Genomic DNA, 57,671 nt, shown 5'->3' on the forward strand with positions numbered 1-57,671 from the left:
TTGGGGATTTGGCCAAATTGCTTCATAAGGATGCTTCCGAAGTTATCAAAAAGCTCATTTTCCTTGGCGTAATGGCTACGATCAACCAAGAAATCGATATGGATGCGATTCATTTGATCGCTACTGACTATGGTGTAGAGGTAGAAGTGAAAATCCCTGTCGAGGAAGATTCGTTTGAAACGGTGGAAGAAACCGATGAAGATGGAGACTTGGTTTCGCGTCCGCCGGTTGTTACAATCATGGGTCACGTTGACCATGGTAAAACAACCTTACTTGATGCTATTCGCAAGACAAATGTTACGGGCGGCGAAGCTGGAGGCATCACTCAGCATATCGGTGCTTATCAGGTCGAAATCAATTCTAAAAAAATCACATTCCTCGATACACCTGGTCATGAGGCCTTTACATTAATGCGTGCCCGCGGTGCCCAGGTTACCGACATTACGATCATTGTCGTAGCTGCCGATGACGGCATCATGCCTCAGACGGTGGAGGCCATCAACCATGCCAAAGCAGCAGGAGTGCCAATAATCGTAGCCGTCAACAAAATTGATAAGCCTGAAGCTAATGTAGACAAAATCAAGCAAGAAATGACCGAGTATGAGCTCGTTCCCGAGGAGTGGGGCGGCGATACGATTTTCGTTGAGGTTTCTGCAAAGCAGCGGATCGGCTTGGAAGGACTTCTTGAAATGATTTTGCTAGTCGCTGAGGTTAACGACTACAAGGCAAATCCCGACAAACGTGCTCGCGCTACGGTTATCGAAGCGGAGCTTGATAAAGGTAAAGGACCTGTCGCTCGCATACTCGTACAACACGGAACTCTTAAAATCGGAGATGCATTCGTCGCTGGCAACTGCTTCGGCCGCGTAAGAGCGATGGTTAACGATAAAGGCCGCCGATTAAAAGAAGCTGGCCCATCGACTCCGATCGAGATTACTGGCTTAACAGAAGTTCCACAAGCTGGAGATCCGTTTATGGTGTTCGAAGATGAGCGTAAAGCACGTGCGATCGCTGATCGCCGCTCAATTAAACAACGCCAATCCGATATGGGAGCAAATACTCGCGTTACTCTTGACGATCTGTATAGTCACATCAAAGATGGTGAAATTAAAGATCTGAACGTTATTATTAAATCCGACGTTCAAGGTTCGTCCGAAGCACTTAAAGGCTCGCTAGCCAAGATTGAAATTGAAGGCGTTCGCGTGAAAATCATCCATAGCGGCGTAGGCGCGATTACGGAATCGGACATTATTTTGGCGTCAGCCTCCAATGCCATCGTTATCGGTTTTAACGTCCGGCCAGACCCGCAGGCGGAAGCAACCATTGCACAAGAAAAGGTCGACGTACGTATGCATCGCGTAATTTACAACGTAATCGATGAAATTGAGCAAGCAATGAAGGGTATGCTGGATCCAATCTTCAAAGAGGTTGTAATCGGCCATGCAGAGGTTCGAAACGTATTTAAAGTGACGAAGGTAGGCGCGATTGCCGGTTGTATGATTACTTCCGGTAAAATCACGCGTAATGCCGAAGCGCGGCTTATCCGCGGCGGTATCGTCGTTTTCACGGGTAAGATTGATTCCCTTAAACGCTTCAAAGATGATGCAAAAGAAGTTGCGCAAGGCTACGAATGCGGGATCACGCTTGATCGTTACAACGATGTAAGAGAGGGCGATACGATCGAAGCGTTTGTCATGGAATCCGTAGAGAGGTGAGTATATAGCATGGCGAAAATTCGGGTAGGACGGGTCGGCGAGCAAATAAAAAAAGAGCTGAGCCAAATTATTCAAACGGAACTTAAAGATCCGAGAATCGGCTTTATTACCGTCACGGGTGTCGAAACGTCGAGCGATTTATCGCAAGCGAAAGTTTATCTTAGCGTACTTGGCAGCGATGAGCAGAAGGAAGCTACGCTGAAGGCTCTGGCAAGCGGAACGGGCTTCATCCGTACTGAGCTTGGTAAGCGGATGCGCCTTCGTCATACACCTGTTCTTTTGTTTAAGTTTGACAGCAGTATTGAATACGGCAGCCGAATTGAGGCTCTTCTTGAAAACATCAACAGCGGGAACCAAACACGATGACAGTACGGGACAGTTATTTGAAGCAGTTGGACGAAGCGCTGACGTTTATGAGAGATGCGAACAACTTTCTCGTCGTATCGCATGTTCAGCCGGACGGCGATGCAATCAGCTCTACTTTAGTTGTTGATTGGCTGCTTCAGAAGCTGGGCAAAACGGCAGTTCTTATGAATGAAAGCGAGCTGCCGTCCAGGCTGAGTTACCTGAATGGCTTCGATAAAATCATTCTTTATAAACAAGCTGCTCTGGTCCTGAAATTCGACTTCATTATAGCGGTCGATTGTGCGGATTTCAGACGTATTGGGGAAGCAGCAAGCAGCTTTGCTCCAGATGCAAAGCTGCTAAATATCGATCATCATCCGACAAATAATTCGTTTGGCGCCGTAAATGTTATCCGACCAGAAGCTGCTGCTACCGTTGAAATCTTGTTCGATTTAATCGAAAGAGCAGGCATATTGCTTGAATTAAGCTGTGCCACGGCAATTTATACAGGACTTTTGACGGATACTGGCGGGTTCAGATATTCAAATACGAGTCCGCGTGTCATGGAGATCGCTTCGCAGCTTCTTGCGATAGGGGTGTCTGGAAATGAGCTTGCCGATCATTTGCTTGAGAAAATGACAATGGCCAAGCTTAAGCTTTTACAAACGGCACTTAATCGTCTTACTTTTTCGGAAAATCTTGAAATCGGTTGGGTCTTTATTGGCAAAGAAGACCTGCGAGAGACAGGAGCCGTTTCGGAGGATCTTGAAGGTATCGTTAACTATGCGCTTAACGTTGACGGTGTTGAAGTCGGCATATTATTTAAGGAAGCAGAAGATGGCGGCGTTAAAGCAAGTCTTCGCTCTGCAGGCAAAGTAAATGTGGCTGCAATCGCGCAATCCTTTGGCGGAGGCGGACATGTTAGGGCTGCTGGTTGCAGGTTAGACGGTCCGCTGCCAGAGGCTATTCAACAGCTGGTGGATGCGGTTAGAAAGGCGTTGATTGAATAGATGGACGGCATTTTGGCAGTTTGGAAGCCTGAAGGCTGGACTTCTCACGATGTTGTTGCGAAAGTTCGGCGCATATTGAAGATGAAGCGGATCGGTCATGCAGGAACGCTTGATCCGATGGTAACGGGCGTATTGCCGTTATGTCTCGGACGTGCAACGAGAGTAGTCGAATATATTCAAGAGAGGCCTAAAGCTTATGAGGCCGTACTCCAATTAGGCATCGCAACCGACACCGAAGATATCACCGGAACGGTCATTGAGCGTCAATCCTCTATTGCTGTTTCGGAGGATGATATTCGTGAAGCTCTTGAACGGTTTATAGGTGAAATTGAACAGGTACCGCCTATGTATTCAGCAATTAAAATCGACGGCAAGCGTCTGTACGAGCTGGCTAGAGAAGGTAAAACGGTCGAGCGAAAGTCAAGAAAGGTTACGATTCACCAAATAGAGCTGATCGAAGCGCAGCTTAAGCAGGAACAACCGAAAATAACATTTTCGGTCGTTTGTTCAAAAGGCACTTACATTCGGACCCTATGTGTTGACATTGGCAAAGCGCTGGGTGTTCCGGCAACAATGGCTCATCTTACGAGAACAATGTCTGGCGGCATAACGAAAGAAAGCTGCCTGAGCCTCGAGCAAATTGAACAATTGCAGCTAGCTGGCGAACTGAGTGAGCATTTGATTGAAGCGGATCATGCGATTACTCATTTGAAGCAAGCAGTAGTGCCGACAGCGATTGGAAGGCTTGCGCTGCTCGGCCAGAAGGTTGGTTTAGAGCATGCTGACATGAATCCGGATGACATGAAGGATGGTCAATTCGTCCGTTTATATAATGTGGAACAAACCTTTCTGGGCATCTACCAGATCGATACGTCATTAGCTGTCATCAAGCCAGTTAAAGTGTTTTCAACATAATCGATTGATTAAGAAGTTAATAGGAAATGCAGGTGTTTCAGCGATGGAAATTATACCATTAAGTTATCCTTTAAACGGTTTGTCCACATTATCGCTGGACAAGCCGCTTTCCATAGCTATCGGTCATTTTGACGGCGTTCATCGCGGGCACCAGAATGTCATTCGCCAGGCTGTCCGAGAGGCGAAGGAGGCCGATTTGCTATCTGCGGTTTTAACATTTGATCCCCACCCGAAGGAAGTACTCGGGCAAGGCGATCAATATTACCACTGCTTAACGCCGTTAAACGTTAAAATGGCTTTGTTTGCGGAGCTAGGTATAGATCTTGTATTTATTATGAGATTTAATACTGAGTTTGCTGCCGTATCTCCTAAACGTTTTGTGGATGAAGTTCTACGTACGCTTCGCGCAAAGCAGGTAGTTGTAGGGTTTGATTTCAACTTCGGTCATCGCGGTGAAGGAGATACAGAAGCATTAAAGCAATTGGGACAACCAGATATTGCTGTGCATGTCGTAGAACCGTTGTTCGAGAACGGAATTAAGGTTAGCAGCACTTACGTTCGAGAATCATTGGAACAGGGAGATTTGAAATTAGCAGAACGTTTGCTGGGAAGGCTCTATGAAGTCGCAGGTACGGTCGTTCATGGCGATGGAAGAGGAAGAACAATTGGTTTTCCAACGGCTAATCTGCATTTCAAGCATCCCTATATCGCACCAAGACTTGGCGTCTATGCGATTACGGCGTGGATCGGCGATGTCGCTTATCCAGGCGTATTAAACCACGGTTTAAAACCTACCTTTAACAAGCAAGAGGTGCAGCCTGTTATGGAGGCACATCTCTTTGATTTCAATGGCGATATCTATGGCGAGCAGCTGCGTATTCAATTCCGATCCTTCATCCGTTCGGAGCGTAAATTCAATTCAATAAATGAGCTTGTCAAGCAAATAGAAGCTGACTCTCTCGAGGCCAGAAACTTAGCGGGACTTCATTGATTTTCCTGCATGAAATGGCTGCATTTTATCGTTAAAATCAAGAAGCTTACGATTGCCTCGACAAGTGTACTTCTAATATGTTATACTTTACAACGTTGTGAGTAGACATACATTAAGCATGTCCTGCACATAAACTTAACCTTAGCTTGGGTGTCCGATCTCACCGGCGGCAGCGAGGCTAATGGCGATTATCTAGAAGGAGGTGAATTAGGATGGCAATTACACAAGAACGTAAACATGAACTGATTGAGACGCATAAAACACATGCAACGGATACTGGTTCTCCAGAGGTTCAAGTCGCTATCCTGACTGAAAACATCGTTAACTTGACTCAACATTTGCGGGAGCACAAGAAAGATCACCATTCCCGTCGTGGTTTGCTCAAGATGGTAGGCCAGCGCCGTAAGCTGCTTGCATACTTGAAGAATAATGATGTTAGACGTTACAGCGCATTGATCGAAAAACTCGGCCTTCGCCGATAAAACATGCGTAATGAAAAGCAACCTGGTTGTCCTGCCGTCCGGGAATATCGGATACGCGCGGAATCGGGTTGCTTTTTGTAATAGGAAAAGACTCAGAAAAAATATCCAATTAATTCATGAAATAAACCTTTGAATAATAAATAGGAGGGATAAAATGGTACAACGAATTGAAATGACGGTAGGCGGAAGACCGCTGTCGATCGAAACGGGTCGTCTTGCTAAGCAAGCGAATGCTGCTGTAACCGTACAATATGGCGATACTGTCGTTTTATGTACAGTAACGGCATCTGCAGGACCAAAAGATTTAGATTTCTTCCCACTGACAGTTAACTACGAAGAACGCTTGTACGCTGTCGGGAAAATTCCAGGCGGATTTATCAAACGTGAAGGCCGTCCAAGCGAGAAGGCTATTTTGTCCAGCCGTCTTACCGACAGGCCTATTCGTCCGTTATTCCCGGAAGGCTTCAGGAATGATGTGCAAGTGATGAATATGGTCATGAGCGTGGATCAAGACTGCTCACCGGAAATTGCTGCTATGATCGGTACATCAGCTGCTTTGTCGATTTCCGACGTGCCGTTTGACGGTCCGATCGGCGGTGTTATCGTAGCTCGCGTGGACGGTCAGTTTCTTATTAACCCGACCGTTGATCAAGAACAGAAAACCGATCTTTTTGTCGTAGTTGCAGGTACCAAGGATGCAATTATGATGGTTGAGGCGGAAGCGAATGAGGTTACAGAGGATGTCATGCTGGAAGCCATTATGTTCGGACATGACGAAATCAAGAACATCGTAGCCAAAATCGAAGAGCTGCAAGCGATAGCCGGCAAACCGAAAATGGAAGTTAAGCTACATACCGTTAACGAGCAAGTGAGTGCCGACGTTCGCGCGTTTGCATCCACCGAGCTTATTGCAGCGATTAGAGTTGAAGAGAAGCATGCTCGCCAAGATGCGATCGATGCTGTGAACAGCGCAGCAGCCGCTCATTTCGAAGAGCAATATGCAGATACGCCTGAGCTGCTTTCCGATGTGAAGGAAGTCCTTTATGATATCGTGAAGGAAGAGGTTCGCCGTCTTATTTCACATGACAAAGTACGTCCCGACGGCCGCAAGCTTGAAGAAATTCGTCCTATCGATTGCGACGTGGCGCTCTTGCCTCGTACACATGGATCCGGCTTGTTCACCCGCGGACAAACACAAGCGCTAAGTGTTTGTACGCTCGGAGCAATGGGTGATGTTCAAATTTTGGACGGCATTTCACCTGAGGAAACGAAACGCTTCATGCATCATTATAACTTTCCGCCGTTCAGCGTTGGCGAGGCTCGTCCTCTTCGTCCGCCAGGACGCCGCGAAATTGGTCACGGTGCGCTTGGAGAACGTGCGCTTTCCAAAGTAATTCCATCGGAAGCGGATTTCCCTTATACGATTCGTCTCGTTTCTGAAGTATTGGAATCGAACGGGTCATCGTCTCAAGCAAGTATTTGTGCAAGCACACTTGCCATGATGGATGCGGGTGTACCAATCAAGGCACCTGTGGCAGGTATTGCAATGGGACTTATCAAGGATGGCGACCAATTCGCTATTTTGTCCGATATACAAGGAATGGAAGATCATCTCGGCGATATGGACTTTAAGGTTGCGGGTACCGCTGAAGGCGTTACAGCTATCCAGATGGATATTAAAATTGCAGGTATTAACCGTGCGATCCTGCAGCAGTCGCTCGAGCAGGCTCGCCAAGGCCGGCTTTTCATTTTAAACAAAATGCTTGAAAGCTTGCCAACTTCGCGTACAAGCTTATCCAAATATGCTCCGAAAATTTTGACGCTTCGCATTAACCCGGACAAAATCCGTGACGTTATTGGCGCAGGCGGTAAAATCATTAACAAGATTATCGAAGAAACCGGAGTAAAAATCGATATCGAGCAAGATGGTATGGTATTCATTGCTTCCTCTAACGAAGAAATGAACCAGAAGGCAAAATCGATTATCGAAGGCATCGTGAAGGAAGTTGTAGTAGGTGAAATTTATGTTGGTACCGTTAAACGCGTAGAGAAATTCGGTGCGTTCGTAGAAATTTTGCCGAACAAGGATGGACTTGTCCATATTTCCCAACTTTCAACAGAGCGCGTTGCCAAAACTGAGGATGTCGTCAACATTGGCGACCAAATCAAGGTAAAAGTAACGGAGATCGATCAACAAGGCAGAATTAATCTGTCTGCAAAAGTACTTATGACACAAGAAGCAGCTCCGCAGTAAGCGGCCGGCTTTTGTCGTCCCTATAGTATGAGAGAAAAGAGTCAGATTAGATCTGTCTCTTTTTGTTTTCCGCATAATCTCGTCCTATTTTTCATAAGTATGGATGAACGTGCATCCTTGTGGCTGGATCACAGGTGCATGAGAGACCGCTTATGGGAGTGGGGATAATGATAGTTAGAAAAGCTGCTGCAATCGCAGCAAGCATGCTCATTGTATTAATATTCGTGAGTATGAATAGTGATGTATCCCGTTTTCTTGCCACTTTGAAATACGGTGAAGCAAGTCCTGTAATATCCAAAGCAATCTATTCCGAATCGGTCAAGCTGGAATTGCTTCAGATCATAAAAAGCGAAGCGGAGAAACGAAAAATTGCTCCTGTGAATGCTAAAATCGATCGGGTATGGAAAGCAATTCCAGGTTATAACGGGCTTGAGGTTGATGTTGACAAATCGCTTGAAGCCACGCTGTTAGCTCCAGCCTCTAATACGATCCGTTATGTTTATAGAGAAGTGAAACCGAAAATTTCGTTGGAGGATTTGGGGCCGTATCCTATTTATCGCGGAAATCCGAACAAAAAAATGATTTCTTTGATGATCAATGTAGCGTGGGGAAACGAATACATAGATTCTATTTTAAACACACTTAAGCGGGAAAACGTGAAGGCTACCTTTTTTCTTGATGGAAGCTGGTTGAAAAAATACCCTGAAATTGCAAAGCGAATCCAGTCCTACGGCCATGAAATGTCAAATCATGCGTATACTCATCCCGATATGAGAATGCTAAGCAGACAGGAAGCGTACAAACAAATTTCGAAAACGGAAGACCTGTTAAAGTCAACGCTAAAGGTGCAAAATAAATGGTTTGCTCCACCTTCAGGCTCATTCAGTCAAGCTACGGTGCAAATCGCTGAGGAGCAAGGCTTAAAAACCGTATTGTGGACGATTGACACCATTGACTGGAAGAATCCATCAGCCGATACAATCTTGCGTAGCGTTTCGGCAAAGCTTGAGCCGGGCGCCCTTATCTTGATGCATCCCACATCTTCGACCCGAGATGCAATCGGAGGTATAATTGCCGCCGCTAAGGCTAAGGGTTACATGATCGGAACGGTAAGTGAAACGCTTTCGTCTGCCCGTATTCCCACTGTTGTTGAGGGGACAGATGGTTTCTGATATAGTAAAAATATTGTTGTTTAGAGCGCATGTATACGAAACCAGCTTTGCTTACAAAGCTTTAGGAGGACACTTGATGAAAAAATATAAGCTAAGCAATGGATTGCGAGTGGTCGTTGAATATATCCCGACCGTACGATCGGTATCCTTCGGCATTTGGGTAAAAACGGGTTCGCGCAATGAGACACCGGATAATAACGGCATTTCACATTTTATAGAACATATGCTCTTTAAGGGAACGGAAGCCCGTTCAGCAAAGGATATTGCTGATTTATTCGACGGCATTGGCGGAAATGTCAATGCTTTTACATCTAAAGAGTACACCTGCTATTTCGCAAAGGTGCTGGATGAGCATTTGCCGCTGGCCGTTGATGCGCTTTCGGATATGTTTTTTCATTCTCAACTTGATCCGGAGGAGCTTGCGAAGGAAAAAAACGTTATTCTTGAAGAAATCTCCATGTACGAGGATACACCGGACGATAAGGTGCATGACGAGGCCTCGCGGGCTGCCTTCGGGGAGCATGCGCTTGCTTATTCCATCCTTGGACTTAAAGATCGTTTAGCGGCGATGCATTCCGATACGCTTCGCGGTTATATGAATGATATGTACACGCTGGAAAATACCGTTATCAGCGTTGCGGGCAACGTAGAGGAGAGCGCCTTGCTTGCTCTGCTCGAAAAGCATTTTGGTGAATTTACGAACAGCAAGCCAACAGTGACGATTGGCGCTTCCCCAACGTTTAAGGGCGATAATTTGTTTTTTAAAAAGAAGACCGAGCAGAATCATTTATGCATATCTTTTCCCGGCTGCTCGATCACGGATTCGAAATTATATGCAATGATTTTACTTAATAATGCGCTTGGCGGCGGCATGAGTTCGCGCCTGTTCCAAGATATTAGAGAAAAGCGTGGACTTGCATATTCCGTTTATTCCTACCATACCTCTTACGCGGATACAGGCTTGTTTACAATTTATGCGGGTACGGCACCGAAGCAGACAAAGGAAGTGCTTGACCTGACTATGGAGCAGTTAAGCGAGCTATCCGTGAAAGGCTTGGCTGAAGAAGAGCTTCATCGCGGCAAGGAGCAGCTTAAAGGCAGCTTGATTTTAAGTTTGGAAAGCACGAGCAGCAGGATGAATCGGTTAGGGAAAAATGAGCTTATGCTAGGTCAGCATTATACGCTTGACGAGCTGCTTCTACGAATCGATTCGGTAACGATGGCGGATGTGCAAGACGTGACTAAACGCATGTTATCCGTTCCTTTTTCGGTTGCAATGGTAGGGTCAAACGATAAGGCGGCAGCACAACTCAGGAGGGATCAATTTGTATCAAGTATTGTTTAAGCGTCTAGAAGGAAATGAGGATATCGCGATTCCTCGCAAGATGTCAGAATGGGCTGCCGGCTTTGATTTGCAAGCAGCTGTTGGAGAGCCTGTCGTTCTTCAGCCAGGAGAGCGTCAGCTTATTCCAACCGGATTTGCGATGGCCATGCCAGGGGAACTGGAAGCTCAGATAAGGCCGCGCAGCGGACTTGCCTATAAACACGGCATCACATGCCTGAATTCGCCAGGAACGATTGATGCGGACTATCGGGGCGAAGTGAAGGTACTGCTTATTAATTTAGGCCAGCAGCCATTTACGATTACACGCGGAGAGCGAATAGCGCAGATGCTATTCCAGAAGGTTCCAGCCGTTACAATTTCGGAGGCGGAGGAACTGCCCGATACGCTTCGAGGCGCAGGCGGATTTGGTCATACTGGAGTTTAATCAAAGTCATTATTGTAATTAAAATTAGCATAGATCGGGGCATTTGCCCCGATCTTTATTTATTTTTCACCCCGCTCTGGGCGCAAGCATAAGATGATCTAGAGCTAGTAGCAAGAAAGGAGTGAAGCTTGATGCTAACAGGCGTTCAAGTACTGTTGCTTGGCGGTGATGCAAGACAGCTGGAGGTCATACGCAAGCTGACTGAACTGGATGCTTTGGTCACCGTTTCCGGCTTTGACGGTCTGCATTCATCGTTGGATGGGGCCGTGCAAGCCGAGTTTGAGGAACAGTTGTTTGAGGGTGTAGATGCACTATTGCTTCCTGCTGTAGGTACTGACGATCAAGGCTTCATCCATGCTGTGTTCAGCGATCGTCAAATGCAGCTTACAGACAGCCACTTTGCAAAGCTGCCAAAGCATTGCACCGTATATACGGGCATGGCGAAGCCATATCTAAAGCAGTTATGCAAGCAAAATAACTTAACGTTGGTAGAGCTGTTCGACCGCGATGACGTCGCGATATACAACTCGATTCCAACAGCAGAAGGCGCCTTGATGATGGCGATTCAGAATACGGATATTACTATTCACGGTTCATCCTCGATGGTGCTCGGATTCGGACGAACCGGCTTTACGATGGCCCGTACGCTTCAAGGTCTGGGGTCGAAGGTGAAGGTGGGCGTTCGTCGTTCGGAGCATTTTGCAAGAGCGGCGGAAATGGGCTTTGAGCCTTTCTACATCAGTGGTTTGTTGCTGTATGTGAGCAATATTGACTTGCTTTTTAATACAATTCCGACTATGATAATCACAGCACAAATTATCGCTAATTTACCTTCGCGAGCCGTTATAATTGACCTTGCATCGAAGCCTGGCGGAACAGATTTCCGCTTCGCGGAGAAAAGGGGAATTAAGGCGATGCTTGCACCCGGACTTCCCGGTATCGTCGCACCGAAAACAGCTGGACGTATCATGGCGGAATGCTTATCACAGCTGATTTTGGAAGAAACGATCAAGCGGGGGAATGGGATATGAATTGGAATGGGATCACAGTAGGCTATGCTTTATCTGGTTCGCACTGTACATTTGCTGAGGTTATGCCTGAGATTAAACGGTTCGTCGATGCGGGCGCGAATGTCGTGCCGATCGTTTCGAATACTCTAATGACAACGGACACGAGGTTCGGCAAGTCTGAGGATTGGCAAACCCAGCTTAAGGCGATTACAGGTAATGAGCTAATATCAACGATTGTGCAGGCGGAACCGTTAGGGCCGTCTAAGCTTCTTGACGTTCTTGTCATAGCACCTTGTACAGGCAACACTACGAGCAGACTGGCAAATGCCATAACGGATAGCGCAGTGCTAATGGCAGCTAAAGCGCAAATGCGAAATGGCCGCCCGCTCGTATTAGCTATTTCAACAAATGATGGTCTTGGTTTAAATGCCGCTAACATAGCGAAGCTACTAGTGGCTAAACATATTTATTTCGTTCCGTTCGGCCAAGATAACCCGGTGCAGAAGCCAAATTCGCTTGTTGCCCGAATGGATTTAGTCTTGGAAGCATGCGAAGCTGCCTTACAAGGAAAGCAGCTGCAGCCTCTGCTTGTCGAACGGCATCAGTGACACATGTATGAGAGGGGAGACGACAACAAATGTCGAATCAGAAATTGTTTAATGTTGCAGTTGTAGGAGCAACGGGCGCAGTAGGGGAACAAATATTGAAATTACTAGAGTCAAGAAACTTCCCGATTCAAGAGCTTAAGCTATTATCATCTGCTCGTTCAGCAGGAACAAAAATTACATTTAAAGGTCAAGAGTATACGGTTCAGGAAGCTGCCCCTGACAGTTTCAAAGGCGTAGATATCGCTTTGTTCAGTGCTGGCGGAGACGTTTCGAAAGCTCTGGCGCCTCATGCTGTAGAACATGGTGCGGTATGTATCGATAACACAAATGCTTACCGGATGGATCCAAACACACCGCTTGTTGTACCAGAGGTAAATATCGAGAAAGTAAGCGAGCACCAAGGCATCATCGCAAATCCTAACTGCTCGACGATTCAAATGGTTGCAGCTCTAAAGCCGCTTCAGGATCGTTATGGCATTTCCCGAATTATCGTATCGACTTACCAAGCTGTATCCGGGGCGGGCAGCCGAGCTATCGATGAGATGCTGCGTCAAACCCAAGCTGCGCTTAATGGCGAATCCGTAAATCCGGATATATTACCGGTTGGAGCTTTGCCTGTTAAGCATCAAATCGCTTTTAATGCGATACCGCAAATCGACAAATTCCAAGAGAATGGTTATACGCTCGAGGAAATGAAGATGGTTCGCGAGACGAAAAAAATTATGGGTGACGAGTCCATAGAGGTTACGGCAACATGCGTGCGTATTCCTGTCGTATATGGTCACTCTGAGTCTTTATTTGTAGAGCTTAAAAACAACTACGATTTGGAAGAGGTTAAGCAGCTGTTAGCGGATGCTCCGGGCATTACGCTCGTTGACGACCCTGCGAACCAGCAATACCCGCTCGCAACCGATGCAGCCGGTAAGCCGGATGTTTTTGTCGGTCGTCTGAGACGCGATCTAGGACACGAGCGCGGACTTAATATGTGGATCGTCTCCGATAACCTGCTCAAAGGCGCAGCATGGAACGCCGTACAAATCGCTGAACACATCGCAAAAGGTTAAACTATTAAGTAAACCTGCTGCTTCTTCCTGGGATCGATTACGGAGGAGAACGATATGCGCATCCTGATTCAAAAATTCGGGGGCACCTCTCTATCAAGCGATCATGCCAGAGATCATGTTATCCGTCACATAAGCAGAGAACGAAGCAATGGTTTTTCAGTTGTAGTCGTCGTTTCGGCTATGGGCCGCAAGGGGGATCCTTATGCAACGGATACGTTGCTGCAGCTTATCCGAGAAAACGGGGATAAGCTGCCGGCTCGTGAACGGGATATGCTGTTAGGCTGCGGAGAAGTGATTTCCGCAGCCGCTTTATGCAGCTTGCTCATAGCTAACGGCATTCCCTCCGTCGTTTTGACCGGCGGACAGGCGGGCATGCTTACAGACGAGCAATTCGGGCATGCCCGAATAAAGGAGATTCGCCCAGAGAAGGTCCTTAACCATTTGGGGGCAGGCTCCGTCGTCATCGTAACAGGCTTTCAAGGCAGTACGGCACAAGGTGACATAACTACATTAGGCAGGGGCGGCAGCGACACATCTGCTACGGCACTAGGTGCAGCGCTCCGTGCTGAAATGGTTGATATTTATACGGACGTTAACGGTATATTGACAGCTGATCCGCGCATTGTCGAAGAAGCAAAACCATTGCCGGTAGTCAGCTATGCAGAAATATGCAATATGGCTCGGCAGGGGGCTAAAGTTATCCATCCGCGAGCTGTTGAAATAGCGCAGCAAGCCAAGGTTCCGCTTCGTGTACGCTCTACCTTCTCGGAGGAGACAGGTACGCTTGTCACGGACTTATCTACAATAAAAATGGAATTATCCGTTAAAGACCGTCATGTGACTGGCATTGCTCATGTTTCCGGTATTACACAAATATCGGTAAAGGCCATTAAGGGCAGAAATGATGTGCAGCTGCAGGTTTTTCAATCCATGGCAAAGCATCATATTAGTGTCGATTTCATCAATGTAACACCTAGCGGTGCCGTATATACCGTTTTTGACAAAGATGCTGAACGTGCAGTTCGAGTGTTGCAGGATGGCGGATATGCCCCTTCTGCCATAAATGGCTGCGCAAAAGTGTCCGTAATTGGCGGAGGAATGAATGGGGAGCCGGGTGTCATGGCGCGTATTGTGGAAGCGCTGACGGAGCAAGGGATAACCATCATGCAATCTGCCGATTCTAATACAACGATTTGGGTGCTCGTACGGGAAGCAGACATGGCAGAGGCCCTTCGTGCTTTGCATGCAAAATTCGAGCTTCATCGATAGACAGCAACACTTTTAGGAGGAATTCAGATGGAATTTGGAAGATTGATTACCGCAATGGTAACTCCATTCGATGCGGACGGTCAAATTGATTGGCCTACGACTGGCCGATTAATTGATTATTTAATTGAGGAGCAGCAAAGCGATAGTCTCGTCGTTTCTGGAACAACCGGCGAATCGCCGACGCTGTCGGATGAAGAGAAGCTGGAGTTGTTTCGATTTGCTGTCAAGCATGCGAATGGTCGTTGCAAAATTATTGCGGGTACGGGCAGTAATAACACGGCCCATTCCATCCATTTGACGAAAGACGCGGAAGCTGCAGGTGTAGACGGTATTTTACTGGTTGCGCCATATTATAACCGCCCGAGTCAGGAAGGTCTTTATCAGCATTTTAAGGCGGTAGCTGAAGCGGCTTCTTTGCCAATAATGCTATACAACGTTGAAGGCCGGACAGGTGTGAATCTCTCTGTTCATACAACTCTTCGTTTAGCGGAGATCGATAATATTGTTGCTACCAAAGATTGCGCGAACACTGACCAGCTTACACAAATCATCAGCGGGGCTCCTGCAGGCTTTAAGGTTTACAGCGGTGAAGACAGCTTTACGCTTCCTGCTCTTTCCGTAGGAGCGTACGGAATTGTCAGCGTTGCAAGCCATGTCATCGGAGCTGAGATGAAGCAGCTAATTACAGCCTATGTCGATGGAAACGTCCAAGAGGCTGCTAAGCTAAATGGGGAATGCCACCCTATTTTCAAAGGGCTGTTCGCTTGTCCTCATCCTGTTCCTAACCCGGTAGCTGTGAAATACGCGCTTGGTTTGAAAGGCTTTTCAGTAGGAGGAGTTAGGCTGCCGCTAGTAACCGTAACCGAGGCAGAAGCCACATTCTTACGCAATTTGATCGTTTGAATAAACTTAAATCGTTGATTGCAGCCGGTGCATCCAGCATCGGTTTTATTTTTTTGGGAAGCATATTGAAAAGCAGCTTTAACGGGTTTCACTTGTATTCCATCTTTTTCTTCATGTATAATGATTTCAAGTGACTGGGTGCGGCAAATATGAATAATGAACAAAACGTCAGAGCGGCATCTGACGATAACAGCACATATGAATGATTTTTGTTCGGTTCAAACACAATCAATTGGATGATTACGGGGCATCTTTTGCCTCGCAAAAATAAGAAGATGAAATCGAAGCCAACTCGCTTCGCTAATATCAGGTGATGCTTACGAAGCGGATTGCTTCGCGAAATTAAACTGATGATTACGAAGAGAATTTGCTTCGCAAAATTTAAGGAGGTAAAGATACACTTGTCTAAGAAGAACAACCAGGATAAACTGCTCATTTTTGCACTAGGCGGAGTAGGCGAGATCGGTAAAAACATGTACGTTATTCAGTACAATAATGACATTGTCGTTGTCGACTCGGGATTGAAGTTCCCGGAAGAGGATATGCTCGGCATAGATATTGTTATTCCGGATATTTCATACTTAACTGAAAATCGCGATAAAGTACGTGCCATCATCATTACTCACGGGCATGAGGATCACATCGGCGGGTTACCGTACGTATTGAAAAATCTAAACGTACCTATCTATGCAACGAAGCTGACACTTGGCCTTATTGAAGGAAAATTGAAGGAAGCGGGCTTGCTTGGAGAAACAAAACGGATACTTATCAATGCGGATTCTGAAATCCAGCTTGGAACGATTCGCGCTTCTTTCTTCAAAACAAACCACAGTATACCCGATTCCGTCGGCGTATGCTTGGATACGCCGGAAGGTACAATCGTACACACGGGCGACTTTAAATTTGACCATACGCCAGTAAATGAGCAATTTGCTGATTTACAGCGTATCGCCGAAATCGGTAAGCGCGGGGTATTGGCGTTATTGTCGGATAGTACCAACGCAGAGCGTCCAGGCTACACGCCTTCAGAGGCACAGGTCGGCGACAATCTTGAGGATATATTCCGCAAATCCTCGCAGCGAGTGGTCGTAGCAACATTCGCATCAAATGTACACCGGATTCAACAAATTATTAATGCCGCAATAGCAACTCGCCGCAAGATTGCTGTTGTTGGACGCAGTATGGTTAACGTCGTAGGTATCGCATCAGATCTCGGTTATTTAAACATTCCGGAAGGAATGATAATAGAACCGGAAGATGTAAACAAACTGGCAGCTGATCGTGTTGTTATTTTGTGTACGGGCAGTCAAGGCGAGCCCATGTCAGCGCTAACAAGAATGGCACGTTCGACACACCGCAAGGTTGATATTTTACCGGGAGATACCGTAATCATTGCTGCAACGCCGATTCCGGGTAATGAACGTTATGTCGGCCGTACAGTCGATGAATTGTTCCGTTTAGGTGCTAACGTGATATACGGTAACGGCTCGGTGTCGGGCGTGCATGTATCAGGTCATGGCAGTCAAGAAGAATTGAAACTCATGCTTAATCTGATTAAGCCTAAATATTTTATTCCTATTCACGGCGAATACCGTATGCTGCGTCAACATGGCAAGCTTGGCGAAGCGATCGGAATTGAACGCGAAAATATTTTCATCGTGGATAACGGAGATACGATTGAGTTTCAAAATGGAAGCGGCCGTAAAGGCTCGAAGGTACAAGCTGGTAACGTGTTAATTGATGGATTGGGCGTAGGCGATGTTGGAAATATCGTTCTTCGTGACCGCAAGCTGCTTTCGCAAGATGGCATACTTGTGGTAGTCGTCACTTTAAGCAAGCAGGATGGAGCCATTATGTCAGGTCCGGATATCATTTCACGCGGCTTCGTTTATGTGCGTGAGTCTGAAGGACTTTTGGATGAAGCTAACCGTATAGTAACATCTACTTTAACCCGTTTAATGAACGATAAAGTAAATGAATGGGCATCCTTGAAAACGAACGTAAAAGATGCGCTTGGCCGCTTCTTATATGAACAAACTCGTCGTCGCCCAATGATTTTGCCGATAATTATGGAAGTATAATACTAAACCTATAGATGAAGAGGGTTGCTTGTCCTAACCGCATTTGCCGCCGCGGATGGAAGCGATCCTCTTTTTTTTGTCTAATTGTGAAAAATAATTTGAATAAATTTGAACAGAGACCTCATACTATGACGAGCATTATTTTTGAGGGGGACTGTAAGCGATGTGGCAAACACAAGACAATTTTACTTCTGAACATCCCGATCCAAACGCTGATGACAAAAAAAAGATGAATGGTGTTGTTGAGACGATACAACAGCTTGGCCAAACATCTACGCCCGCGCCAGCGGAGTCGAACATATTCTGCATGACTATCATCGGTCAAATAGAAGGTCATCTTGTTTTACCTCCGCAAAATAAAACGACAAAGTATGAGCACATTATTCCTCAATTAGTAGCAGCAGAGCAAAATCAAAAAATTGAAGGCGTGTTAATCGTACTGAATACGGTAGGAGGTGACGTTGAAGCAGGACTTGCCATCGCTGAAATGATCTCTTCCTTATCTAAACCGACGGTAACTTTAGTACTGGGAGGAGGACATTCTATAGGCGTTCCTATTGCGGTTGCCGGAAATTTGTCTTTTATAGCGGAAACGGCCACAATGACGATTCACCCCATCCGTCTGAACGGACTCGTTATTGGCGTACCGCAGACTTTTGAGTATTTGGACAAAATGCAGGAAAGGGTTGTTCGTTTTGTCACCTCGCATTCGAATGTAACCGAGCAAATATTCAAGGAGCTCATGTTCAAGACCGGAGAATTAACGCGTGATATTGGTACGACAGTAATCGGCTCTGATGCGGTGAAGCATGGATTGATTGACAGAGTAGGCGGTTTAGGTGAAGCGCTTAAAGAATTAAATCGTCGCATAGAAGCTAATAAGCTCTTAAAGAATGAGGTGAACCGCGTATGACCCTTTACACGAATATGCCCTTAGAGCTGGTATTAGAAGGCTTAAACGATGAAGCAGAGACGCTTCAGGAGGTATGGGCTAATGGCGTAAAAATGCAGGTTAGCCCCATTGCTCCAGGGATTGGTAAAATCGTGCGTTTATTGGAATGCAGCTTAGATGATTATTTAAACCCGAATTTGACTCCGGGAACGATAGTTAATTATCATGCTTCTCCAAACTGATGTTCGTACAAACGTCTCATAGGAACATTTCACCACCTATGGTATAATGTTTAACCAGAGGTGACTGATTTGGCTAAGAAAAAGAGACGAAGAAAATCGATCGGTACAAGCTTAAAATATGAGGTTTACGGCATTTTGCTTATAACGATTTCAATTATAGCACTATCCGGTGAAGCGGCTGTCGGGCGCTCGTTATCCAAGCTATTCGGACTTGCGCTCGGCAAGTTTTATTTTGTGCTGGCTTTAGTTGGTATATTTATTGGATTGGTCGTTATGGTGAAGCGAGCTTGGCCGCGGGGATGGACAAATAAGCGAACAGGCTTGCTTGTTCTGGTTCTGGCATTTACGTTAATGAGCTCGATATCCGAAATCGATCAGAAGCTAAGGCCAAGCGTCGAGCTATCCGGCGGATTGATATGGAGCCAGCTTAGCTCTGATTTGCAATTAGATCTTATTCATGTTTCAGCAACAAATGATCTGCCAATCAGGGATAAACAAATTAGCGGCGGCTACATAGGTGCCTTGCAATATTCAGTTCTTTTTTCACTTTTCGGTTATTATGGCGCGAAGCTGATCATGTTCGTCATGTTTGCGATATCCATTATGCTTTTAACGGGTAAGTCATATGTTGAGCTGGGAAGATTTGCAGGCAAAAGGACGACTAGAATGTTTAAGCTCATTGGATCGAAATGGTCGCAAAGATCGACTATGCGCGCTTCTGCAGCAGTCAATTCAAACGCTAATCAATTTGACACGGACGATGACGACGACACGATAGATGACGATCATGAAGGTTATGTAGTCTCACCTCCAAGACAAAGAAGATCTTTGTTTTTTTCATGGAAGCAAGATAGACAAGCTGCGTCCGATACCAGTGATAATAATCAAACAGACGATGAATGGGTTTTTGAGCCGCATGTAACAGATACGAGCACAAGTGGAACTTCTGTCTGGCACGCCGATAACGAGCAGCCTTGGGAGAAGTCCGGCGAAGAGATACATTCTGACCCTTCAGTTGGAACGATTTATCAAGCGGAGCGTGCTCCTTGGGAAGAGGCTGGAGGCAGAGCGAATGCTGTCGAAGAGCTTCCTTCCTCGTTATCGGATCATTCGAACGGTATCTGGCCTGCTTCCGAGCAATCTGGAGCTGATTTTCCTAACGACCCCGATGAAGAGGAAGAGCTGCTCCCGGAACCAATGGATTTAGCAACGAATCGTTCAACTGATCCTATAGAAGCTTCTGAAGCTTTGATTGGCGATGAGGCTGTACAATCAACCATTCCGAAGCCGCCTGCATCCGAATTAGCGATAAATGAAACGAAACCTTATCTGCTTCCGCCGTTTTCTTTGCTTAATAAACCGAATTTGATGAGCAAAGGCGCTGATGCAACGGATATGTACGATTCCCGCAGAAAGCTGGAGGCGACTTTAGAGAGCTTCGGAGTTCGTGCCAAGGTGCTTGATGTTGTTCGCGGACCGGCTGTTACCCGCTACGAGGTGCAGCCTGCGACTGGTGTCAAGGTGAGCCGGATTGTCGGCTTAACGGATGATATTGCTTTGGCCCTCGCAGCCAAGGATATTCGGATGGAGGCTCCTATTCCCGGCAAATCCGCAATCGGGATTGAAGTGCCGAATATGGAGGTTTCCGTCGTTACGATGCGGGAGGTTATGGAAACGGCTACGTTCCAGAACGCTCCATCTAAATTATCGATTGCTTTCGGCCGAGATATATCTGGCCAGACAATTGTCGGGAACTTAGCTAAAATGCCGCATTTACTCGTTGCCGGAGCAACGGGCTCCGGAAAATCCGTTTGTATCAATGGAATTATTACGAGTATTTTGTACAAAGCGGCACCTGACGAAGTTAAATTTCTTATGATCGACCCGAAGATGGTCGAATTAAACGTCTATAACGGCATTCCGCATTTGCTTGCTCCTGTCGTTACGAATCCTAAGCGAGCTTCACTCGCATTGAAGAAAATCGTTGTCGAAATGGAGAGTCGTTACGAGCTGTTTTCCAAATCCGGAACGCGGAACATTGAAGGTTATAACACGCTAATGGCGGACAATCCAGCAGCGGTACTTCCTTATATCGTCGTTATTGTGGACGAGCTTGCGGATTTGATGATGGTAGCGGCGAATGACGTAGAAGATTCCATTGCAAGGCTTGCGCAAATGGCGCGTGCGGCGGGTATTCATCTTATTATCGCAACCCAAAGACCATCGGTCGACGTTATTACAGGCGTTATTAAAGCGAATATTCCTTCTCGAATTGCCTTTGGCGTATCCTCACAGGTTGATTCACGTACCATTCTGGATATGGTCGGCGCCGAGAAGCTGCTAGGTCGCGGCGATATGCTGTTTCTGCCCGTTGGCATGTCTAAGCCGATTAGGGTTCAAGGAGCATTTCTATCGGATCAGGAAGTGGAAACACTTGTTACTTATGCGCGCGATCAAGCGGAAGCGGAATATAAAGAGGATCTCGTTCCCGAAGTGGAGGAGGAATCCGCAGATGGTGAAGAGATGCTTGACGAGCTATATGACCAGGCAGTACAAATCATTTTGGAGGCAAAGCAAGCTTCCGTATCGTTATTGCAGCGCAGAATGCGGATTGGCTATACAAGGGCCGCGAGACTTATCGATCAAATGGAGGCGAGGTCCATCGTCGGACCGTATGAAGGCAGCAAGCCTCGTGAAGTGCTCATTACGATGGAACAGTTCCAAGCAGGCCGGATAAGCTCCTAATTTCCGTTGTTTGCAGGAAGCGGGATCATGTGCATAGAAGCGGAGCAACTTTCTCATACTAGAGTTAGGTAACGCTACCTTAAGCGAACTAACTTGCAAGAGAAAGGCAGATCCCTTCATGAAAAATCGTTTAATTGTGGTGACCTCGATTATCGTGCTGCTGCTGTTCGGATCATTTTCACTGCTGCGAGGCGAGCATAACGAAGCAACCGAGACGTTTAGCAACGCTACTCTCAGAGTTGGATCATCAGGCCAGGACGTTTATGAATTACAAGGGCGTCTAACACATCTTGGGTATTTCAATGGTAAAATTGATGGTAAATTTGGACCATCGACCAAAGATGCGGTAACCTGGTTCCAATGGAAGTTCGGAATGAAGTCAGACGGTATTGTTGGTGCGAAAACAAAGTTGAAGCTATGGGAAGCTACGAAATCATGGAAGCCGACAGCGGGTAGTTCACCTCCTGCGGCCGGTTCGGGCGGAGGCGGGGGCGGCACACCATCTGGTGATAAACCGTCAATCGCGAAATCCAATAGGCTGGGCTTTACTGAAAATGACCTCCAAATGATGGCGAATGCCGTTTATGGTGAAGCGCGCGGCGAACCGTATGAGGGTCAAGTAGCTGTTGCTGCAGTCATTATCAACCGAGTCAAATCGCAAAGCTTTCCGAATACGATTTATGGCGTCATATTTCAACCCCGTGCATTTACCGCAGTCGCAGACGGTCAAATTTGGTTGACACCGAACGCTAAAGCAAGGGAAGCGGTCGAAGATGCAATTAACGGCTGGGACCCTTCCGGCGGTTGCCTTTACTATTTCAATCCAGACACTGCGACCTCTGCATGGATTTGGACACGGACCCAGATCAAGACGATCGGAAAGCATATTTTCTGTATGTAACTATAGGTTATTTGCGAAAGGAAGCAGCCGTTACTGCCTAGTGCAGCAGTGGTTGCTTCTTCCATTTCCTATAGGTTAGAATGGTATAGGGAATTGTCAATTGGAATAGATTTACTCTATAACGTGCCGTCAGAAAGGAGCAAACCGGGTGACCCAATTCGAAAGAGGACAGCTGCAGCGAATTCGCCTGCATGTGCTGCCGACAAAACGATTCAAAACGTTTGCGATTTCCATGTTTGCAGGTTTGACGCTTGACGAAGCAACGGTAACGCCTGTTGCGTTAATTCCCTTTGTTCTAAGAAGGGGAACCGCTGATACTCCGGAAACGATTGCATTTCGCGAGAAGCTTGACGATTTATATGGAGCAGGCTTTGGTTTCGATGTATATAAAAGAGGAGATTCGCAGATCGTCCAATTTCGCATGGATGTAATAAATGAAAAATTTGTTTCCTCAAATCAATCGCTGCTTGCAGCATCCCTTCATTTTTTGGGCGATGTTATTACCGATCCTCTAATCGATAATAACGGATTCCGTGCCAAATATGTGGATGCTGAAAAAACAACCTTAAAGAAAAGGCTGGAGTCGATCGTAAACGATAAAATTCGTTATGCCGCAGAGCGCTGCCTTGAAGAAATGTGCGCAAATGAGCCATACCGCTTGCATCCGCTTGGGAAACTGGAAGAAATAAATGCGATAACGCCAACATCCTTGTATGAGCATTATAAGGAATGGCTGGATAATGCGGCTCTTGATCTGTACGTAGTGGGTGATACTACGCTTGATGAGGTCTCCCAGCTTGTAAAATCGGCATTTAAGGTGAATGAAGGTGCTCCTTCGCCATATGTTCGACCAAAGGTAGACCATGTGGTCAAAGAAGTGAAAAAAGTTACGGACCGTATGGAGGTAAGTCAAGGCAAGCTGAATTTAGGTCTCCGAATAGGTGTCGGTTACGATGATGATGCCTACCCGGCAGCTTTAATGTATAACGGCATACTGGGCGGTTATCCGCACTCGAAGCTGTTTCTGAATGTTCGCGAGAAGGAAAGCCTTGCTTATTACGCTGCATCCCGGCTAGATGGCCACAAAGGGATTTGCACGATTCAATCGGGGATCGAGTTTGCAAACTACGATCGCGCGGTTGCTATCATTCAGGCGCAGCTGGAAAGCATGAAGCAGGGCGAACTATCGGAATTGGAACTCGATCAGACGAAAGCGATGATTTCCAATCATCTTCGTGAGCTTCAGGATTCCGCGTATGAAATGATTGCTTACGATTTTAACAGTGTGCTTACTGGCAAGCAAAGAAGCGCGCAGCAGCTGCTCGAACAAGTTCAAGCGGTTACCGCGGCGGATATCGTCAAGGTTGCGGAGCGTGTACAGCTTGATACGATTTACTTTTTGCGCGATCGAAAGGAGGCATAACGTATGCAAACCCTTAATTATCCAAACGTGCAGGAAACGTTATACAGGGTTGTGCTTGATAACGGTCTAGAAGTTATCGTGCTGCCGAAGGAAGGCTTCAATAAAACCTATGCGACCTTCTCCACAAAATACGGCTCGGTGGACAATCGGTTTTCGGTCGGAAATCAGCCGCCGGTTCAAGTGCCTGACGGCATCGCTCATTTTTTGGAGCATAAAATGTTTGAAGAGCCAACGGGAGATATTTTCGCCGTATTTGCATCTCAAGGGGCATCCGCGAACGCGTTCACAAGCTTTGATCGAACGGTATATCTGTTTTCCGCAACCGAGCAAATTAACGAAAATTTAGAAACGCTTATCAATTTTGTTCAAAATCCATATTTTACTGATGCCAACGTGGAGAAGGAGAAAGGCATCATTGAGCAAGAAATTAATATGTACCGGGACAATGCAGATTGGAGAGTGTACTTTGGGCTCATTGATGCGCTTTACCATGAGCATCCGGTTCATATCGACATAGCTGGTACGGCAGAATCTATACGACAGATCGACAAGGAAACGTTGTATCGCTGTTATGAAACCTTTTACCACCCCTCCAACATGCTGCTGTTCGTAGTCGGAGGAGTGAAGGCTGATGAAGTGTTCGAACTCATTCGCGCAAACCAAGCCGGTAAATCGTTTGAGCCGCAGGGTGAAATTAAGAGATACTTTGAGGAAGAGCCTGCTTCCGTTAAAATAACACGCAAGGTAACAGAGCTTCCGGTATCCTTGCCTAAATGCATGATGGGCTTCAAGGAAAGGCATGTTAACCTCACAGGTGAAGCGCTGCTCCGTCAAGAGGTAACTACGAAGCTGATGCTTGATGCTTTGATCGGACCTAGTTCGAAGCTGTACCAGCAGTTGTACGAAAATGATCTGATTTCCGATTCTTTCGGGCATGAGTTTAATTCGAGCAGCGGCTATGCTTTTTCGGTCATCGGAGGCGACACGCCAAATCCGGATGAACTACTAAAACAATTTCGGTCGGCAGTTGAAGATATATTGAAGACCGGTATCGAGCCAGCGGCATTCGAAAGATCGAAGCGCAAAAAAATCGGAGGCTATTTACGGATGTTGAACTCCCCAGAGGCAATCGCCGGTGAATTTACGAGATATCGGTTCCGTGACAGCAATATGTTCGATGTGCTCGATTTTTATGAAAGCTGTACGTTGGAAGACGTCAATCAAAGACTGCGCGAGCATTTTGACTTTAATCAGCTTGCTGTGTCTATCGTGGAACAGCCCGCAAAATGAAAACCTTGCAGCAAATGACGGTATTAATTACGGGGGGGAGCCGCGGCATCGGGGCAGCGATAGCGAAACGTTTTGCTGCGGAAGGAGTTAGTATCGTCATTCATTATTTAGAATCTCATGAGAACGCTAATGAAACGGCACGCACTTGCATGGCTTTAGGTGCCAATGTGTTAACGATTTCGGCAGATTTGCGTTCGAAAGAGCAGCTTGAACGGATGCGGGAGAAGCTGGAGAGCCATAACATGCTGCCCGACATTCTCGTAAACAATGGCGGAATTTCGCATTACGGCATGCTTATGGATGTTTCGGAGCAAGAATGGGATGACGTTATGGCTGTCAATCTGAAAGGGATGTTTCTTTGTTCTCAGCTATTTATGCCGAATATGATTGCACATAAATACGGACGTATTATAAATGTTTCATCGATTTGGGGGATATCGGGCGCATCCTGCGAGGTGCTGTACTCTACGACAAAGGGCGGTATGAACGCTTTTACGAAGGCGCTGGCTAAAGAACTGGCGCCTACAGGCGTTACGGTAAATGCCGTGGCACCAGGAGCAGTAGAGACCGAGATGCTGAATGGCTTCAATGAGGAAGAGAAGGCTGCGATCCAGCAAGAGATTCCCTTAGGACGTTTCGGCTCGACGGATGAAATCGCTTCGCTTGTCTATTTTCTGGCGTTGCCTGAATCGTCCTACATAACGGGACAAGTAATAAGCCCTAATGGCGGATGGTATACTTAGACAAAGGTGCAGGCTTATAAAGGACAAGCTTACTGCATAATTTGCTTTGCTTTGAGACAAAATAATGACTGTTGATGATTCTTTCCAAACCCTTAGGAGGCGAAGAAACATGTCAACTGTCCTTTCTAATTTTGCGACATGGAAGCATTTTTTGGCAGAACGCGTTTCGCAAGCGAAGAAAGCCGGAATGACGGAAGATACCATTTCGAGTCTGGCTTACGAAATCGGCAGCTTTCTCGATGAGAAAGTAGATCCGAAAAATGAGGAAGAGCGGGTGCTGAAGCAGCTGTGGGATGTAGGCGATGAGTCGGAGCGCAAGACGATTGCTGCCTTGATGGTCAAGCTCGTCCAAAAAACCTAGCTGAACAAACGCACAAAAAAGGCATTTTCGTCAACAGAAGCAGAAGCAGGAGAGCCTCCCTACTAGGAGGCTTTTCTGCAATGTTTCTTTTTGGGTTGCAGGATTGTGACGAAAATTGTAGAATTATGTTTTATGACGTACATATCCATCATTTACTTACGTCGATATGAAAAGGCCGAGGACGGTGACAGCTTTGGAGTCGAAACAATGGTACATGGAATACAAAATACATAAGAATCGCCCCGGATTACTTGGAGATATCGCCTCACTGCTTGGGATGCTTGAGGTTAATATCATGACGATTAACGGTGTTGAGGACCGCACCCGCGGCATGCTTCTGCAAACGGACGATGACGAGAAAATCGAGTTGCTGGGCAAGATGCTTCAAAAGGTTGATAATATTACTGTAAACAAACTGAGAACGCCTACAATCGTTGATATTTTGGCCGTACGCCATGGACGTTATATCGAGCGCGACTCGGATGATCGGAAAACTTTCCGTTTTACGCGCGATGAACTCGGTATTTTAGTTGACTTTCTAGGGGAAGTGTTTAAGCGTGACGGTAATCAGGTTATAGGATTAAGAGGTATGCCCCGGGTAGGGAAAACCGAATCCATTATTGCCGGCAGCGTATGCTCAAACAAGCGTTGGACATTCGTATCCTCGACACTTCTTAGACAGACGGTCAGAAGTCAGTTGTCAGAGGAAGAGATGCAGCCAAATAATATCTTCATCATTGACGGGATCGTTAGTACGATTCGTTCCAACGAAAAGCATTACGGCCTGCTGCAAGAAATTATGGCCATGCCTTCAACGAAAGTAATCGAGCATCCGGATATTTTTATCAAGGAATCTAATTTCGACTACAGCCATTTCGATATTATCGTTGAATTGCGGAATACGCCAGATGAAGAAATATCATATGAATCATTCACTGCTAACTATACAGACGATTTCTAATCGGAAGGAGGCCGTCTTATGTCTGAATTAGGCGCATTGCTTCAGAGGGCTAGAGAACAGCGCGGTTTATCGCTCGATGATATTCAAGAAACGACAAAAATAAGAAAACGGTATTTAGAAGCGATCGAGAGCGGGGATCATACGATACTTCCCGGTCCTTTCTATGTGCGGGCTTTCGTGAAAAACTACTCGGAGGCAGTAGGGCTCGATCCCGATGAGGTGCTTCGGTTGTATCAGCATGAGGTGCCTGCGGCACCTGCCGAGCAGACAGTCGAGCCGATTACGGTAAGAGCTCCCCGTCGGGTAAAGTCACAGTCTTCAGAGAGACTGGGCAAAATAGGCTTTAACGTGATGATGTGGTCTTTCCTCATTCTGATCGTTGTCGTTGTCTGGGTATTTGTTATTAATCGTGAAACGGACGAGCCCAAAACAGTTGATCAAGACACGCCAATTACGGAGGCGTCTGAGCCTCCTGCTGCAATTCAGGAAGAGGAAGAGGAAGAGGAAGAGGAAACAACGAACATTAACGGTACTCCGGACGTTGACCCTGCCACCCCTGCGCCTACGGAAGCGCCAACCACCGTTACGTTCGGCAGCAAGGTAGGCAAAGCAGATCAATATGATATTGGTCCTCCCGGAAGCGTACATAAGGTCGAAATTAAAGTGGTTGGCGGTAAAAATTGGATAGAGGTGCGCGCAGGCAGCAATACAGGCGAGAAGCTGTTTTATGCTAATGCTGAGGACGGCGAGGTACAGTCCTATGACTTGACCGGTCCGATCTACATCAATGTAGGACGTTCTGATTTCAGTGAAATTACGGTGAATGGCGTATTGGTGCCTGACGGTGACCGCGCGGGATCAAAGAAATTGCTGCTTACGCCTGTTGAAGCCGGCAACGAAGCGGCAGACGGGACGAATGCAGAAGTGAATGCCGCAGAACAAACAAAAACCGAATAGGCATTAACTGTAACAAAGGAGAGGGATGTAATGGCTTCAGAAAATGCTTTTGATATTGTATCCAAGGTTGACTTGCAGGAGCTTGCTAACGCGATTAAGCAAGCTGAGCGCGAGATCGAAACGCGCTTTGATTTTAAAGGAAGCAAGAGCAGCATTGCGCTGGAGAAGGAAGATTTGGTAGTAGCTTCAGAGGACGAATATAAGCTGAAGAGCGTTCTGGATATTTTATTGTCCAAGATGGTTAAACGCGGGGTACCGATCAAAAACTTGGATTACGGAAAAATCGAAGGCGCTTCCGGGGGAACGGTTCGTCAGCGCATTAAACTGAGACAAGGCATCGAGCAGGACGTATCCAAAAAAATCAATATTTTAATACGCGATTCGAAGCTGAAAGTAAAAAGTCAAATACAAGGTGACCAAGTGAGAGTATCGGGCAAGAGCCTTGATGATTTGCAAGCGGTTATGAAGCTGCTGAGAGAAGCGGATTTGCCTGTCGAGCTGCAGTTTACGAATTATCGTTCGTAAGAAATGAAGCTTCGTTTCATTGCATTTTGTGAAACGAGGCTTTTCGTTTTGGCCTTTTATTTGCGGAAATGCAACGCAGCTCCATCTTTTGACACGTGAATTGGCATGTATTATACTTGGTTAAATAGCTTTGAGGTTGATCGATTTAAGGAGGGAATTGCATGAATCTGGCGAACCGAATTACTTTAGCCAGAATATTTTTGGTGCCGGTTATTATGTTTTTTCTGCTTATCAAATTGGATTTGGGGTCGGTCAGTTTCTCGGACTTCTCCATTACATACAACCAAATCGCAGCGGCACTCATCTTTATTGTGGCAGCAAGCACAGACGGATTAGACGGTTACATCGCACGGAAGAACAAGATCGTAACGAATCTAGGCAAGCTTCTTGATCCGCTTGCGGACAAGCTGCTTGTAGCAGCGGTGCTCATCTCGCTTGTAGAGATGGATAAGCTTAATGCTTTAATTGCGATTGTCATTATTAGCCGCGAATTCGCGGTAACGGGGCTAAGGCAGGTTGCGCTTCTTGAAGGCTCCGTCATGGCAGCAAGCAAATGGGGCAAATGGAAAACGGCGATTCAGATTACGATGATCATCGCGCTTCTAATCAACAATTTTCCGTTCGCCTTTATCGACTTCCCTTTCGATGCGATTGCAAGCTGGGTGGCGGCTATCATTACCGTATACTCAGGGATCGACTATTTTGTAAAGAACAAGCATTTAATTCCGGTAGAATAATTGCGAAAAAAAGCATCTTTCCGTCAAGCGGGAGGGTGCTTTTGCATATTTTTAAATGAACCAACCCATTTCGCTTAAGAAGGGAACAACAGAATGAAAGCAGAAATTATTGCAGTCGGGACAGAGCTGCTGCTTGGTCAAATCGTAAATACGAACGCACAATTTTTATCGCAAAAGCTCGCAGAGCTAGGAGTTGATGTTTACTTCCAAACCGTAGTTGGAGATAATGCGCAGCGGCTGCGGCAAGCGATCGAAATTGGCCGGAGCCGGTCGGATTTGCTCGTTTTTACAGGAGGTTTAGGACCCACCCAGGATGATTTGACCAAGGATGTGCTAGCCGATTTTTTAAACTGCGAACTTATCATTCACGAACCGTCGATGTCGAAGATCGAGCAATTATTCCATTCCAGAGGAATTCATATGGTGGAGAGCAATCGTCGGCAGGCTTTGATAATCGAAGGCGGGGAACCTCTCGAGAATACGACCGGCTTAGCTGTAGGCAATGGTTTATTTGCCGGGGGTACGCTATATTTGCTCCTCCCCGGACCGCCGAAGGAAATGAAACCGATGATGGAGGGGGCCGGCGGGGAGTGGCTGCGCTCCAAACTGGGCGAACGGCAGCCGCTTTATTCCCGTATATTGAAGTTTGCTGGAATCGGGGAGTCCAATCTGGAGGCAAAGCTGCTTGATTTGATCGACGGCCAGGTTGATCCGACCATAGCTCCTTACGCGAAGGAGGGCGAGGTTGCTATCCGCGTTTCGACAAAAGCGAATTCCGCCAGCGAAGCCGATCACAAAATCGATGCGGCCGTGGAGAAGATCAAAGAAAGAGTTGGCGAATTTTTGTATGCTCAGAATGATATACCTCTCGAGGCGGAAGTCGTACACCTCCTGAGAGCCTCACGTCGTAAGCTGGCGAGCGCGGAGAGCTGCAGCGGAGGATTGCTAGCGGAGCTAATTACAAATGTTCCTGGGAGCAGCGGAGAGTATTTAGGCGGGGTCGTGACCTATACAAACATGATGAAGCATCGCTTGCTTAGCGTCCCGATGACACAGCTCGAGGGCGAAGGATCCCCTGGAGCTGTCAGCGATTCAACGGCAGCTCTAATGGCGGAGCGCGTCAGAGAGCTTGCGGACGCTGATTTTGGCGTTTCACTCACAGGAGTAGCGGGACCTGCAGAGTCGGAAGGCAAGCCGGTGGGACTCGTATATTTCGCCATTGCCGAGCGCGGGAAGGCTGCTGATGTGCATACTTTGCATTTAAGCGGTGACAGGTCCATTATCCGGCTGAGGGCTGTCAAGGCGACCCTGTATCGGTTGTGGCAGAGATTGAAAGACTAGTCTTCAGAAAAAAGTATTGTAAAGTTCTGCATGGAGAGCTATACTTGAACCTAGTTATCGGAAGAACCGTGGCGAAGATTACTTTGCTGCGGTTTTTTTATGTCCATTTGACAGGTTGGAATAAAAGGCGAATGTATGTTCGAAAAAAATGCTTGGCAACTCGTTAGAAACAAGGTATCATAACATTATAAACAAAAAAGGATGTGAGTTTCTTGTCGGATCGTCGCGCTGCGTTAGAAATGGCTTTACGTCAAATTGAGAAGCAATTTGGTAAAGGCTCCATCATGAAACTGGGTGAATCTACACACATGCAGGTAGAGACCGTGCCTAGCGGTTCACTTGCTCTAGATATTGCATTAGGAATTGGCGGATTGCCGCGAGGACGCGTTATCGAGGTATATGGACCGGAATCCTCCGGTAAAACAACGGTTGCTCTGCATGCCATCGCCGAGGTGCAACGCATTGGTGGACAAGCTGCATTTATCGATGCGGAGCATGCGCTTGATCCTTCTTATGCTGGCAAGCTAGGCGTTAACATCGATGAACTGCTGTTATCACAGCCTGACACTGGCGAGCAGGCTTTGGAAATCGCCGAAGCGCTGGTTCGAAGCGGAGCGGTTGACATCATCGTTATTGACTCGGTTGCAGCACTCGTACCGAAAGCGGAAATCGAAGGCGATATGGGGGATTCCCACGTAGGACTTCAAGCTCGTCTTATGTCGCAGGCGTTAAGGAAGCTGTCAGGGGCAATTAGCAAATCGAAGACGATCGCGATCTTTATCAACCAATTGCGCGAGAAGGTCGGCGTTATGTTTGGCAACCCGGAAACAACCCCGGGCGGACGCGCGCTTAAGTTCTACTCGAGCGTACGACTTGATGTCCGCCGCATTGAGACTTTAAAGCAAGGCAATGACATGATCGGTAACCGCACACGAATTAAAGTTGTGAAGAACAAAGTGGCTCCCCCGTTCAAACAAGCAGAGGTCGATATCATGTACGGCGAGGGCATATCCAGAGAAGGTACCCTTGTTGATATCGGTGTGGAAATGGATATCGTCCAGAAGAGCGGCGCGTGGTTCTCCTACAATGGCGAACGTCTAGGTCAAGGTCGTGAGAACGCAAAGCAATTTTTGAAAGATCATAAGGATACGGCTGAAATTATTGAGAAGCAAATTCGCGAAGCGAGTAACCTGTCCGCAGCTGCAACACAAGCTAATTTCAAAGCTGAGGAAGAAGACGATGAAGAATTCGAAGATTTGGATTAATCGATAACATTTTAATATAGTGAACAGAGCTTCGCCGTTCCGTCTGGGACGGCGAAGCTCTGTTTATATAGGATGTACGGGGTGTGGTCACGATCGAATTAAATGATGCTGAACAATGGATGGTCCTTTCCGTTCGACCAGATAAAAAGGAACGAAGATTGTATCATTTATATGCGAAGCCAGAAGAACCGCTATTATCGGTGCACGAAGACATCCTGATTCGATATCGTTTGATGAAAGGACAACAGCTTTCCGTAGATCAGATCGAAGAAATTCGGAAGGAAGATGAACGATACCGCGCTTACGTGCTGGCAATCGGGTATCTTGGCGCGAAACCGAGAACGAGAAAACAAATCCAGCAGTACTTGCTTCGCAAGCTATTTGAAGAATCGAATATTCAATATGCGCTGGACCGTTTAGAAAGGGAGCATATTGTGGATGATGAACAATATGCACGTCAATTTGCTGCGGGCAGAATGAGAAGCAGCTTAAAGGGCCGCAGATGGATCAAACAGGAGCTGCAGCAAAGAGGCGTGTCGAAACAGGCTGCAGCTGAGGCGACCGATGCACTGGGTCGGGAGGATGAATTAGCAGCGGCAAAGTGTGCCGCGGACAAGAAATGGCGGTCTTTAAAAGGGGAACCCTTGGATAAAAAACGCAAGCTGATGGGATATTTAATGCGCAGAGGGTTCCCTGGCGATATCGTAAAGGAAGCCATAAAGAATGTCGAGGCGGACGATGCAGTTGATCCTTTCGACGACGAAGATGGGCTTTTGCTTGACAATTGATTTTATGAAAAGATAAAATGAGGTTGTATTCCTTCTACTTTGAATCAATTTTCCTTCCAAAAGTTGATTCAAAACGATTATTTTCGTCAAATTAGTAATTGTTGAAACGGTATTGAAGCCGGTTGAAAACCTAATATCATCCCAAGCAGTGCCTTGGTATGCAGCAAGGAGGTGAACAAGATGCCTAATGAGGTCATTTGGATCTTGATCTGTCTCTTTGTTGGCGCAATTTTCTTTGGGATTGGTTATTTTATTCGAAAGTCGATTGCCGAGGCTAAAATTTCGAGTGCTGAGCAAGCAGCTGTCCAAATCGTAGAAAATGCGAAGAAGGAAGCGGAGGCCCAGAAGAAAGAAACCGTGCTAGAGGCAAAAGATGAAGTCCACAAACTTCGTTCCGAAGCCGAGAGAGACATTCGTGAGCGACGCAACGAGGCTCAACGTCAGGAAAGACGTTTGCTCCAAAAAGAGGAGTCGTTGGATAAAAAGTTAGAAGCGCTGGAACGCAAAGAAGAGTCTGTAGCCAACAAAGAAAAACGGATCGATGAAACGCAAGAGCAGATTGATTCCATTTATAAGCAGCAGCTTAGTGAATTGGAGCGCATATCCAGCTTGACAACGGAAGACGCGAAATCGATTATTTTATCCAATGTTGAGCAAGAAGTACGACATGAAACAGCACAAATGATTAAAGAGATCGAGCAGCAAGCGAAAGAAGAGGCCGATAAGAAAGCGCGCGACATTATTTCGTTAGCCATTCAACGCTGTGCGGCTGATCATGTGGCTGAGACGACGGTTTCCGTCGTTACCCTGCCAAATGAAGAAATGAAGGGCCGTATTATCGGACGTGAAGGCCGAAATATCCGTGCTTTGGAAACATTGACCGGTATCGATCTAATCATCGACGATACACCGGAAGCGGTCATTTTGTCTGGTTTCGACCCTATCAGACGCGAAATTGCCCGCACTTCTTTGGAGAAGCTTGTAGCTGACGGTCGTATCCATCCTGCCCGCATTGAGGAAATGGTTGAAAAATCTCGTAAAGAAGTGGACGAGCGCATCCGTGAATACGGGGAGCAAGCGACTTTCGAGGTTGGTGTTCATGGCTTGCATCCGGATTTAATCAAGATTCTGGGACGATTGAAATATCGGACAAGTTATGGCCAAAACGTATTGAAACACTCCATGGAGGTCGCTTATCTGACGGGCTTGATGGCAGCGGAGCTTGGCGAGGACATTACGCTGGCGAAGCGCGCCGGATTGCTTCATGACATCGGTAAGGCGCTTGACCATGAGGTGGAAGGCTCGCACGTTGAAATTGGCGTGGAGCTAGCGAAGAAGTACAAGGAGCATCCTGTTGTTATTAACAGTATTGCCTCCCATCACGGCGATACGGAGGCAACGTCCGTTATCGCGATGCTTGTAGGAGCGGCTGACGCTTTGTCGGCTGCGCGTCCGGGTGCTCGCCGTGAAACGCTTGAAACGTACATTAAGCGTCTGGAGAAGCTAGAAGACATCTCCGAGTCGTTTGACGGCGTTGAAAAATCGTATGCGATTCAAGCAGGCCGCGAAGTGCGCGTCATGGTGCAGCCTGACAAAATCGACGATACGGAGGCATTCAGACTCGCACGAGACATTACGAAAAAAATTGAGAGTGAGCTCGATTATCCGGGACACATCAAAGTTACGGTTATTCGTGAAACTCGAGCTGTCGAATATGCGAAGTAGTAACCCAATTATATATGCATTTCAGAAAAGTGGCTGCTTGTCAGCCACTTTTCTGTCTGAAAAGAGCGAAAAAAGGAAGTGTCCGAGCATGAATGTGTTATTTATTGGCGATATCGTAGGCAATGTAGGAAGAAATGCCCTTAAGCGTGTACTGCCTGCACTAAAAAGTAAATATAACCCTCACATCATTATTGTGAATGGCGAGAATGCCGCTGCCGGAAGAGGTATTACGGCAACTATAGCTAAGGAATTTTTCGAATGGGGCGTCCATGGGATTACGATGGGCAACCATACGTGGGATAATAAAGATATATTTGAATGGATTGATGAGGAGCCGCGACTTGTTCGTCCGGCGAATTATTCGCCGGGTGCTCCCGGACAAGGAATGGCCTTTATCAAAGCGAACGGGAAACAGCTTGCCATCATTAATCTGCAGGGACGTACCTTTCTTCCTCCGATCGATTGCCCATTCCGCAAAGCCGATGAATTAATCGAAGAAGCAAGCGAAAGAACCAAAAATATATTAGTCGATTTCCATGCGGAAGCAACGTCGGAGAAAATCGCTATGGGCTGGCATCTCGATGGCAGGGCATCGATTGTGCTCGGCACGCATACCCATGTGCAAACGAATGATGATACGATATTGCCTGGAGGGACGGCCTACATAACGGATGTAGGGATGGTCGGCCCGAAGGAAGGCGTGCTTGGGATGGAGAGAAATGCTGTACTGCATAAATTCATTACGCAGCTGCCGGTACGGTTTGTGGTGGATGAAGGGAAATGGCATTTACATGCGATATCCGTTCTGTTGGATAATGTGACCGGACAAGCGCGGAAAATCGAAAAAATTCGTCTAACGGAAGACGAATGGCTGTTGATGTGATGCTTTGAATCTTCGAAAGGTTCCGACAATTCAGAATAGTTCGCGCATTGGCTGGAATAAAAGCAGGAATTTTTTAACCTCTCTCGAATACTATTTAAAAGTGGAATCCATCCAACAGTCCAAGGGGAGGTTCTTTTTATGGATGTATTAAAAGTTTCAGCAAAGTCCAATCCAAATTCCGTGGCAGGCGCACTGGCTGGTGTCCTTCGTGAGCGCGGCGGCGCAGAGCTCCAAGCCATTGGGGCTGGTGCATTAAACCAAGCAATTAAGGCTGTAGCTATCGCTCGTGGATTTGTCGCTCCCAGCGGGGTGGATTTAATTTGTATTCCAGCTTTCACAGACATTGTCATTGACGGCGAGGACCGAACTGCAATCAAATTGATTGTTGAGCCGCGGTAGCTGTTAAGATAAGCGGAAACGAAGCTGCTGGAAGAATACGTTAATTGATCGCCTGTTTACGTCGTAGACAGGTTTTTTGCTGCGAGTACAAAGAATGGCGGTGTGTACGAATGAAAATAGTTGATTTCCATTGCGATGCGCTCTGCAAGCTGCTGCTAGATAAAGAGTTAACGTTTAAAGACAGTAAGCCAGGTATATTAGATGTTACATATGAGCGCCTGAAGGCCGCTGGAACCGTACTGCAGACATTTGCAATCTATATTCCGCAATCGTTGAACGGTCGCTTAGAACCCATTCTGGAAAGCTTGGATCGGTTTCATCAATTGGTATTAACTTGCGAAGACATGGCCTTCGTAAAAACGTCAAAGGATCTGGAAGCTTGTTTAAAGCAGGGTAAAATTGGGGCGCTGTTATCATTAGAGGGCGTAGACGGCATTCAAGGCCAAATATATATGCTGCGAATCTTATATCAACTAGGCTTGCGTGCCGCAGGTCTGACCTGGAATCATGCGAATTGGGCGGCTGACGGTGCGATGGAGCAGCGCGGAGGAGGTCTGACAGAAAAAGGGCGGCGCTTTGTAGAAGAATGCAATAATTTGGGTATACTATTAGATGTATCCCATTTGTCAGAGCAAGCGTTCTGGGATGTCGCAGAGCAGTCCTCGAAGCCGATTGTCGCTTCCCACTCTAATGCTAAAGCGATATGTGACCATCCGCGGAACTTAACCGATGAGCAAATAAAGCGGATCATAGCGATGAAAGGCATGATAGGGATTACTTTCGTGCCGTGGTTCGTTTCAAAAGAGGATATCGTAACCGTGGACGATCTGATCCGGCATATCGAGTATATTTGCGAGCTCGGAGGAGAAGCGCATATTATGCTTGGCTCCGATTTCGACGGCATAGACCGGTACATAAGCGGCCTGACTCAACCGATGGAGCTTCCAGTTCTGCGGGATGCGTTGTTAAAACGTTATTCGGCGCAGCAAACCGAGCAAATTATGTCTGCCAATGCACTCCGGTTTCTGGACCAACATTTGCCAAACGAATGATATGACATTCAATCTATTTCCGATATGGAATTGATCGAAACAAACTATGCTTTTATTAAGCGTTTACATCTTGATTTTTAGCGGTCCGCAACTTAAAATTGTTGTGACTGTTATGACTTTTATTATATAATTGTTTGATGTTGTCGAATATTTGCACGTTCTAGAAAAAGAGGAGATGGGCATTTTGATCAGTCAATTGTCTTGGAAGATCGGGGGACAACAAGGGGAAGGCGTCGAGAGTACGGACCGGATCTTTTCCACGGCGCTTAATCGCTTGGGCTATTATTTATATGGATATCGGCACTTTTCTTCGAGAATCAAGGGCGGACACACAAACAATAAAATCCGCATAAGCACGAATCCGATTCGTGCGATTTCCGACGATTTGGATATTCTGGTAGCATTCGACCAAGAAAGCATCGATTTGAATGCAAAGGAATTGCGCCTCGGCGGTGTGGTTGTCGCGGATGCGAAATTTAATCCCACAATTCCTGATGGTATAGAAGCGAGATTGTTCGCTGTGCCGATTACGGCAATGGCGGAGGAGCTTGGCACATCATTGATGAAAAACATGGTTGCATCCGGAGCATCTTGGGCGCTTCTCGGATTGCCTCTGGAAGTGTTTAACAAAGCGGTCGAAGAAGAGTTTGGACGCAAAGGCGCAGCTATCGTTGAGAAAAATATTGAAGCCGTTAAACGCGGTGCCGAGTTTGTCCTTGAGCTAGCGGGAGGACCGCTTGATGAATTTAAGCTTGACGAAGCGGACGGTAAGCAAAAGCTGTTCATGATCGGCAACGAAGCCATTGGTCTTGGCTCTATTGCAGCAGGCTGCCGCTTGATGGCTGCCTATCCAATTACACCTGCCTCCGAAATCATGGAGTATTTAATCAAGAAGCTTCCAAAATTCGGTGGTACAGTCGTACAAACCGAGGATGAGATCGCTGCCGTAACGATGGCGATCGGAGCGAACTACGCAGGTGTTCGTACCATGACGGCGTCTGCCGGTCCTGGTCTTTCACTCATGATGGAGGCAATCGGCCTTGCAGGTATGACGGAAACTCCGCTAGTGATAGTCAATACACAACGCGGCGGTCCTTCTACAGGTCTTCCAACGAAGCAAGAGCAATCCGACCTGAATGCGATGGTTTACGGAACGCACGGTGAAATTCCGAAAATCGTTATCGCGCCTGCATCGATTGAAGACTGCTTCTACGATACGATCGAGTCCTTTAACCTTTCTGAGCAATATCAAGTTCCAGTCATTTTAATGACGGATTTGCAGCTGTCGCTGGGTAAACAATCCTGCGAGCCGCTTGACTATGGAAAAATCGAAATTAAACGCGGCAAGCTGGTTTCTGACGTTCCGGCACTTGAAGGGCATGATTTGTTCAAACGTTACGAGCTGACGGAAGATGGCATTTCTCCGCGTGTATTGCCAGGAGAGAAGGGCGGTCTGCACCATGTAACGGGCGTAGAGCATGATGAAGTTGGACGGCCCTCCGAGAATGCGTTGAACCGTCAAAGCATGATGGATAAGCGTCTTAACAAGCTGAACGATATGTACATCCGCGATGCGATCCGCGTTGATGCTCCGCATGAGACGCCTGATCTGTTAACTATCGGCATGGGTTCAACCGGCGGAACGATCGATGAAGCTAGAAGACTTCTTGATGAGGAAGGCGTGACAACGAATCATGTGACGATTCGTCAAATTCACCCATTCCCTACCTCATTATTGATGCCTTACTTGCAAAAAGCAAAAAAAGTGATCGTCATCGAAAATAACGCAACCGCTCAGCTTGCATCCCAAATTAAGATGAATGCCGGCTTTGCAGAGAAAATCAAAAGCTTGCTCAAGTACGACGGTAATCCGTTCCTGCCTTCCGACGTTCACAAAGCTTGTAAGGAGTTGAGTTTAGATGGCAACATTCAAAGAGTTTAGAAATAATGTTAAGCCAAACTGGTGCCCGGGCTGCGGAGACTTCTCTATTCAAGCCGCTATCCAACGCGCAGCAGCTAACGTCGGATTAGAACCTGAGCAGCTGGCCGTCATTTCCGGAATCGGCTGCTCCGGACGGATCTCCGGCTACATTAATGCATACGGCTTCCACGGTATTCACGGTCGCGTACTTCCAATTGCACAAGGGGTAAAGCTTGCGAACCGCGAGCTTACCGTGATCGCTTCCGGCGGAGACGGAGACGGCTTTGCGATCGGTATGGGCCACACGGTCCATGCGATTCGCCGTAATCTGAACGTGACGTACATCGTCATGGATAACCAAATTTACGGTTTGACGAAGGGTCAAACTTCACCGCGAAGCGCGGAAGGCTTTAAAACGAAATCGACTCCCGAGGGTTCGATCGAGTCCACGCTTTCGCCGCTTGAGATTGCAATGTCCGCTGGCGCAACATTCGTAGCGCAATCGTTCTCCAGCGACTTGAAGCAGCTTACAAGCCTGATTGAGCAAGGTATCAAGCATGAAGGTTTCTCGCTTATTAACGTTTTCAGCCCATGCGTAACCTTCAACAAAATCAACACCTACGATTGGTTCAAAGAAAATATCGTGAGCCTGGAGCAATTTCCGGAATACGATCCATCGAACCGCGTACTGGCTATGAATAAGATCATGGAAACGAATGGCATGCTTACTGGTCTTATTTATCAAAATACGACACGCAAGTCTTATGAGGATCTCGTGACAGGCTTTAAGCATGAAGGATTGGCTAAGCAGGATATGATGATAACGCCTGAGGAATTCGACAAGCTTGTTGCTGAATTTAGATAAGTGGTATGATAGAAGCATATAGCCATTTGGCTGTATGCTTTTTTCTTGACGTATGCAGAACTATATCTATTCGTAGCAGGAGTGTGGCAGAATGATACATAAAGAAGTGCCTGTCGGAGTATCGGCGAGACATATTCATTTGTCAGAGGAGCATGTTGAAATTTTGTTCGGCAAGGGCTATTCTTTAACGGAAATGAAGCCATTGTCGCAGCCAGGTCAGTACGCTGCGAACGAAACGGTGGCCGTCGTAGGACCGAAAGGGACGTTCGCGAAGGTAAGAATACTTGGTCCGACGCGTAAACGTACACAGCTCGAGGTATCGCGTACCGATGCTTTCGCGCTAGGGGTTAATGCTCCCGTTCGTGAATCCGGCGATATTGCAGGGTCGGCTGGCATTAGGCTTCAAGGGCCCGCAGGAGAGGTTGAGATTGAAGCAGGTGTCATTGTGGCGGCCAGACATATCCACTTCCATACGAGCGATGCTGAGCGTTTTGACATTGCGGATAAACAAAGGCTGAGGGTGCGCATTGGCGGTGATCGCGGACTCATTTTTGAAAATGTAGTAGCACGCGTATCGGAGCAATACGCGCTAGACATGCACATTGATACGGATGAGGCGAATGCAGCCGGCGTGAAAAACGGGGACACGGCTGAAATTATGGAGAAGATTTAACAAACAAATAGGGTGAACAAATGAAAGCTGCTTCCCATTCGTTTATTGGACGATTGGAAAGCAGCTTTCTGTTTAAGTATTCTTAATGGCCCATCATCATGGACACTTCAGGCTTTTCACCTGTACTAGTGCTTTGCTCCAGCTTCGGTCTGCGCAGCAATAATGCAACAGCAGCACCAATGATGGAGATAGAAGCTAGAATAAAGAACGTATCGCCGTATGCGGAGTAAACCACATTCGGTCCAGTGCTATTCGTTCCGTAATGCTCCATCCGGCTCGCAAGAATAGTAGACAAACCAGCGATCGCGAACGAGGTCATCACCTGCTGAGCAGCAGCAGTGAGCGAAGTAACGCGGCTGACAAGCTCTCTTGGAGCGGATTGCATGATGTGCGTGTTAAGCGGCATCATCGATAAGCCCATTCCGGCGCCAAGCATGGCCAGAGGTATCATAAGCGTCAATAGCGTCGTATCAGCGGAAATTTGGCTAAGCATGAAGCCTGCAAGAGTTACGATCGCCAGACCTGTAATGACAACGGGACGGGCACCGAAACGGTCAAACAGCTTTCCGCCGATCGGCATGAAAATACCTGCTGCAAGCGCTTGAGGAAGTAAGATCAAGCCGGTATTGAAGGCGGAGTAGCCTTTAGCAATTTGCAGGAAAATCGGTACAAGGAACAGCGTGCCGAATAAAGCGATTTGCACGATCCACTGCAAAATGATCCCCCGGGTGAAGTTGCTTGATTTGAACACGCGAAGCTCAAGCAATGGCTCCTTGCGGCTGAGTTCAACGATAATGAAAATGATTAGTGCTGCACCGCCAACGATCATACCTGTCAATGCCTCTGGGGAGGTCCATCCGTTTCCGCCGCCGCCTTCGCCGCCGCCGGCAGAGCTTACGCCATACGCGAGCATGGCGAATGCAAGCGGAGCAAACAGCATGCCTAAGAAGTCCAACGCGGGAACGCGCTTCCGCTCAATGTTAGGCAGCGTGCGAAGGCCGACGATAACGGCAACGACTCCGATCGGCAGGTTAATAATGAAAATCCAGTGCCAGGATACATAATCAATGAGCCAGCCGGCTACGACAGGACCAAGAGCAGGAGCCAGCAGCATCGGAATACCGATCATGCCCATTACCGCACCTTGTTTGCCTGGAGGGCTAAGTCTGAACGTAAAGGCCATTGCGATTGGGGCCACCATTCCGCCTCCAAGACCTTGGATAACCCGGAATGCGATAAGCTGCTCGGCCGTAGAGGCCAAGGCACAAAGACCTGATCCGATGGTGAACATAATAATCGAAAACAGAAATACTTGCTTGGCTCCGAAGCGGTCGGACATCCAGCCAGCCAGCGGTATGACGGCCGCTTGCGCAAGCGCATAACCCGTGATCGTCCATTGCACGAGCGTCATGGAGCTTTTGAAATCGGCCATTAAACCGGGCATGGCGACGTTCATCGCCGTACCATCCAAAATAACCATAAACATCCCGACGATAATCGCGATGAGCGGGGCAAGGATGTTGCGAATCGACATCGGGTCGCCTGTTGGTGCTTGATTTGAAGCTTGAGCCATTTGATTTCCTCCTATCCGTGTATAGGGGTCTATACTTCGCGATTGTTGACCTGCCCTTGTATGTCAGGCTACAATAAAAGATGACCGCAACTATGTGCGGACAATTGTCCGCACTACTGAATGATAATGACGAAAGACGGTATTGTCAATCGTTAATTTTGTTCATGCGGAAGAAGGAGACAGGACGATGACTACACCTGAAGGCAGCAGAACGAAACAAGAACTCAGCAAAGAGATATTGCGCACAGCTAACGACTTGTTTACGGAGCATGGGGTAGAATCGGTCAGCATGCACCAGATCGCCAAATCGGTTGGCATTGGACAAGGCACCCTATATCGGCGTTATTCGAACAAAGGCGATTTGTGCATGGATATGATGAAAGAGAATTTCGAGATTTTCATCAACGAGATCGACGAATACTTATTGAAGGAAGCACAAAAGCCTGTTCATGAACGGTTGAGCGGCGTGATGCGCAGGATTATCGCATTTTTAGACCGAGAATCGAAATGGCTTGGCGTCATGCAGTCTTATAATAGAGCAGAAGATCACAAAAACGATTTTTTTCAATCGCCGCCGTATTTATATTTGCATAGTGTTCTAAGTCGGTTATTTCGAGAAGCAGCCGAGAAAAAGCTCGTCCATTCGATCGATCCCAACTATGCGGCGCATTCTTTTATTTCGGTGCAGTCACCGCATACGTACAGGCAGCTTCGGCAAGTCATGGGCTATACCTGCGAGGAAATCCAGGACCGTTTTTGCAGCATGTTTATTGACCCCCTGTTTCGTTAACTGGTATAATACTGAATTGGGCTATATAAAGCATGAACGATTTGTACCTATAAGGAAGTGAATAGGCAATGACGGATAAAAGCAACCGTATCGCGACGGACAAAGGGCCCGAGCCGCAAAAGGATTACTCGAAATATTTTGATTTTAGCGACGCGAAAGTGCTTGATCAGGATGAGAACTCCACGACCTACCGCATTAAGGGAAGGATCGTAAACATAAATTCGACGCCAAGCCATAAGGATGAGAAAAAACGGGGCAAAGAGGACATCGAGGTGCATTACGACTTCTCGATTCCGGAGGAGCTGCGGACGATGGGCGCCGGCAAGCATTATTTGATTCAAACTTACGGCTGCCAAATGAACGAGCATGACACCGAGGTCATGAAGGGCATGTTCGAGGAAATGGGCTATGCGGCAACGGAGGATCGCAATCTTGCCGATGTCATTCTGCTTAATACATGTGCGATTCGTGAAAATGCAGAGGACAAAGTATTCGGCGAGCTTGGCCATCTGAAAACGTTAAAGACCGAGAAGCCGGATTTGCTGCTTGGCGTATGCGGCTGCATGTCGCAGGAGGAGTCGGTTGTCGGCCGTATTCTGCAAAAGCATGCGTTCGTCGATATGATCTTTGGCACGCATAACATCCATAGACTGCCGCATCTGCTGCAAAACGCTTATTTCAGCAAAGAGCTGGTCGTCGAGGTATGGTCCAAGGAAGGCGACATTATCGAAAACATGCCGAAGAAGCGCGAGGGGATGCGGGCTTGGGTCAACATTATGTATGGCTGCGATAAGTTCTGCACCTATTGCATCGTGCCTTACACGCGCGGCAAGGAGCGCAGCCGGCGTCCGGAGGATGTCATAGCAGAGGTGCGGGATTTAGCCCGTCAAGGGTTTAAGGAAATAACGCTGCTAGGTCAGAACGTGAACGCTTACGGCAAGGATTTCGAGGATATTAGCTATCGTTTCGGCGATCTCATGCAAGACATGTCCAAAATCGATATTCCGCGTATCCGTTTTATGACGAGCCATCCGCGCGATTTCGATGATCATTTGATCGAGGTGCTCGCGACCAGGGGGAATTTGGTCGAGCATATCCATTTGCCCGTTCAATCCGGCAGCACGGAAATCTTAAAGCGGATGAGCCGCAAATATACGCGCGAAATGTATTTAGAGCTTGTGGACAAAATCAAACAAGCGATTCCGGACGTCATGCTTACTTCCGATATTATCGTAGGCTTTCCGGGCGAAACGGACGAGCAGTTCGAGGATACGATGACGCTCGTGCAGGAGGTGGGCTTCGATTCCGCATACACCTTCCTCTACTCGCCTCGTGAAGGAACGCCGGCTGCGGGAATGGAAGACAACGTGCCGTTAGAGGTGAAGAAAGCACGCCTGCAACGACTGAACGCACAGCTGTCTATCAATGCCAGAGAGAAGAATGAGCAGCTGCGCGGCCAAATCGTAGAGGTGTTGATAGAAGGCGAAAGCAAAAATAACGCGAATGTCTTGTCCGGACGGACGCGTACGAATAAATTGGTTCATCTCGAAGGACCGAAGGAATGGATCGGACAGTTCATTCAAGCGAAAGTAACCGAAGCGCAAACGTGGTATATCAAAGCGGAAGCGATAGAACAAAGCGCACAAGAAGCCGTTAGATAACGGCATAACAGGAGAGATGACAAATGGCAGAGCAGCAAACGGCAGGAAATTTATCGGAGCAGCACCACCATGAGCAAAGTCAAGATGGTGATCATACGCATGGCGGCGGATGCGCGATTCCCAGCTTTAATACCCGTGACTTGATTGTGAAAGAGGACATCCAAAAGAAAGCAAAAGAACTGGCCGACCTTATCTTCACGTCGGAGGAAGTGCAGCACTATCGCCGTGCGGAGCAGCAGATCAATGGCAACGAGCGTATACAGCTATTGATCGGCCAAATTAAAAAGAAGCAAAAAGAAGTGGTAGCCTTCGAAACGACCTTCAAAAATGCCGATATGGTAAAAAAAATAGAAGGCGAAATGGAAGCTCTGCAGGATGAACTTGACGGAATTCCGATCGTTTCGGAGTTCCAGCAAAGCCAATCTGACATTAACTACTTGCTGCAGCTCGTAATCTCTATCGTTCGCGACACCGTTTCGGAAAAAATAAATGTTGAGGATGCGTCTGCGCCGGATCCGGAGGAATGCATCGAATAGATTGAACTTATTAATAGTAAAAAAAACGCTTATGCCGAATGAGAAGTATCATTTCAGGCGATAAGCGTTTTTGGCGTTGACGGTTAAGGTTGCGTGTTAAGCGTCGAAAGAAGTTTTTTGTGCCTTGCGGCTGACTGTTGACGTTCGAATGTGGACGATGTAAGGTGTTAAAGAGATAGCCAGAACCGCACCGGCAAGCGACTTAAGAGCGTCGCCGATTATGAATGGATAAAATCCGGCGGTCATCGCTTTCGTGAAGGTAAATCCCGTTATATGCATAAGCCAAGGTATACCTGGCACATAAGCAAATAGCGAGCTGAATAATTCGAACATGATGAAAAATGAGAGGAATGCAGCAACCTTATTTGTTTTGGCGTATGCGCCGCGTAGAAAGGTCCCAACTGCAAGGCTTACGAATAACGCGCAAAATGGGAAAGCGAAAATAAATCCGCCAGTAGCTCCAGTCAAGTAGGCAATACCGCCAGCCCCGCTAAATAACGGCAGACCAAATGCCGCAAGGATAATGACGACAAATATGCTTAGAAAGGCATTGCGCGGCGTAAGAAATAGACCGGCCAGCGCAACGGCCAGCGTCTGCAGAGTGATGGGTACAAACGATCCGCCAAGCTTGATCGTTAATGAGCTCATAACAATGAACAGCGCAGCGAATAAAGCAATGAAGACGAGCGATCGAATGTTGTTGGTTGGCATGATAGTGAACGACTCCTTAATGTAGTTGCGAAATAATTGTTAACCATTTATGTTATGATCAAGTTAACAAATCGAATTGTAGCATAGCTATTGGTTTTCGGGAAGAGGTTGGGTGAATAATTTTTGGAGCCGAGCTGTCAAATTGAATTGAAGAATATATCGGTAACGCCGCCTGTTATGGTAGAAAGCCAGATGCCGCAACCTATCCTGAAGGATGTGAGTTTTCGTATCCAAGATGGAGAATGGATAACTCTTCTTGGACAAAATGGAAGTGGGAAGAGCACGCTGGCGAAGGTGGTTGCAGGTTACCGTATGGCTGGTATGACTGGTCAGATCGTTAGAGGCATGAAGACACCGTTCCAAGGACGGCCTATTCCGATCGTTATGCAGCAGCCCGAGGCGGCGATGATCGGCGCGACGCCATGGGAGGACGTGGTCCTCATGTTAGAGCAAAATGAGTTGGATGCTGAACGGATTACGATTGAGGCAGAGCTCGTACTCCGGAAGGTTGGTCTTGGAGAGCGTTTGCATCAACCGATCGAGACGTTATCCGGCGGGCAGAAGCAGCTTGTCGCTATTGCCGGTTGTTTAGCTATGCATTCCCCCTTGCTCGTACTTGACGAGGTAACGGCAATGCTTGATCCGGAGGCCGCAGGCTTTGTGTTAGATCAGGTAAGAGCCCTTCATCAAAGCGGCGTGACAGTTGTTTGGATTACGCAAAAGCTGGAGGAGCTGCGCCAGGGTGATCGGGTCGTGGCGATGAACGATGGTTTCATCGTATTCGACGGACAAGCGGATGAATGGTTTGCCAGAGGGGCCGGGGGCGTCCAGATAAGCATATGCGAGCAGCTTGGCTTCGAGGCTCCTTACTCTGCGCAGGTCGCTTGGGAGCTCGAGAAAGAAGGCGTAAAGTTAAGCCCGTTTCCGTTTACGGCGGAAATGCTGGCGGAGGCGGTGAAACGCTATGAGCGATGATTGGAAGCTGAAGCATGTTTCGGTATACGCAGAAGGAACCGATAAACGGCTGCTGCTCTCAGATGTCAATCTGACTTTTAAGGCAGGACAAATTACTCTGCTCATCGGAAAAAATGGAGCGGGGAAATCCACGCTTCTCGAAACGATGACGGGAATCCGGCAGTTGAGCGAAGGCGAGATTCGGTTAGGCGAGGCTTCGCTTTGGATAATGGACAGCCGCCGAAAGAGGCTTGATCATAAAGTGGCATTAAAGCTCGGCATTTCCATGCAAAGCTCGGAATCGCAATGGTTCGCGTCGACCGTAAGGGATGAATTTCTGTATTCCTTAAAGCCATATAAAGTGGCTCCCGAAGCTGCAAAGCAAAGAATGGAAAGCGCCCTTGCGGAGGCAGGGCTTTCGATCGAGATGCTTGAGCGTGACCCTTGGACGCTCAGCGGGGGGCAGCAGCGAAGGCTGTCGCTTGCCTGCTTGCTGGCATGCGAGCCGGAATGGCTGCTGCTTGACGAGCCGACGGCGGGGCTCGATGCCGTCGGTGTCCGCCGCCTGTGCGCGGTGCTGGAAGCGCACAGGGCGGCGGGGCGCGGAGCGGTCGTTGCCACGCACGACCTCGACGCGCTGCTGCCGCTCGCGGACGCGGTCGCCGTCGTCAGCGGCGGCACGATCCGCGAAGCGGCGGCTGCGGCGGCGATCGCGCATGCCGCAGCTGCGCCGCAGGCGCTTCGCGCGCTGGCGGAGCTGCGCGCGGAGGCGGCTTTGCCGCCGCAGGCGCCGCTGCGGAGCGGCGGGGCGCCGTGGCCGGCGCCGCGGGAGGTCGCGGCGGCGCTGGCGGCGGAGCTTGCGCGAAAGCCGCGCGAGCGGGCTGGCGCAGCTGTACGAGCCGTATCTGCAGCTGCGTCATGTGGAAAGTCAGAATCAGCTGCTGGACCATCGTCAGCCAATAGGAACGGCGTACCATCCGCGGCCGCACGGGAGCTTTTACGATCCGACCGCTTTGATCCCCGGTCGCTCATTGTCGTATATTTCCTGCTCGCAGCAGCCATATTTGCGCAAAAAACTTTTTTGGAATTAGCGATTGCCGGCATTTTTACAATCTTACTTTTGATCCCGTTTCGTTCGCTTATTTGGCCATGGATTCGGATCATTCGTGCATATGCGATTATGATTGCCATTTTATGTGTCATTGGCGGCCTTTCACTTGCCCCAATCTCATTCGATGGGGAGAGGGCATTTCCTATCTTCATTCGGTTTAGCAAGCTGCTTCTTATTATGCTGCTCGGCATGCCCATGCTTAAATTAATGACACCGATGCGGCTTCAGCGAGCGATCGAGCAAACCTTTGGTTGGCTCAGCCGTCTGCGGGTGCCGATTCATTCCTTCGCGCTGCTCGTTACGCTTATATTTCGGTTTATTCCGCTGTTAACGGGTGAGTGGGGGCGGTTTGCGAAGCTTGCCCATGCAAGAGGGAAGGCGGTCACGCCTTTGAAAACGGTCCCGGTATCCATGCTCCGATCCATTCTTATTCCATATGTACGGTCCATTCTCCGCTTAGCGGAGCAAATGGCGGACGCGCTTGAAGCGAGGGGCTTCGGCTATGCGAAGGCAAGGCCGACCTATGGCTTCCTCCTTCGCTTTAACCGGTCTGACGCGATATTATTGCTAATTGCCGTCTGCAGCAGCCTGCTGCTGTTCCTAACCGCTTTCTTGCAATAAAAGACGGTTTACCCGCGATATCCATTCCCCATGCTCAGCGGCAAGCAGCGTTCGCCAGCCCAGCGAAGCTGCTTGCCGCAAGTTTTTGTCCTGATCGTCAACAAACAGAATGGTGCTTCCAAACGGAAAATACTCCGAAACACAATCATAAATATCTGGATGAGACTTTCGAATGCCTGTTTCACTGGAGATGATTAGTCGATAGCATCAGGACCTTATGTTCCTGTCTCGCCCACACCCATACGAGCATGGCTGCAGCCGCACCGAGCAACGAGCCGAACAAAAAGCCGCCATTCAAGCCCCAGCCCTCGTTCAACCAGCCTGCTAAGAATGGACCCGTGAACATTCCGATTGCATAAAGCGCTTGATAAAGACCCATGGCGGTTGCACGGCCTGGAGGCTCTACATCGCGAATCGCAAGCCCGAGCAGCAGAGGCATATGCAAGCCTTGCGCAAATCCATTAATAGCCTGGGTTGCCGCAAGCATGCTGAGGGAGTCCGCGAAAACCATAGCTGCCGTACATAGCGTACTAAGAACAAAGCCGGTCCCTATCGTGCCCCAATAGCCGAAGCGGGGCGTAAACCATCTCGCTGTAACGAGCGAAGCGAACGCATGAGGCAGCATGAACGCAAATACGACGACCGATAACCCGAACCCGCCAGCTCCAATTTCCTCCGCCTTTAAGGGCGTAAAACCAAACATCGTTATAAACAAAACACCGTGAGCAAGAATCGAGAGCAAGGATACCTGCAGCAGCGTCCTCGTGCGTACAACATTACGGATCATGGCAAAAGACATTCCAGGCTGATCTCGCAGCTCCGCAAGAGGCTCCTTGAGCATGAAAGCAAGCAGAAGCCCGATACCGGCAATGATGGCTCCCAAGCTAAATGGGGCATTCTCGCTAAAGCCTTCCGTTAACCAACCGCTCAGCAGCATGCCGATCATTTGTCCGGAGACGGTCATGACGCTAATATTGCCCATTGCCCGTCCGGTTTGTCCTGCCCCAAAGTAGCTGGCATAAAGCACCGTAAATGCGACCCAGGTCGAAGCGCATACACCGGCCATCAGCCTGCCTGCCAGCGGCCATATCCATAATCCCGGAATTAGAAACAGCAAGCAGCTAAATCCAGCAGTGAGCATGCCAAGCAAAATAAACGGCTTTCGTTTGCCTAAACGATCGGATAATATGCCAAGCGGAAACCTGACAAACATTTGCACGAAGCCGTAGCTGCCCAACACGATACCGATTAATTGAAGAGATAGTCCTCGGTCGCTAAGATAAGGCGATAGGGTTGGGACATAAACGTACATTGAGGTCCAATACATAATCGTTATAGTCGTAAACAATAACCTCTGTGATACTGATATTTGCTCCATCTCAACGAAAACTCCTTTCCCTTTCACTGTAGCGCATGAACGCTTTAATTGTCACTATTAAATAAATGATATTAACATTTAATAACACTAAATTATAATACAGTTAATTAAACGAGGGCTTGTCGATGGTGTTCGTACCATTCATATTAATGAGCGCGTTTATGATTTTCATTTTCTATGCAGGGGGCATTCAGGATGTTCGTCAATACTTCCACAAGGAAGACAAGGAGCCTTATTACCAAGCTCTCATATACGGAGAATTGTCCTATGTGCTGCGAAATGATGCAGGCGAGCTGGAGAAGCCGGAATATGTCAGAGGGATTCAAGAGAGGCTTGGTGAGCTGTGGGCAGGGCTGCTTATCTCACGTGAAGGGAAAATCACTTCCGTTGCTCCATTTCTGCGACAAGTCTCACCTAGTCAGAATTGGCAAGAGCTGCTGGAACAGCCGCCGCCTACAGTTACGTTCAATTCGTTCCGTTTTGAAACGGACATCATGGACTTCACTTATCCCGATGGGGGGATTGGACGAGCAGTATGGTTAAGACGCGTCGATTCCGTTCCTATTTACTGGCGGCCGATCGGAACTGCATTCAGTTTAGCTTTTATCGGCTTAACAAGTCTGCTGCTTACTTATTTCGTATCCAGGAGCATTATTCGCCCGATCAAAAAGCTTGAGGCCGCCGCTCTTCAAATCAAGGAAGGCGATCTATCGCATACGGTCGTTGCGACAACGAAAGGCGAGATCGGACAGCTAAGCATCGCCTTCGAGGAGATGAGAGTCCGGCTGAAGCATTCGATTGACCAGAGCCTGCAATATGAAGAAAATCGAAAACAGCTGTTGTCCCACATTTCACATGATTTAAAGACGCCGATTTCAGCAATAAAAGGTTATGTCGAGGGCATTATGGATGGCATTGCCAATACCGAAGAGAAACGCAAACGTTATATGGAGACCATTTACCTTAAAGCGACGGATATGGATCAGCTGATTGATGAACTGTTTCTTTTCTCAAAGCTCGATCTCCAGACGGAGGCGTAAGACTGCTTTACGAGCTTCAAGGAGCATCCCCGCTTATGATCGCTGCTGATCCGGATAAGCTGAGCCGGGTGTTCACGAATATTTTGAACAATTGCGTGAAATATATGGGTCAGCAAACGGAGACACGGATGAAAGAGATTGTCGTAAAAGTGAAGGAGCTAGAGCAGGATGTTTTGATTGTAATCGAAGATACGGGTCCAGGGATCGATGAAGATGCCTTGCCGCATATATTCGAGCGTTTTTATCGTGCTGAACAATCACGTAATTCGGAAACCGGCGGAAGCGGTCTCGGTTTAGCCATTGTTAAACAAATTATTGAAGGGCATGGCGGCATGGTTTGGGCAGAAAATGCGGAGCAGGGCGGTGCCCGGTTCTGTTTGAAGCTCCCAAAATCGATGCCAGTCAAAACGGTGGGCGATCATGAAGAAAATTTTAATCATTGAAGACGAGAAGGCCATTGCCGAGCTTGAACGCGATTATTTGGAAAGCTGCGGATTTGCCGTGCACATAGAAGGGAGGGGGGATGTCGGACTCCAGAAGGCGCTGGAGGGACAGTTCGATCTTATTATTTTGGATGTTATGCTTCCTAAAATAGACGGGTTTGAAATTTGTCGCCAGATTAGGCAGACGGTGAATATTCCGGTGCTTATGGTTACGGCCAAGAAGGAGGACATCGACAAAATTAGAGGGCTTGGTCTCGGTGCCGACGATTATATGACGAAGCCCTTTAGTCCCAGCGAGCTGGTAGCGCGGGTAAAAGCCCATTTAGCCCGTTATGAGCGGCTCACTGCGGATAAAGCGGAGCGCGGCGAACATATTCGCATTCGCGGCTTATTTATAGACAAACCGTCACGGCGGGTCATGATTCATGAAGTGGAAGCGATGCTGACATCGAAAGAATATGAGCTGCTTCTGCTGCTTGCCTCTCATCCCAACCGCGTGTTTGAAAAGGAGGAGCTGTTCGAGCGTATATGGGGGCTTGATTCGAACGGCGACGCAGCTACGGTTACGGTGCATATTCGCAGGCTGCGCGAAAAAATTGAGCATGACCCTTCTAAGCCTCAATATATCGAGACTATTTGGGGCGTAGGCTATCGATTTAAAGTATAGACAGAGGATGAGGAGTGGAATGTATTGAAAAGTATTATTAAGTTTTCGCTGAACAACAAATTTGCTTTGTGGATTTTGACGCTGCTCGTGTTATTCGCCGGATTGTATTCCGGAATGAACATGAAGATGGAGACATTGCCGGACATCACGGTACCAATCGTAACCGTAACTACGGTATATCCGGGCGCTGCACCTGAGGAAATCATGGAGGAAATTACGAAGCCGATCGAGCAGCGGACGCGTAATTTGAACGGCGTTAATGTCATCAGCTCAACCTCTTATGAAAATGCATCATCGGTCGTGATCGAATATACTTACGAAACGGATATGGAGAAAGCGGCTGCGGAGGTGAAAAACGTCCTTTCGGAGTTATCCTTGCCCGACCGAGCACAGGGGCCGACCGTATCTCGCATCAGCTTGAATGCATTCCCGGTTCTATCGCTGAGCTTGTCTAACGAGAGCCTGAATCTGGAGCAGCTTACGAAGGAAGTACAGAATAATGTATTGCCTCGCCTTCAAGGTATCGATGGTGTAGCAAGCGTCCAAATGTCAGGTCAAAACGTGATGGAGGGCGAATTGGCGATTGATCAGGAGAAGCTGATTCCGCTGGGTTTGACGGAGGATCGGGTCAAGGGCATGATTCAAGCTTCAGCCATTTCCGTTCCGCTTGGCATTTATGAATTCGGCGATTCCGAGAAAGCGATTGTCGTTGACGGCAATATCTCGACGGAGGAGGATTTGAATAATCTCATCATAGTGCCAGGCGTTAAGCTTAGCGATATCGCGGAATTAAGAATTGTCGGCAAGGCAGAATCCGTATCCCGCACAAACGGCAAAAATGCGATCGGCTTGAATATCGTAAAAGCGGCCGATTCCAATACGGTTGACGTGGTCAACAAGGTCAAAGAAGAAATCAAAGTGCTCGAGAATAAAAACGAAGGCCTATCGTTCGTAACGACGCTTGATCAAGGGAAACCGATCGAGGAATCCGTACACACGATGCTAAGCAAAGCCATTATTGGAGCTTTATTCGCTGTCATCATCATTATGATTTTTTTGCGTGACATCCGTTCCACCATTATTGCAGTCGTATCTATCCCGTTATCCATTCTGATTGCGCTTCTTATTCTTGGTCAAATGGACATAACGCTGAACATTATGACATTAGGCGCGATGACGGTTGCTATCGGCCGGGTAATCGACGACTCTATTGTCGTTATCGAGAACGTGTATCGCCGGATGGCTCTTAAGGCGGAGAAGCTGAAGGGCAAGGAGCTCATTTTTGACGCTACGCGGGAAATGTTCGTGCCGATTCTGGCATCGACCATCGTTACAATTGCCGTATTTCTGCCGCTTGGACTCGTGTCGGGCATGATCGGTGAAATTTTTCTGCCATTCGCCTTAACCATCGTGTTTGCGCTCTTGGCATCGCTGGTCGTAGCGATTACCGTTGTTCCGATGCTAGCGCATATGATGTTCCGAAAAGGGCTGAAGCCGGGCAAGGCGCAGCACGAAAAGCCGGGCCGGTTGGCGGAATGGTACAAAGGCGTATTGCGATGGTCACTTAACCACAAGCTCGTCGCCTTCGGTTTGGCTGTTGTCATGCTGACGGGAAGCTTGTTCATTGTTCCGGTTATTGGCGTAAGTTTTCTTGCCGGCGACGAAGAGAAGATGATGGTTGTCTCCTATAACCCTGCACCGGGCGAAACCCGCGATCAGGTTGAGGAAATGGCGCTTGAAGCCGAGAAGCAGCTGCTTGGCCGTGACGGCATAACAGTTGTGCAATATGCGGTTGGAGGACAAAATCCGTTCAGTCCGGGCGCTTCGAAGCAAGCTTTATTCAATCTCAGCTATGAGGACGATTTTGCAGATTTTATAGCGGAGAAAGAAAGAATCGTACCGTTGCTGCAGGAGCTGGGCGGTGAAGGAGAATGGAAGCAGCAGGACTTTGCGGGCGGCGGGCTAGGCGGTTCAGGTATTTCCATGCTCGTATTTGGACCGGATATGATGTCGCTTCAGCCAGTCGTTGATGAATTAATGACGAAGCTCAAAGATAACAAGGATTTGAATCATATCGGTTCCAGCTTATCTGAAACGTATGAGCAATATCGACTAGTTGCTAATCAAGAGAAATTGAGTCAATACGGGCTTTCTGCCGGACAAATCGCAATGGCTTTAAACCCTGTGCGTGAACGTCCTGTTCTAACGACTATTGAGAAGGACGGCGAGCAGTTCAATGTATACGTCAAGGTAGAAGCGAAAACATATAAAGAAAAAGCGGATTTGGAAAATGTGAAGCTCACTTCTCCGCTTGGCACGGAGGTTGCTCTTAAAGACGTTGTCACGATCGAGGAAGGTGAATCACCTAATACGATTACTAGACGCGATGATCGCATCTACGCCGAAGTTTCGGCGGAGGTGACGGCTTCCGATGTGGGCAAGGTCTCCACAGAGCTGCAAAAAATGATCGATGAAACCGATTTGCCGGCCGGCGTCGATATCGAAATGGGCGGCGTTACGGAGCAGATTAACGAATCATTCACACAGCTTGGACTTGCGATGCTTGCGGCTATCGCGGTTGTGTACCTTGTTCTTGTCATTACGTTCGGCGGCGCTTTAGTACCGTTCGCGATTTTGTTCTCGCTGCCGTTCACGATTATCGGTGCATTGGTCGGCTTGCTTATAGCCGGTGAGACGCTCAGTGTTACGGCGATGATCGGAGCGCTTATGCTGATCGGTATCGTAGTCACGAATGCGATCGTTCTCATCGACCGCGTCATCCAGAAGGAGAAAGAAGAACTTTCCGTCCGCGAAGCCTTGCTTGAAGCGGCGGGTACGCGTCTTCGTCCGATTCTCATGACGGCGATCGCTACTGTCGGAGCATTGCTCCCGCTTGCATTCGGCTTCGAATCCGGCGGACTTATTTCCAAAGGGATGGCGGTAACGGTTATCGGCGGTTTGACGAGCTCCACGCTGCTCACGCTTATCATCGTACCGGTCGTTTATGAATTTTTGAACCGGAAGAAAAAACCGCGTGCTGCCGAAGAAGCGTAGTTCTGCAGTTCAATAAGTCGAAATAGGGAAGGCTGTTTCGAAGGTTGAAAACCTTGAGGCGGCTTTCTTTTTTTTCGCGCGCCTAGCCAAGCCAGGCATAGCTCATTGTTACCGAAAACAGGTTACTCTGAGTTTTTTGACTGATTGCGCAAATAACGTTGTTTGAACCACGTCCGGTTTTTGGACTCTTCAGTCCAAACCTTCGGATTGGATAACGCGTCCATGATATGGCCGATTTCGATCGCCGTCACGTTCAGCTTCGATTTTATTTTGGCGCATAGAATTCGGCCTGGGACACTGGCGCCTACCAGAACTAGTTCATACTGCGGCTGGTGAGCTTTCAGTTTTTGCATGACGAGAGGAATTTGTTCCGCATTCTCGAGATTTATGGTTAACTCCGCTTTCAGCCCTTGCTGTTTTAATTGTCGGGCTGCAGTTTCTGAAGCACGTCCCACTAAGACCACACGATAGCGGCGAATCAAATCATGAAGGTAGCCTTTTTCATAAAGTTGATCGTTAATGAAAGAATCCGTAACGAGACGTGGAGACCATTCCGATCGGGACATGTGCGCTTTAATATGCTTAATGCTTTGTTCAAAGTGAGACAGTCCTACTATATCGGAAGTATGCACAGCCCAAATCAATTGCTTGCGAAAATTCGAAGATAGCGGTAGTTGGATTCCGAGAAACGCGGACACATCGTTAAGTGATTGTATGTTTTGTCGGGCCAGTAGCTTGGCCATCACATCACCAAGGCGAATGACGGAAATCGCTTTTTTTCGTTGAATCGATTTTTTAACCATATAGTAAACCTTGTCAGGACCTATTGTTTTTCGTCCGTATTCCTTTTCAATCTTGATAATGCGTTGTGCCGCATTAAGCATGGTCACACCTCCGTCATTCAACTTCTTTAATATTTTATAAAAATAAGCGTAAAATAGACCTCACCTTGCCGATAGTCAATTACCGTGCCAACGTCAGACAAGTCTCCATATCGTGATAGCAGAAGTAACATAAAAAAGATTGAAAGGAAGAGTTGTGTGGCGACATGGATGACGCATTTAAGAATCGCAGAAAAACTAATCGGCCAAGGGCTGTTTGTTGAGAAAGAAGGATTTTTAGTAGGAAATATAGGACCGGATTGCGGGTTGCCTACTAAACCAGGGTATAATCCTCCGAAAACGGTAACCCACTTTAAAAAGAACAGTACAATAAATCCGGAATTATTTTTTAACGAATACCTGTTGGATACTAATTTGAATTTTACAAATAAACAAAATGCTTTTTATTTAGGTTACTATGCTCATCTTATAACCGATGTAAAATGGAGTAAGCTGCTTCAAGAAAAAAAGAAAGAGCAGGTTTATCAAGAAATACTGGGAACTCCAGAATATTCAAAGTTAATAAAGAAAGATCAGTATTGCGTAGATTTCGTTTATTTAAGAAGTCATAATAAGAACATTTTCATAGATGTGTTCCAGCATATTAATGACTTTCCAGATGGTTACCTCACCTTTTTTCCTAATAGACAAATAGCAATACAGATCAGGCGTATCACAGATTTTTATTTAAACAATACAGTAGAAAACAGCCACGTATTTAAGTATTTTTCGATTGATGAAGTGGATCATTTTGTAGATGTTACTACCGATTTAATTAAAGAAATCATTGATGAAAGATTCAATATTAAAAGTTTATAACGAATAGTACGCCAATCATTGGGTGACCCTATGACCATCTCATGCTGCTAGAGAGGTGGTTGTAAATTGTTACGTCATATCGTAATGAAGGCTGTTTTCGTATTGTTAAGCCTTACGCACTCAGAAGTTATATCGACCGAGGAAGCCGCCTTGCATGCACAGCCAAGCTACGCAAAGTGGGGGAGGCTGGCGATGGAGGAAACGTCAAAGGCGTATCGAAACGCATCCATTGTGGACTACAAATATGAAGGCAGAAGGAAGCTGGCGAACGGACAGGCGGAGGAGAGCTTCGTACTGTGGCTTCGCAAGGATTCTCGAGAATTCGGAGTCCGTGTGAGCATTAGAGTAGAAGAAGTCACGGATGAGCTCATCGATGTATCCATGAGAGAGCTTAACTAGAAATAAAAATCAAGGCGCAAAACTCGGAGCCAATGCGATTGTGGCCATCGATATCGATTACGAGGTTGTCCGTGAAGGCATGTATCATGTATAGTGAGGCAAACCCGATGGAATGGAACTGTCGTTCATGATATCGCGGTTTGTCTCATTTTAATGAGTGCCGGGAATGGACAATGGTGCACTCACGCGGTACAATTCTTTCAAACCAATAATAAAATTCAACAGTGCTTGAAGGGATGATTACAATGTATTCAGAAATGACAACGGTTGAGCTGGAAAGCCGGCTGAAAGAAGGCAAAGCTCTTAATCTCGTTGATGTGCGCGAACAGGATGAATGGGAAGCGGGCCATATCAAGGAAGCTCGCAGCATTCCGTTGTCCGAGCTGCAAGAACGTATGGACGAGCTTAAGCAAGGCGATCAAGAAATTGTGCTCATTTGCCGAAGCGGCGGGCGCAGCGGGAAAGCATGCGAATTCCTTCATGCCCAAGGCTATAAGGTTGTTAACGTAACCGGAGGAATGCTTGCGTGGGCCGGAGAGGTCGCTCTAGGCGAATAGTGATCATGGTTAGGAGAGTGGCATAACCGATGATTGAGCATGAAGGTATACACCACGTCAGCTTAATCGTTTCCGATTTAGAGCATGCGAAAGCTTTTTATGAGGATGTATTAGGTTTACGGCAAATCGAGCGGCCGCCCTTCGATTTTCCGGGCGCATGGTATGCGATTGGCGAACATGGCCAGCAGCTCCATTTAAT

Annotated in this window: 56 protein-coding genes (2 of these 56 only partly in view); 52 read left to right on the forward strand and 4 right to left on the reverse strand. The window is 47.5% G+C overall.

Going from position 1 to position 57,671, the window contains the following annotated elements; all coding sequences use genetic code 11:
* The 38 genes from infB to pduL all read left to right on the forward strand — a co-directional run.
* Nucleotides 1-1,715, forward strand: partial view of a translation initiation factor IF-2 gene (gene infB, locus L1N85_RS01215; RefSeq protein WP_235234343.1) — the 3' portion only. Its footprint begins 835 nt before the window's first position; only the last 1,715 of its 2,550 coding nucleotides appear in the window; the start codon falls outside the window, past its left edge; the stop codon is at nt 1,713-1,715.
* A 9-nt stretch (nt 1,716-1,724) separates the two neighbouring features.
* Nucleotides 1,725-2,081, forward strand: coding sequence for a 30S ribosome-binding factor RbfA (gene rbfA, locus L1N85_RS01220; RefSeq protein WP_235233975.1), 357 nt, complete (start codon nt 1,725-1,727; stop codon nt 2,079-2,081).
* On the forward strand, nt 2,078-3,070 hold the full coding sequence (locus tag L1N85_RS01225; protein WP_235233977.1) for a DHH family phosphoesterase: 993 nt from the start codon (nt 2,078-2,080) through the stop codon (nt 3,068-3,070). Before rbfA ends, L1N85_RS01225 begins: the two co-directional genes overlap by 4 nt.
* Nucleotides 3,071-3,985 carry a tRNA pseudouridine(55) synthase TruB gene (gene truB / locus L1N85_RS01230; RefSeq protein WP_235233983.1) on the forward strand — a complete coding sequence of 305 codons (915 nt, stop codon included), beginning with the start codon at nt 3,071-3,073 and terminating at the stop codon, nt 3,983-3,985.
* A gap of 43 nt (nt 3,986-4,028) precedes the next feature.
* Nucleotides 4,029-4,976, forward strand: a complete 948-nt coding sequence (locus L1N85_RS01235) for a bifunctional riboflavin kinase/FAD synthetase (RefSeq protein WP_235233985.1) — start codon at nt 4,029-4,031, stop codon at nt 4,974-4,976.
* 212 nt (nt 4,977-5,188) lie between these two features.
* Nucleotides 5,189-5,458: a 30S ribosomal protein S15 gene (gene rpsO / locus L1N85_RS01240; RefSeq protein WP_235233997.1), complete on the forward strand. Its 270-nt coding sequence runs from the start codon at nt 5,189-5,191 to the stop codon at nt 5,456-5,458.
* A gap of 154 nt (nt 5,459-5,612) precedes the next feature.
* Nucleotides 5,613-7,712, forward strand: a complete 2,100-nt coding sequence (gene pnp / locus L1N85_RS01245; RefSeq protein ID WP_235234005.1) for a polyribonucleotide nucleotidyltransferase — start codon at nt 5,613-5,615, stop codon at nt 7,710-7,712.
* Between the two features lie 167 nt (nt 7,713-7,879).
* On the forward strand, nt 7,880-8,884 hold the full coding sequence (locus tag L1N85_RS01250; RefSeq protein ID WP_235234013.1) for a polysaccharide deacetylase family protein: 1,005 nt from the start codon (nt 7,880-7,882) through the stop codon (nt 8,882-8,884).
* A 76-nt stretch (nt 8,885-8,960) separates the two neighbouring features.
* The gene (locus tag L1N85_RS01255) at nt 8,961-10,229 is read left to right on the forward strand and encodes a M16 family metallopeptidase (protein ID WP_235234021.1); all 1,269 of its coding nucleotides are present in this window, start codon (nt 8,961-8,963) and stop codon (nt 10,227-10,229) included.
* Nucleotides 10,210-10,653: a dUTP diphosphatase gene (gene dut / locus L1N85_RS01260; RefSeq protein ID WP_268818091.1), complete on the forward strand. Its 444-nt coding sequence runs from the start codon at nt 10,210-10,212 to the stop codon at nt 10,651-10,653. Before L1N85_RS01255 ends, dut begins: the two co-directional genes overlap by 20 nt.
* Nucleotides 10,654-10,784: 131 nt before the next feature.
* Entirely contained in the window at nt 10,785-11,684 is a 900-nt protein-coding gene (gene dpsA / locus L1N85_RS01265) for a dipicolinate synthase subunit DpsA (RefSeq protein WP_235234028.1), read from the forward strand.
* Nucleotides 11,681-12,271 carry a dipicolinate synthase subunit B gene (locus L1N85_RS01270; protein ID WP_235234031.1) on the forward strand — a complete coding sequence of 197 codons (591 nt, stop codon included), beginning with the start codon at nt 11,681-11,683 and terminating at the stop codon, nt 12,269-12,271. The genes dpsA and L1N85_RS01270 overlap by 4 nt, the downstream gene beginning before the upstream one ends.
* 29 nt (nt 12,272-12,300) lie before the next feature.
* Nucleotides 12,301-13,335, forward strand: coding sequence for an aspartate-semialdehyde dehydrogenase (locus L1N85_RS01275; RefSeq protein WP_235234034.1), 1,035 nt, complete (start codon nt 12,301-12,303; stop codon nt 13,333-13,335).
* A gap of 54 nt (nt 13,336-13,389) precedes the next feature.
* Nucleotides 13,390-14,604: an aspartate kinase gene (gene dapG, locus L1N85_RS01280; protein WP_235234036.1), complete on the forward strand. Its 1,215-nt coding sequence runs from the start codon at nt 13,390-13,392 to the stop codon at nt 14,602-14,604.
* Nucleotides 14,605-14,631: 27 nt separating this feature from the next.
* Nucleotides 14,632-15,507 carry a 4-hydroxy-tetrahydrodipicolinate synthase gene (gene dapA, locus L1N85_RS01285; RefSeq protein WP_235234038.1) on the forward strand — a complete coding sequence of 292 codons (876 nt, stop codon included), beginning with the start codon at nt 14,632-14,634 and terminating at the stop codon, nt 15,505-15,507.
* Nucleotides 15,508-15,908: 401 nt separating this feature from the next.
* A complete protein-coding gene (locus L1N85_RS01290) occupies nt 15,909-17,588 on the forward strand; it encodes a ribonuclease J (protein ID WP_235234040.1) in 1,680 nt (559 codons plus the stop codon).
* 163 nt (nt 17,589-17,751) lie between these two features.
* Nucleotides 17,752-18,501 (forward strand): ClpP family protease, encoded by a 750-nt coding sequence (locus L1N85_RS01295; RefSeq protein ID WP_328285129.1) that lies wholly within the window; start codon nt 17,752-17,754, stop codon nt 18,499-18,501.
* On the forward strand, nt 18,498-18,722 hold the full coding sequence (locus L1N85_RS01300; protein ID WP_235234047.1) for a YlzJ-like family protein: 225 nt from the start codon (nt 18,498-18,500) through the stop codon (nt 18,720-18,722). The genes L1N85_RS01295 and L1N85_RS01300 overlap by 4 nt, the downstream gene beginning before the upstream one ends.
* A 69-nt stretch (nt 18,723-18,791) precedes the next feature.
* A complete protein-coding gene (locus tag L1N85_RS01305; protein WP_235234049.1) occupies nt 18,792-21,467 on the forward strand; it encodes an FtsK/SpoIIIE family DNA translocase in 2,676 nt (891 codons plus the stop codon).
* Nucleotides 21,468-21,585: 118 nt separating this feature from the next.
* Nucleotides 21,586-22,368 carry a spore cortex-lytic enzyme gene (sleB, locus tag L1N85_RS01310; RefSeq protein ID WP_235234055.1) on the forward strand — a complete coding sequence of 261 codons (783 nt, stop codon included), beginning with the start codon at nt 21,586-21,588 and terminating at the stop codon, nt 22,366-22,368.
* A 148-nt stretch (nt 22,369-22,516) separates the two neighbouring features.
* Nucleotides 22,517-23,791, forward strand: coding sequence for an EF-P 5-aminopentanol modification-associated protein YfmF (yfmF, locus tag L1N85_RS01315; protein ID WP_235234057.1), 1,275 nt, complete (start codon nt 22,517-22,519; stop codon nt 23,789-23,791).
* Between the two features lie 3 nt (nt 23,792-23,794).
* The gene (gene yfmH, locus L1N85_RS01320; RefSeq protein ID WP_235234059.1) at nt 23,795-25,081 is read left to right on the forward strand and encodes an EF-P 5-aminopentanol modification-associated protein YfmH; all 1,287 of its coding nucleotides are present in this window, start codon (nt 23,795-23,797) and stop codon (nt 25,079-25,081) included.
* Nucleotides 25,078-25,824 carry an elongation factor P 5-aminopentanone reductase gene (gene ymfI, locus L1N85_RS01325; RefSeq protein ID WP_235234061.1) on the forward strand — a complete coding sequence of 249 codons (747 nt, stop codon included), beginning with the start codon at nt 25,078-25,080 and terminating at the stop codon, nt 25,822-25,824. The genes yfmH and ymfI overlap by 4 nt, the downstream gene beginning before the upstream one ends.
* A 109-nt stretch (nt 25,825-25,933) precedes the next feature.
* Entirely contained in the window at nt 25,934-26,185 is a 252-nt protein-coding gene (locus L1N85_RS01330; protein ID WP_235234063.1) for a DUF3243 domain-containing protein, read from the forward strand.
* Between the two features lie 193 nt (nt 26,186-26,378).
* Complete coding sequence (locus L1N85_RS01335) at nt 26,379-27,146, forward strand: DUF3388 domain-containing protein (RefSeq protein WP_235234065.1); 768 nt, start codon at nt 26,379-26,381, stop codon at nt 27,144-27,146.
* An 18-nt stretch (nt 27,147-27,164) separates the two neighbouring features.
* Nucleotides 27,165-28,103, forward strand: a complete 939-nt coding sequence (locus tag L1N85_RS01340; protein ID WP_235234067.1) for a helix-turn-helix domain-containing protein — start codon at nt 27,165-27,167, stop codon at nt 28,101-28,103.
* Nucleotides 28,104-28,133: 30 nt separating this feature from the next.
* Entirely contained in the window at nt 28,134-28,628 is a 495-nt protein-coding gene (locus tag L1N85_RS01345; RefSeq protein ID WP_235234069.1) for a YajQ family cyclic di-GMP-binding protein, read from the forward strand.
* A 161-nt stretch (nt 28,629-28,789) separates the two neighbouring features.
* The gene (gene pgsA, locus L1N85_RS01350) at nt 28,790-29,365 is read left to right on the forward strand and encodes a CDP-diacylglycerol--glycerol-3-phosphate 3-phosphatidyltransferase (protein WP_235234077.1); all 576 of its coding nucleotides are present in this window, start codon (nt 28,790-28,792) and stop codon (nt 29,363-29,365) included.
* A gap of 93 nt (nt 29,366-29,458) precedes the next feature.
* A complete protein-coding gene (locus L1N85_RS01355) occupies nt 29,459-30,706 on the forward strand; it encodes a competence/damage-inducible protein A (RefSeq protein WP_235234078.1) in 1,248 nt (415 codons plus the stop codon).
* Between the two features lie 212 nt (nt 30,707-30,918).
* A complete protein-coding gene (recA, locus tag L1N85_RS01360) occupies nt 30,919-31,971 on the forward strand; it encodes a recombinase RecA (protein WP_328285130.1) in 1,053 nt (350 codons plus the stop codon).
* A gap of 83 nt (nt 31,972-32,054) precedes the next feature.
* Entirely contained in the window at nt 32,055-32,759 is a 705-nt protein-coding gene (locus tag L1N85_RS01365) for a regulatory protein RecX (RefSeq protein ID WP_235234080.1), read from the forward strand.
* Nucleotides 32,760-32,939: 180 nt separating this feature from the next.
* Complete coding sequence (gene rny / locus L1N85_RS01370; protein ID WP_235234083.1) at nt 32,940-34,484, forward strand: ribonuclease Y; 1,545 nt, start codon at nt 32,940-32,942, stop codon at nt 34,482-34,484.
* A gap of 88 nt (nt 34,485-34,572) precedes the next feature.
* Entirely contained in the window at nt 34,573-35,367 is a 795-nt protein-coding gene (locus tag L1N85_RS01375; protein ID WP_235234084.1) for a TIGR00282 family metallophosphoesterase, read from the forward strand.
* Between the two features lie 138 nt (nt 35,368-35,505).
* Nucleotides 35,506-35,766, forward strand: a complete 261-nt coding sequence (locus L1N85_RS01380; protein ID WP_006036664.1) for a stage V sporulation protein S — start codon at nt 35,506-35,508, stop codon at nt 35,764-35,766.
* A 110-nt stretch (nt 35,767-35,876) separates the two neighbouring features.
* Complete coding sequence (locus L1N85_RS01385; protein ID WP_235234086.1) at nt 35,877-36,818, forward strand: dipeptidase; 942 nt, start codon at nt 35,877-35,879, stop codon at nt 36,816-36,818.
* Between the two features lie 184 nt (nt 36,819-37,002).
* Complete coding sequence (locus tag L1N85_RS01390; protein ID WP_235234088.1) at nt 37,003-38,760, forward strand: 2-oxoacid:acceptor oxidoreductase subunit alpha; 1,758 nt, start codon at nt 37,003-37,005, stop codon at nt 38,758-38,760.
* Entirely contained in the window at nt 38,738-39,604 is an 867-nt protein-coding gene (locus L1N85_RS01395; RefSeq protein ID WP_235234090.1) for a 2-oxoacid:ferredoxin oxidoreductase subunit beta, read from the forward strand. Before L1N85_RS01390 ends, L1N85_RS01395 begins: the two co-directional genes overlap by 23 nt.
* A gap of 94 nt (nt 39,605-39,698) precedes the next feature.
* Complete coding sequence (gene pduL, locus L1N85_RS01400) at nt 39,699-40,277, forward strand: phosphate propanoyltransferase (RefSeq protein ID WP_235234357.1); 579 nt, start codon at nt 39,699-39,701, stop codon at nt 40,275-40,277.
* 82 nt (nt 40,278-40,359) lie between these two features.
* Here pduL and L1N85_RS01405 read toward each other — a convergent pair whose 3' ends face one another.
* Entirely contained in the window at nt 40,360-41,865 is a 1,506-nt protein-coding gene (locus L1N85_RS01405) for a DHA2 family efflux MFS transporter permease subunit (RefSeq protein WP_328285132.1), read from the reverse strand.
* 172 nt (nt 41,866-42,037) lie between these two features.
* On the opposite strand from L1N85_RS01405, the gene L1N85_RS01410 reads away from it, so the two are divergent.
* From L1N85_RS01410 to L1N85_RS01420, 3 genes are all read left to right on the forward strand, one after another.
* The gene (locus L1N85_RS01410) at nt 42,038-42,640 is read left to right on the forward strand and encodes a TetR/AcrR family transcriptional regulator (protein ID WP_235234098.1); all 603 of its coding nucleotides are present in this window, start codon (nt 42,038-42,040) and stop codon (nt 42,638-42,640) included.
* Between the two features lie 68 nt (nt 42,641-42,708).
* Entirely contained in the window at nt 42,709-44,301 is a 1,593-nt protein-coding gene (miaB, locus tag L1N85_RS01415; protein WP_235234113.1) for a tRNA (N6-isopentenyl adenosine(37)-C2)-methylthiotransferase MiaB, read from the forward strand.
* Nucleotides 44,302-44,324: 23 nt separating this feature from the next.
* A complete protein-coding gene (locus L1N85_RS01420) occupies nt 44,325-44,837 on the forward strand; it encodes a RicAFT regulatory complex protein RicA family protein (protein WP_235234121.1) in 513 nt (170 codons plus the stop codon).
* Nucleotides 44,838-44,933: 96 nt separating this feature from the next.
* Here L1N85_RS01420 and L1N85_RS01425 read toward each other — a convergent pair whose 3' ends face one another.
* A complete protein-coding gene (locus tag L1N85_RS01425) occupies nt 44,934-45,548 on the reverse strand; it encodes a biotin transporter BioY (protein ID WP_235234123.1) in 615 nt (204 codons plus the stop codon).
* A gap of 123 nt (nt 45,549-45,671) precedes the next feature.
* Between L1N85_RS01425 and L1N85_RS01430 the strand changes: the two genes are divergently transcribed.
* Both L1N85_RS01430 and L1N85_RS01435 read left to right on the forward strand, forming a co-directional pair.
* Complete coding sequence (locus L1N85_RS01430; RefSeq protein WP_235234128.1) at nt 45,672-46,523, forward strand: ATP-binding cassette domain-containing protein; 852 nt, start codon at nt 45,672-45,674, stop codon at nt 46,521-46,523.
* Nucleotides 46,513-48,234 carry an ATP-binding cassette domain-containing protein gene (locus tag L1N85_RS01435; protein WP_235234131.1) on the forward strand — a complete coding sequence of 574 codons (1,722 nt, stop codon included), beginning with the start codon at nt 46,513-46,515 and terminating at the stop codon, nt 48,232-48,234. Before L1N85_RS01430 ends, L1N85_RS01435 begins: the two co-directional genes overlap by 11 nt.
* Nucleotides 48,235-48,415: 181 nt before the next feature.
* Here the strand turns inward: L1N85_RS01435 and L1N85_RS01440 are convergent, their stop codons facing one another.
* On the reverse strand, nt 48,416-49,612 hold the full coding sequence (locus L1N85_RS01440) for an MFS transporter (RefSeq protein WP_235234133.1): 1,197 nt from the start codon (nt 49,610-49,612) through the stop codon (nt 48,416-48,418).
* Between the two features lie 125 nt (nt 49,613-49,737).
* Between L1N85_RS01440 and L1N85_RS01445 the strand changes: the two genes are divergently transcribed.
* From L1N85_RS01445 to L1N85_RS01460, 4 genes are read left to right on the forward strand one after another with little or no spacing between them, the layout of a single operon-like run.
* Nucleotides 49,738-50,652: a histidine kinase dimerization/phospho-acceptor domain-containing protein gene (locus tag L1N85_RS01445; protein ID WP_235234135.1), complete on the forward strand. Its 915-nt coding sequence runs from the start codon at nt 49,738-49,740 to the stop codon at nt 50,650-50,652.
* Between the two features lie 35 nt (nt 50,653-50,687).
* A complete protein-coding gene (locus L1N85_RS01450; RefSeq protein WP_235234138.1) occupies nt 50,688-51,095 on the forward strand; it encodes a sensor histidine kinase in 408 nt (135 codons plus the stop codon).
* Entirely contained in the window at nt 51,073-51,762 is a 690-nt protein-coding gene (locus tag L1N85_RS01455; protein ID WP_235234139.1) for a response regulator transcription factor, read from the forward strand. The genes L1N85_RS01450 and L1N85_RS01455 overlap by 23 nt, the downstream gene beginning before the upstream one ends.
* Nucleotides 51,763-51,786: 24 nt before the next feature.
* Nucleotides 51,787-54,816: an efflux RND transporter permease subunit gene (locus L1N85_RS01460; RefSeq protein ID WP_235234142.1), complete on the forward strand. Its 3,030-nt coding sequence runs from the start codon at nt 51,787-51,789 to the stop codon at nt 54,814-54,816.
* Nucleotides 54,817-54,938: 122 nt separating this feature from the next.
* Here the strand turns inward: L1N85_RS01460 and L1N85_RS01465 are convergent, their stop codons facing one another.
* A complete protein-coding gene (locus L1N85_RS01465; protein WP_235234144.1) occupies nt 54,939-55,700 on the reverse strand; it encodes a GT-D fold domain-containing protein in 762 nt (253 codons plus the stop codon).
* Nucleotides 55,701-55,856: 156 nt separating this feature from the next.
* Between L1N85_RS01465 and L1N85_RS01470 the strand changes: the two genes are divergently transcribed.
* The 5 genes from L1N85_RS01470 to L1N85_RS01490 all read left to right on the forward strand — a co-directional run.
* Entirely contained in the window at nt 55,857-56,516 is a 660-nt protein-coding gene (locus tag L1N85_RS01470) for a zinc dependent phospholipase C family protein (protein WP_235234146.1), read from the forward strand.
* 66 nt (nt 56,517-56,582) lie between these two features.
* Entirely contained in the window at nt 56,583-56,915 is a 333-nt protein-coding gene (locus L1N85_RS01475; RefSeq protein ID WP_235234148.1) for a DUF3889 domain-containing protein, read from the forward strand.
* Between the two features lie 37 nt (nt 56,916-56,952).
* Nucleotides 56,953-57,009, forward strand: a complete 57-nt coding sequence (locus tag L1N85_RS27030) for a hypothetical protein (RefSeq protein WP_328285133.1) — start codon at nt 56,953-56,955, stop codon at nt 57,007-57,009.
* Nucleotides 57,010-57,160: 151 nt separating this feature from the next.
* Nucleotides 57,161-57,472 (forward strand): rhodanese-like domain-containing protein, encoded by a 312-nt coding sequence (locus tag L1N85_RS01485; protein WP_235234150.1) that lies wholly within the window; start codon nt 57,161-57,163, stop codon nt 57,470-57,472.
* Nucleotides 57,473-57,501: 29 nt separating this feature from the next.
* Nucleotides 57,502-57,671, forward strand: the 5' end (the start) of a protein-coding gene (locus L1N85_RS01490; protein WP_235234152.1) for a VOC family protein. Its footprint extends 211 nt past the window's final position; only the first 170 of its 381 coding nucleotides appear in the window; its start codon is at nt 57,502-57,504; its stop codon lies beyond the right edge, outside the window.

Source organism: Paenibacillus alkaliterrae (assembly GCF_021532375.1).
Lineage (GTDB): Bacteria > Bacillota > Bacilli > Paenibacillales > Paenibacillaceae > Pristimantibacillus > Pristimantibacillus alkaliterrae.

Excerpts from the sequence above, each read along its gene's own strand:
- L1N85_RS01440 (WP_235234133.1), bottom strand. The coding sequence starts at position 49,612 with ATGGAGCAAATATCAGTATCACAGAGGTTATTGTTTACGACTATAACG.
- ymfI (WP_235234061.1), top strand. The coding sequence starts at position 25,078 with ATGAAAACCTTGCAGCAAATGACGGTATTAATTACGGGGGGGAGCCGC.
- pgsA (WP_235234077.1), top strand. The coding sequence starts at position 28,790 with ATGAATCTGGCGAACCGAATTACTTTAGCCAGAATATTTTTGGTGCCG.
- L1N85_RS01455 (WP_235234139.1), top strand. The coding sequence starts at position 51,073 with ATGAAGAAAATTTTAATCATTGAAGACGAGAAGGCCATTGCCGAGCTT.
- L1N85_RS01485 (WP_235234150.1), top strand. The coding sequence starts at position 57,161 with ATGTATTCAGAAATGACAACGGTTGAGCTGGAAAGCCGGCTGAAAGAA.
- sleB (WP_235234055.1), top strand. The coding sequence starts at position 21,586 with ATGAAAAATCGTTTAATTGTGGTGACCTCGATTATCGTGCTGCTGCTG.
- L1N85_RS01270 (WP_235234031.1), top strand. The coding sequence starts at position 11,681 with ATGAATTGGAATGGGATCACAGTAGGCTATGCTTTATCTGGTTCGCAC.
- L1N85_RS01340 (WP_235234067.1), top strand. The coding sequence starts at position 27,165 with ATGTCTGAATTAGGCGCATTGCTTCAGAGGGCTAGAGAACAGCGCGGT.
- dapG (WP_235234036.1), top strand. The coding sequence starts at position 13,390 with ATGCGCATCCTGATTCAAAAATTCGGGGGCACCTCTCTATCAAGCGAT.
- L1N85_RS01250 (WP_235234013.1), top strand. The coding sequence starts at position 7,880 with ATGATAGTTAGAAAAGCTGCTGCAATCGCAGCAAGCATGCTCATTGTA.
- L1N85_RS01355 (WP_235234078.1), top strand. The coding sequence starts at position 29,459 with ATGAAAGCAGAAATTATTGCAGTCGGGACAGAGCTGCTGCTTGGTCAA.
- yfmH (WP_235234059.1), top strand. The coding sequence starts at position 23,795 with ATGCAAACCCTTAATTATCCAAACGTGCAGGAAACGTTATACAGGGTT.
- L1N85_RS01375 (WP_235234084.1), top strand. The coding sequence starts at position 34,573 with ATGAATGTGTTATTTATTGGCGATATCGTAGGCAATGTAGGAAGAAAT.
- dpsA (WP_235234028.1), top strand. The coding sequence starts at position 10,785 with ATGCTAACAGGCGTTCAAGTACTGTTGCTTGGCGGTGATGCAAGACAG.
- truB (WP_235233983.1), top strand. The coding sequence starts at position 3,071 with ATGGACGGCATTTTGGCAGTTTGGAAGCCTGAAGGCTGGACTTCTCAC.
- L1N85_RS01235 (WP_235233985.1), top strand. The coding sequence starts at position 4,029 with ATGGAAATTATACCATTAAGTTATCCTTTAAACGGTTTGTCCACATTA.
- rbfA (WP_235233975.1), top strand. The coding sequence starts at position 1,725 with ATGGCGAAAATTCGGGTAGGACGGGTCGGCGAGCAAATAAAAAAAGAG.
- L1N85_RS01295 (WP_328285129.1), top strand. The coding sequence starts at position 17,752 with ATGTGGCAAACACAAGACAATTTTACTTCTGAACATCCCGATCCAAAC.
- L1N85_RS01425 (WP_235234123.1), bottom strand. The coding sequence starts at position 45,548 with ATGCCAACCAACAACATTCGATCGCTCGTCTTCATTGCTTTATTCGCT.
- L1N85_RS01420 (WP_235234121.1), top strand. The coding sequence starts at position 44,325 with ATGGCAGAGCAGCAAACGGCAGGAAATTTATCGGAGCAGCACCACCAT.
- L1N85_RS01450 (WP_235234138.1), top strand. The coding sequence starts at position 50,688 with ATGATCGCTGCTGATCCGGATAAGCTGAGCCGGGTGTTCACGAATATT.
- L1N85_RS01275 (WP_235234034.1), top strand. The coding sequence starts at position 12,301 with ATGTCGAATCAGAAATTGTTTAATGTTGCAGTTGTAGGAGCAACGGGC.
- L1N85_RS01465 (WP_235234144.1), bottom strand. The coding sequence starts at position 55,700 with ATGCTTAATGCGGCACAACGCATTATCAAGATTGAAAAGGAATACGGA.
- L1N85_RS01345 (WP_235234069.1), top strand. The coding sequence starts at position 28,134 with ATGGCTTCAGAAAATGCTTTTGATATTGTATCCAAGGTTGACTTGCAG.
- dapA (WP_235234038.1), top strand. The coding sequence starts at position 14,632 with ATGGAATTTGGAAGATTGATTACCGCAATGGTAACTCCATTCGATGCG.
- rny (WP_235234083.1), top strand. The coding sequence starts at position 32,940 with ATGCCTAATGAGGTCATTTGGATCTTGATCTGTCTCTTTGTTGGCGCA.
- L1N85_RS01380 (WP_006036664.1), top strand. The coding sequence starts at position 35,506 with ATGGATGTATTAAAAGTTTCAGCAAAGTCCAATCCAAATTCCGTGGCA.
- L1N85_RS01225 (WP_235233977.1), top strand. The coding sequence starts at position 2,078 with ATGACAGTACGGGACAGTTATTTGAAGCAGTTGGACGAAGCGCTGACG.
- L1N85_RS01395 (WP_235234090.1), top strand. The coding sequence starts at position 38,738 with ATGGCAACATTCAAAGAGTTTAGAAATAATGTTAAGCCAAACTGGTGC.
- rpsO (WP_235233997.1), top strand. The coding sequence starts at position 5,189 with ATGGCAATTACACAAGAACGTAAACATGAACTGATTGAGACGCATAAA.
- pnp (WP_235234005.1), top strand. The coding sequence starts at position 5,613 with ATGGTACAACGAATTGAAATGACGGTAGGCGGAAGACCGCTGTCGATC.
- L1N85_RS01330 (WP_235234063.1), top strand. The coding sequence starts at position 25,934 with ATGTCAACTGTCCTTTCTAATTTTGCGACATGGAAGCATTTTTTGGCA.
- L1N85_RS01410 (WP_235234098.1), top strand. The coding sequence starts at position 42,038 with ATGACTACACCTGAAGGCAGCAGAACGAAACAAGAACTCAGCAAAGAG.
- miaB (WP_235234113.1), top strand. The coding sequence starts at position 42,709 with ATGACGGATAAAAGCAACCGTATCGCGACGGACAAAGGGCCCGAGCCG.
- L1N85_RS01255 (WP_235234021.1), top strand. The coding sequence starts at position 8,961 with ATGAAAAAATATAAGCTAAGCAATGGATTGCGAGTGGTCGTTGAATAT.
- L1N85_RS01445 (WP_235234135.1), top strand. The coding sequence starts at position 49,738 with ATGGTGTTCGTACCATTCATATTAATGAGCGCGTTTATGATTTTCATT.
- L1N85_RS01435 (WP_235234131.1), top strand. The coding sequence starts at position 46,513 with ATGAGCGATGATTGGAAGCTGAAGCATGTTTCGGTATACGCAGAAGGA.
- L1N85_RS01385 (WP_235234086.1), top strand. The coding sequence starts at position 35,877 with ATGAAAATAGTTGATTTCCATTGCGATGCGCTCTGCAAGCTGCTGCTA.
- L1N85_RS01300 (WP_235234047.1), top strand. The coding sequence starts at position 18,498 with ATGACCCTTTACACGAATATGCCCTTAGAGCTGGTATTAGAAGGCTTA.